Raw genomic sequence first — 57,671 nt, 5'->3', positions numbered from 1 at the left:
CGTACGAACTGCCCCTTCGATATTGCGAAAGCTCTGGATATCCATATCCGTTACAGCGATCTGGGTCCCACAACCAAAGGACTGTATTATCGCAAGCTACGCAGGAGATTCATCGTCATCCACAACGGGCTTACACCGGAGTGGGAACGATTCGTCTGTGCGCATGAATTGGGGCATGACCGACTTCATAAAGGCGTCAGCCGCTTTTTTATGGAAGAGCATTCCTATTTCTGCCCTGGCAAATTTGAGATGCAAGCCAATCGGTTTGCTGTGCTTTTGCTCAGTGAAGGACAACCGCCGCTTACTGAAGAAACGCAGGAGCACTATTTATCCCGGATCGGTCTGCCCAAGGAGGCTATCCTTTTTTTGACCCTAAAACAGAACGTTAGTTCTCACATATAATTGTTGTTTATTACTTCCTCTTCAATATAGGTAATTTCACGATGGCTTTAACAACCGATATATAAAAAAAATTTTCATTGCTCTTATATAAAATAGAAGTTATTTTTACAATCTTCTGATAAAATGTGGACGTAAGCGGTTTCTCTAATTCATTCATTTTATAGGAGGTTGAAAGAACAACATGAATTCATGGAAAAAAATTTCGTCCATCTTGACGACCGCCGCGCTCCTGCTCGGATGTCTTGGAACAGCAGCAGCAGACCCGGCAGCCAGTACGGGAACAGCGGGAAGTGCAACTCCTCCGGTCAGCGGGAAACACATCACCATCCTACATACGAACGACACCCATGCCCACGTGGTCGCGAACGACAAGGAAATGGGCTTCGCCAAGCTGGCAGGCATCATTGACCAGTACCGCGCTTCCAATCCCAATACGCTGCTGCTGGATGGCGGAGATACGGTTCATGGAACGACCTTCGCTACCTTGGTCAACGGCGAGAGCATCGTGAAAGTAATTAACAAGCTTCGCTATGATGCGATGGTACCAGGCAACCATGAGTTTAATTACGGCTGGAAGCATCTTGTGGAGCTGAGTAAGGAAATTCAATTCCCGGTACTCAGTGCCAACATTAAGCAAACAGACGGAACACGTTTGTTCCAGCCTTATGTCATTAAAGAAGTAGATGGCGTTAAAATTGGTATTATCGGCCTGACTACACCCGAAACAGCATACAAAACGAATCCTAAAAATGTCGAGGGCATTCAATTCACCGATCCTGCTGTTGAAGCCAAAGCGGCTGTAGATGAAATCCGCAGTAAAGTGGATGTTGTCGTGGTCCTCGGTCATCTGGGACAGGATGCATCCAGCAAAGACACGAGCCTTAAGGTCGTGAAGGAAGTGCCCGGCATTGATATTTTCATTGATGGACACAGTCATACCGTACTGGAAAAAGGCTTGGTCGCTGACAATGGTACACTGATTGCAAGCGCGGGCGAATATACGAAATATCTGGGCGTTGTGGATTTATGGGTTGACGGCGGTAAGGTTACCCAAAAACAAGCGAAGCTGATTGATTCGACGCAAGCAGTCGATGTTCAGCCCAATGCTGAAATGGCTACATTGATCGCCTCTGTTCAGAAGGAACAGGAACCTATCCTCAAAGAGGTTGTAGCACAAACGAGTGTGAATCTGGAAGGAGCGCGTGAAAAGGTACGTGCAGGTGAAACCAATCTTGGCGACCTGCTCACCGATGCCATGCGTGATATTTCAGGGGCAGATGTGGCCCTGACCAACGGCGGCGGCATTCGGGCGTCCATCAAAACGGGAACAGTAACCAAGGGAGACATCATCACTGTGCTGCCCTTCGGCAACCAGATTGTTACCCTGAAAGTGAAAGGCTCCGACATTCAGGCAGCACTTGAAAATGGCACTGCCTCCTATCCGGAGCCAAGCGGCGGTTTTCCACAGGTATCGGGGATCTCGTTTAAAATAGATACATCAGCAGCCAAGGGGAGCCGCGTCCATTCCATCCTGATTGGCGGAAAAACGCTTGATCCTGATGCCACGTACACACTGGCAACCAATGACTTTACGGCTGTAGGCGGAGATCAGTATACAATGTTCGCCAAATATCCGCAGGCAGGTATGTTCGGATCGCTTGACGAGGCGCTGATTCGCTACATGCAAAAGGTTGGCTCCGCCAGCCTGCAAGTACAAGCAGACGGCCGCATTCAAGAAGCCAAAGCAGACGGCAAGGCTTCCGTTCCTGCTGCCCAGCCTGCACCATCTGCTCCAACCGCAACACCGGCACCTGTGCAGGAAGAACCGCAAGTGGTCTCTACCCCGTCTGCGAAACCTGCACCAGCCAAAGCTCAAACAGCGAAGCCACAGCAGACAAAGGCTTCTGCGCAAGCTGCAAATAGCCATGTGTATATTGTAAAGTCCGGGGATACACTGTATGACATTTCCCGCCAATACGGGTTCACCTGGCAACAGCTTCAAAAGCTGAACAAGCTGAAAAATCCTCACCGCATTTATCCGAGGCAAAAGCTTGACCTCCCGGCCTAATTCAATAAGCTTGTAAAGGCAGCGTCCGGAATCCCAGTGGTTTCGGACGCTGCTGTATGTCAGGAGGTTATTTTTATGCGTTAGTCCAAACTCATTTGGACATCGCATATTTTTTTCAAAAGCCAGCCTTTTAGACGCTGACAAGTTGTGAACCGAGAGGTATGATGGAGAAGACCCATTCGGGCAGAAAACATCCATCTCATTCTCTAACGGGATCAGTTATATGTGTGGAAGGAGCACAAAAATGCAATATATTATTTATGATCTTGAGTTTACCGTTAGCCGTAACGCCAGATATTCCTCCGAAATCATTGATATTGGTGCCGTCAAAGTCATGCAGGGAGACGATGGTCTGTACGTTGCAGACACGTTTCACAGCTTTGTCAGACCTTCGAATCGGCCTGTGCTGTCTACGGATACCGTGCAGTTTACCGGTATTACTCAACGGGACATTGATGCGGCCCCGCTCTTCCCTGAAGCAGTGAAGCAATTTATCGCATGGCTAGGAACAGACTCAACCTATTACTTGTGTGCATGGGGGCCAGATGACCGTCAGAAGCTCGTATCCCATTGCCGCACCCATCATGTGGACCTCCATTGGATTCATAATACGAACGATATACAAAAACAAATCTCCCGTCTGTCCGGCTCCAATGGAAAATACCGTCAACTAAGCCTGTCTCAGGCGCTGGAGCTGTGCAACATTGACTTTGATGGTCAACAGCACCGTGCGCTGGACGATGCACTGAATACCGCTCAGGTTTTCATGCATCATTTTGATCGTATTACATTAACCCATAACGCTTCCGACGATGAGGAAAGCCGGGGTTCGAAGCTTGTATACTCCTCACCGGAAGAAGAACAGGAGCAATACAGTCCATTTGGCAATCTCGCCAACCTGTTTAAGGACCGTTAGGCGGATAGCACCCCGGCCCGTTCCGGGGGATCTATCACCCCTTGTCATTCGTGATTCCCTGCCTTTTTATCGGAATAAAACGCCCCCCAGGTTCGGAGCATTTCCTGCATTCGCTTGCGGTATCGCAAAGGCTCCAAAATTTCCGCCTCCGCTCCATATTGAGTGAGCCAGTCCAGAAATTCACCATCATGATTAACCGTTACCTCAAACAATAGACTTCCATCCGGCAAATCCTTGAGAAAAGGCTTGATGAACAGCTCCTCTTCTTTGACCCGATATACAGATTCGGCAGAAAACCTCACCACAAACCGAATATTTTGGTTCCCCTTGGTAACCGACCAGGTTCCCTTAAAAAACATTTCCATTTCAGAAATATTCTTCTGAAACGTATACGGCAAAATCCTCAGATTTCGAAAACGGCTGATCCGAAAGGTTCTCATGGCGGCTTGCTTGTGACAAAAACCAAGCATATAAAAACGCCGATCCTGCGGAACCAGACAATAAGGATCAATCTGAACCAATGATACATCTTCATTTTGAGGCGAACTGTACTCCGCTTCAATAGTCTGCTGTGTAAGACTTGCCAAAACAATCAGCCTGAGCAGATAAGGCTGGTTTTCCCGCTCAAGTGTCGAGCCGAGCCGGACGATATTTTTCATTTCCTGCGCGAAGCTTGTCTGGTCCATCTTTTTTTTCTGACTGGAGGCCATCACTTTCTCATAAGCACTTTCAAAAGCTGGTGGTAAAAGAGGCTTTACGGTTTCCATGACATCCCCCAGCTTGGCAAAAGCCTGTGCCTCTTCTTCCGTCCAATTGAGAGGATACAAGGCGAAGTTACTAATAAATATGTATCCTTTGCCATGCCCCATATTGGCTATTGGAATATGCATAGCGCTTAGAGCCTCCATATCTCGGTAAATGGTGCGTTCTGATGTTTCACAACGTTCGGCAAGCTCTCTTGCCAATATCCCCGGATTTGCCTGAACAATAGTAATAATCCGCATTAACCGTATCAACCGATCAGTCAAGGAAGTCTCTCCTTTACAAAAAGATAGCAAATTAGACTCACTATATTACATAAATAAACTAGTATAATTGCCTACTTTAAATTTTAATTTCGGTAAAGCGAACATCCTATACAGATATTCCTTTATTAACAAAGACTTTAGAACTATACGTATTAAATGATTCAAAAGACCTACTCCATTTATTGCGTACGGCAAAGAGTAATTCAGCTTCTTCCAAATATTCCATGTCTTCTGTTCTCGCCGCCCGTATAAGCAGTTCATCTGCTTGTCTGGTAAGGACCAACGCCCCTCGCTCATGCTCCCCCTTCTCGTACATACGCAATGCTTTCTTCACAATCGGAGCCGTCTCATTCAGCTTTATGTATTTCTCCACCTTTGGGTTGGATGGAATGCTCAGCAGACCAAGATGATGCGTGTAATGGATATAGAGCTGATCTGTTCGAATCTGCGTCCGTTTCTCCTGAGTTGGCTTACGCCAGCTCCACTCCATTAATCCAATGGTATGTCTTCCGGAAGAGTGGGCCGGTATAAAAAATGACAAAATAGCCTGCTTATACTTCCCCCTCCGCAGATCACCACAGTGAACAAGCATGCACTCTCCGTCTTCGGAGCGATTGAAGCTGAGCCTGGCCCCATCCACTTTTAATAGATTTACCCCACTCTCTGGAATGAACCGGAGTTGCAGGTCACATCCAACTGTTTTCGGCATTAAAGTCCCTTTTCTTTTACGTATAGCCCCATGGCCCCATTCTATCAGCAGATTTACTTGTTCGGACCCATTCGCAGATATAGACTCTTTGTCCCATGTGTACGTTACGTTAACCATTGACTTCATCACTGGTAAATTCCCCCTAAAAAGAACATGTAACTCTAAATTAACAGTGTTATCTGACACTATATTGTCAGGGAACGTAAGTTCGTTGCCGAAAATTATACATGGTAATCTATAGGAAGGGGGAGTATATCAATAAATAACATTTTAGCCCAATGAAATTGCATAATTACGCAAAAAAACAGCCTGGCATAAGCCGGGCTGCATTATAGTCTCTTTTCATATATAAAACTAAGAATTTGTAGTTTTTGCCAAAGAAATATTCGCTTTTGTGCAAATATCGGAAACAGGCGCAAAAGTTATGCTGTCCACCACCAGTTCCTTCGACAAAGGCTTTCCGTTTACGGTTATTTTTAACGTTTTATAGGTTTGTTCTTTTTCGTTCATCGTTCATTTCCCCTTCTATATTCTTGCTTAATATATTTATACTCATTTCTGTTCTTCATCCATATAGAGTTGGCTCTTGTATGTGCTCGCCAGAAAATTACCGGAATGTTTCTGCTTCCTTGATATACCCGTTTTGAGGTACACTTAAACTAAAATATCGACTTTTTTTGTAAATATTTCTCCCGGATTTGTCATCCTGTTATTCTAAACTTTGAACCCTAATCATTACACTGTACGTAACCATAAGATATGGGTAATTATGCTTATCATTTAACATCTTGGTGCATCAGAAGGAGGAATATCTCTTGGTACGACAAATTTCTCGCTTTGCTTTCTGCCGCCGTGTCGTCTGCGCTGCTGTAGCGCTTATGTTTATTTTTGGAGGAACCGGAGTTCCGGGAGCGCATGCCGCCTACTGGGATGATGTATACCAGGGCTTTGAGCAATTTTCCAGGCTGCCTGGCGATGTATATCAGCTCAAGGAAAGCTATAAGCAAACGCAGGAAGAGCTGCAAAAGGCCCGTAGCAGCATTGAGGCTTATCAGGAGCAAAACGCACAACTATTACAGCAAAATCGCAAGCTGACCGACACCGTTACCGAGCTGAAAAATCTTCAGGTTCAGCGCGATCAGGCTTCACACCGTAACAGGATGCTGATCCTCACAGCCGTCATTCTGCTGGCTGGTTATTTTATCGGTATCCGCTTGCTGCGTTACGGGATGCGTCGACGTTCAAGAAGATACTAACCGCCTGAAAGGATGAAAGGTCAGAATGGACATACAAGCAGGACAACACCATGATGAGAGCGTCGGTTCGGTCGTAACGCTTGATCTGGCGGAGGGAGAAAAGCTGCATGTTCTTCACCCGCAGCAAATCATCGCGTACCGCGGGCCCAGCTCAGGTCGTAGCGACAAGCTGATGAATATTAAAGGCATGTACCGCAAGCACAAGCTGATTCAGGCCGATTTTACAGGAGCTTGCCGTCTGATTGCCGCACTTCCCCCCGGCTTCAGTCTGAAAATGATTGAGCTGGAAGGAGGCGATGATCTGCTATACGATTTTCGCAACCTGTTCTGGTACAGCTCCGGTATCCATATGCGCACCAAGCTGCTGAGCGTGAAAAACATGTTGTTCAGCCGCGATGTCATTAAAATGAAATTCGACGGCATCGGGCAGATCGGTCTATTGACTCAGGGACTGGTATGCCAGGAACAGCTTCATCCAACAGATCCAATATATGTCGATGCAAGCAGCGTCATTGCCTATCCCGAAAACGCTAAGCTGGATCTGACAGTGTACGGCAACCATCTGGCCAGTCAGCATATGAATTATCATTTTAAAATGACCGGACACGGTACTGTGCTTTTTCATGCGGGTGAGCATCATCGACGGCTCCAGCAGGATATGAACGACGATGGCGTGATCAAACGCTTTTTAAGGGAAGTCATTCCATTTGGCGGAGTGTTTATCAAATAGCCCTGCCATGCTATAATAAAGGCGTCTGTCCTCTGGCAGACACCAAATGAAGAAAGTCCATGCGTCATGCATGGGAGAGGTTCGCGAACTCCCTCTATAAAAAACTAACGATGCTTTGTCCTCCGCAAGAAAAATGAATTCGCGGGGCAAGGCCTGTTTTTTGTTGAAGCTGGTTCAAGAACTCTCCTTCTTCCATGTGACAAGACTCCATGTCTTGCACCATCCCAAGAAGATCGAGAGGTTTTTTTATGTTTACCAACGAAAAAGCAGTCGTCGTATTCAGCGGCGGCCAAGACAGCACGACCTGTTTATTTTGGGCAAAAAAACATTTTGCCGAAGTAGAAACCGTGACGTTTGATTACGGTCAACGCCACAAGCAGGAAATCGAAGTAGCCGCCGAAATCGCCCGCGAGCTGGGTGTTCCGCAAACGGTACTGGATATGAGCCTGCTTAATCAACTAGCCCCTAATGCCCTTACACGCACCGACATTGACATTACTCAGCAGGAAGGCGAGCTGCCCAGTACCTTTGTAGACGGCCGCAACCTGCTGTTCCTCAGCTTCGCAGCGGTGCTCGCCAAGCAAAAAGGAGCACGTCATATCATCACAGGCGTTTGTGAGACGGATTTTAGCGGCTATCCCGATTGCCGTGATTCGTTTATTAAATCACTGAACGTTACTTTAAATCTTTCCATGGACTATCCCTTCGTCATTCATACCCCGCTCATGTGGTTGAATAAAGCCGAAACCTGGCAAATGGCCGATGAGCTGGACGCCTTTGAATTTGTGAGAACCCGTACACTAACCTGCTATAACGGCATAATTGGAGATGGCTGTGGCGAATGCCCTGCCTGCAAACTACGCCGCGCCGGGCTGGAACAGTATCTGGCTGTACGTGAAGCTTCGTCGCAAGGAGTTGAAGGCCATGCGTGAGCCGGGCACCTTCCGTATCGTCGACAAGCTCCAGCAGTTCGGGACGGACATTGAACGCTCCCAGCTACGTTACCATCGCAAACGCGTACTGGTCAGCAAGCAATTTACATTCGATGCAGCACACCATTTGCACTGCTACGAAGGCAAATGCAAAAATCTGCACGGACATACTTATATCGTCGTTTTCGGCATTAGCGGCATACCAGGCGAAACCGGTCTGACCCTTGATTTTGGTGATATCAAAACAATCTGGAAAGAGCGGATCGAGCCTTATCTGGATCACCGCTACCTGAATGAAACGCTGCCCCCGATGAATACAACGGCGGAAAATATGGTCGTCTGGATCTTCGAACAAATGGAGTCCGCCCTGACCTCGGAAGCCTACCGCAATCGTGTGGAAGGCGGACGCACTGAATTTGTGCGGTTGTTCGAAACACCTACCAGCTATGCCGAATTTCGACGGGAGTGGATGCTGGATGAGTAATATCACGGCGACTCACCAAGCAGCCACACCTTCCCGGGGAACGAAAACAGCCCCTATCCCTGTACTAGAGGTGTTTGGTCCTACCGTTCAGGGCGAAGGCATGGTCATTGGGCGCAAAACGATGTTTGTACGTACCGCAGGCTGCGATTACCACTGCTCATGGTGCGATTCCGCCTTTACCTGGGACGGCAGCGCCAAGGATCAGATCCGTCGTCTCAGCGCCGCAGACATTTGGCAGGAGCTTCAGGCCATCGGTGGCACACGGTTTTCACATGTAACCCTTTCCGGGGGCAACCCGGCCCTGCTGCCGCAGCTTGGAGAGCTGATTACCCTGCTGCGAAGCCAAGGCATTGCTACCGCCGTCGAAACTCAAGCCTCCCGCTGGCAGGAATGGCTGTATGATATCGACGAGGTAACCCTGTCACCCAAGCCGCCCAGCTCTGGTATGTCGACCAGCTGGGACGTGCTGGATGACATCGTAGCCCGCCTGTCAAATCGGAAGATTGCCGGAGAGTCTCCAAAGCCTTACGCTGGAGCTTGCAGCTTAAAGGTCGTCATATTCGATGACACCGATCTTGAATATGCCCGTACGGTTCACGAGCGCTACCCGCACATTCCGCTGTTCCTTCAGACTGGCAACCCAGATGTGAACACGGAGAACACCGGACAGATCGCGGAGTCCCTATTGCATCGTTATGAATGGCTTATTGACCATGTCATGGACGATTCACGTCTGAACGACGTACGGGTACTGCCGCAGCTCCACACCCTCGTATGGGGCAACAAACGCGGCGTATAGCACTGATAAGTAATATATTCCGTAGGGACTGGATGTGCTCCACAAGCACACCAAATTTATACGAAGTACACTTTCGACATCCAAAGTTATTAACAAGAGAAAGTTTCGTCTGTAAGAACGGGGTTTCTCAATAATGCTAATGCTCCTTTAATAAAGGAGCAAACGGATTAACCACTACTCACCCACATTTTAAACGAGTAGGGACTTTATGGTGTTGACAGCGGTCGGCAGCGGAGCGGAGGATTTGAAGCTGGAGAAGCGCCAGCGTTCGCCTTTGAAATGGGATTCTAACCTATACATCTTTTACCTAATCCAAAAGAATCCCATTTCAACAGCGATCGGAAGATCAAATCCTTCGCGGAGTGTCACTAACCTCCCCACCACCATAACTCCCATCTCGTTTACCAAACTAAACTTAAGGAGCCTCACCACTATGACCGGAAGAACACCCGAAGAAATGACCGACGTTACCCTGCTTGGCAATCAAGGCACACAATACACCTTTGCCTATGATCCCGCCATTCTCGAAAGCTTTGATAATAAACATCCGTACCGTGACTATTTTGTAAAGTTCAATTGCCCGGAGTTCACCAGCCTCTGCCCGATTACAGGACAGCCGGATTTTGCCACCATCTACATCAGCTACATTCCCGATATCAAAATGGTCGAAAGCAAGTCCCTCAAGCTGTACCTGTTCAGCTTCCGCAACCACGGCGATTTCCACGAGGACTGCGTGAACATCATCATGAATGACTTGATTAAGCTGATGGACCCGCGTTATATCGAAGTATGGGGCAAATTCACGCCGCGCGGTGGCATCTCTATCGACCCGTACACCAACTACGGCAAGCCGGGAACGAAGTACGAGCAGATAGCGGAGCACCGTATGATGAACCATGATATGTACCCGGAGACGGTAGATAATCGTTAATATTTTACGCAATTTCACTTATCAATGATTTGCTATTGTAAAGATACTTAAAACCTAATACCCACATCATTAAACAGTGAAGTGCACCCTTAGAATTGACATGGGAATAACCCTTCCGTTATCCAATGAATTCTAAAGGTGCACTTCAATTGTTGTATACCGAGTTTATTACTTTGTGACCTTTAACTGAATGCTGTCGGCATTGTAGACAACCTTCACTTTGTACTTGCTTGGCAATCCAGTGGTTTCAATGGAAGTAAATGTTCCATTTCGTTTACCATAAGTCATGATCGTGGCACCGTTAGCTGGTACATATTTGTTTGAAAAATTCAGACGCAATTTCCCATTAGGTATTGCAGTGCCTTTAATTTTGAGCAAATCATTTTTACTCAGAAGGTTGAGCTCAAGTGTACCCTTGGCAGATTGTTTGTAATTTCCGCCGATGACCAGCTTTCCAGAAACATTTTCAGTGAGGGTACCCCCGTTGTTCGTAACATCCCCACTTCCGAAAGCCGTTTCCGAATTCCCCTCAAGTGTGCCTTGGTCGATCTGTGTACCGCCAGAATACGTATTGTTGCCCATCAGCTTCAACGTACCTGTACCCTTTTTGGCCAGCTTTCCAACGCCGGAAATATTGTTGCGCCAGCGATCCAAAGCATTGAAACCACCTTTGGAAGCGTCCATGGTCACGGTAACGTTATTGGCGAATGCACCATAACCATCTGCGGCGGCAAAGAGATTAAGCCGTCCCCATCCCTCAGCATCATCCAGTACAGGATAGCCGGAAGGAAGACCTGTAGTAGCCAAAACCCAGCGACGTTGCGTGCTGTCCAGGTAAGGCAGACGCGTTTCCAGTAGCACCTCAGCTCCCTTAGGCACCGTCATTGCAGTCGTGGTTGGGTTAATTGGACTGAATCCGTATGTCAATCGTTGGGTATAGCTTTTTTTATTGGCAGAGTAATTGCTGAACCGATCCGGGGCAGTCCCCTTTTGCGTCAACAATTTACTGTGAGCATCCTGATAAGCCGCTTTTTTCAAACTGCTATTGGCTGGATCAGACAGAATGGCAGCCGCCGTCGCCGTCGCCATGACGCGCCCTCCCATAACATCAAGCGGCGAATGCATACCGGCAACAATACGGTTGTTGCCTAGTTCAGACGCTCGCGTAAGCAGTTCCTGGTAACGCTCTGGTACGGCATAGGCCATAGCAATAGCGCTAAGATACGCGGCATTGGTATGACCACTAGGAAAGCCGCCATCCTTGCTCGGATCAGAATTTTGAGCAGGAAGCAGAGTCGGAACTACGACTGAATTATTGCTCCAACGAAACGGACGAGGATAGCTAAAGTAAGCCTTGGCCGAGCTCGTCGAAGAGTAATCACCACGCAAGGTATTGACCAAATTCACGATATTGCCAAGAGCGGAACTCGTACTACCTGCATTGGTTCCGGCATCTTCATATTTTTTAGTCAGGGCATCCGCCGGAATGTCGTTGATCGTTGTATTTGCACCTGCATTCTTTCGATATACATCGGTAAGCGAACCCAGGCCGTCGATCACGCTGTAGCTCTGGTTTCTGCGATCATCCAAATAAGCCGCATCTGCCTCACTTGAAGTACGGCGAGCAGCCATATCAATAACTTTTTGAATATTGGCGTCCAGTACGCTACTGTTCAGCTTGGTACCTGTATCCCAGGTAGCGCCGGGAGTCCAAAGTTTATTAAATCCGGAAAGCAGCCCGATGGTCGGATTAGAGCTTTCCGTCTTATTATCAGAGCTATTATTTTTATAATTGTCTACGAAATATCCCCACGACGGTTCTGTTGGAGTTACCGTTGTTGGCATGGTTGCCGCACTCGCATAACTTCCACCTAGGGAACTTATAAGTAAGGGTACAGATAATAAAGCAACTGACAATGGTTTCCTTAGCAATTTCATTCTCAAATCAGATCCTCTCTTCTCTTGTGCTCTTCATATCTCTACGAAGCTATTACCTATACAACAAGTTGTATGACATAAAGAATCATATCTTTAGTTTGTTAAATGAAGAGCATGGTTTTGTTAATTTATTTTTGCTTATGTACATGATCATCCACTCCAGAAAACTTCCTCCCTTTGAAAAGAAGCGGCTATACTGATATCTTTATCAGTATGAAACTTTTATGAGGAGTGTTTTGAATTGACACAATTAGGAAGGAATGATCTCTGTCATTGCGGCAGTGGTAAAAAGTATAAGAAATGCTGTTTAGACCAGGATCAACAAGCGCAGCGGGAACAGCACAGCTCCTTTCCAAATCAGGAACCAGGAAACAGCACTCAGTGGCAGGAAAGAATTGAACACACAGAATCACGACAAAAATTCAGAAAGCTTATAGGCAAACTGAACTGGCCAACAGAAGCACAATATCAACTGGCTGACGAGCTTTTTATGGCCCTTTATGCGGAAAATAACTTAAAATCCCTAATCGTACGTGGATGCCTCATGGAGACATTACTGCTCTGGAATAACTTCTGTAACTTAAACAGCCCATCTTTCCGTAAACCTGGGGGTTATAAAGCTGCTCTTGAGTATTTTTTTCTAACTGAATTTGGCATGCTGGTTACTCAAGCTGATCTCGCAACCAAGCATGGAGTCTCCGTATCCAGTCTGTCTAATAATTTGCGAAGATTGGAGGATTTTTTTGAAGAATATGGGACGGAAAATGATAATCTGGCAGCTCTGACCTCGTCTAACAAAGTTGAAGAGATGACCGCTTATTCCGAACTCGAACATGAAAAAATGCTAAGAAAAATTCAGAAATTAATGGAATCCCAGGATCATGAAGGCCTTGATAATGCTCAGAATTTTCTGGCTTTGCAATTAAACAACTCTGAATTATTGAGGAACGATTCTCCGATAAGCTTGGAGGAAAAGGCCTACGAGCTGATGATCAGGGCTGAATCAGAAACTTCCCTTGCAAAGAAAAAGAAACTCATCAGCCAAGCGCGAGAGCTTGATCCTAACAATGTAGATGCTTTGCTTATGCTTTCGAAACTAGCAACAGATATTTCAGAAGCCATTAAGCTGGCCAATTCTGCTATGACATATGCCCGAGATGAACTGGGTGAGGACTTTTTTGTGCAAAACAAAGAATATTTCTGGGGGATGGTCGAGACTCGCCCCTACATGCGCTCGAAGGAGTTGTATGCCAAACTGGTGTATACATCAGGCAGAATTAGTGCCGCTTGTGAACAATATGAGCAATTACTAGCATTAAATCCCAATGATAATCAGGGGATTCGGTATAGCCTGCTTCTTTGTTATTTGGAATTAGAACGCTTCGAACAAGCAGAACAGCTACTGCAATCCTATGCAAATGAAGGATCAACGGAATTTCAATACGGTAAACTGGCTCTGGAGTACCTTCAAAATGGAGAAACTGCGAATCTGACTTTTTTGTATAAGCTGGCTCGTAAACAAAATCGCCATGTCCCGGCCTATCTGCTTGGGAAAAAAACCTTGCCTTCAACACAACCCCAGTACATGACACCCGGCGATATAAATGATGCCGTTCAGTATGTGGATTCTCATGAAAATCTTTGGGCTCGGTTATATGGATTGGTCGAATGGATGAGAAAGCAAGCCTAGGCAACATATGAAAAGGATCTGCTCTCCGGGTTAAATGGAGGGCAGGTTCTTTTCCATTTTGAAGCTATCGGTTTCAAGCTGCCTATATGCAGACCACCTTTAGCTAAATCAAGCAATTGCGAGTAAGCAGCAGGATGGGAAAGAACCAGCGAGTAAAGGTGGCCTTTATCCCCCTTTCAGCCATTTGCTGCAAACGGATCGCTTCCTATATCTTAAAATATACATACATAATCGGAGGTTGCCATGACTACTAAAACTGCCGTAAAAAAAGAAACGGGCCAATCGCTCCCTCTGCCGGGACCTCAAGCGAAGGGTACCGTTTTTGCGATTCTGATTGCCATCAGTTTCGTTCATCTGTTCAATGACTCGATTCAATCGGTCATTCCTGCGATCTTTCCGATCTTAAAAGAATCCATGAACCTCAGCTACACGCAGATCGGCTGGATTTCATTCGCCATCAATTTTACAGCTTCGATCATGCAGCCAGTCATTGGCTTATTTTCGGACAAACGGCCTACGCCCGCGATCCTTCCGATCGGCATGGGCTTTACGCTGACCGGCATGCTGCTGCTGGCCTATGCTGCCGATTATAAAGCAGTGCTGATCGCAGTCATCTTCGTGGGTCTGGGCTCAGCGGCCTTTCACCCGGAAGGCTCGCGAGTGTCTCATATGGCAGCCGGACCACGCCGGGGGCTGGCTCAGTCCATTTTCCAGGTTGGCGGTAATGCAGGCCAATCGCTGGCACCGATGCTTACGAGCTGGATTTTTATCCCGTTGGGGCAATTTGGCGCCATCTGGTTCACAGGTATTGCCGCAGCGGGTATCGTCGTCCAATCGTTCATCGCCCGCTGGTATGGTAACGTCCTGCGCACGGAAGGCTATGCACGTAAAAAAGCGGCGGCACGCCGCATGAAGCCCGAAGCACGCAACCGTATTATGTTTGCCATGATTGTTCTCATACTGCTGGTATTCGTTCGTTCGTGGTATTCGACCTCGGTCGGAAGCTACTATTCGTTTTACCTAATGGAAGTATTTAAAATGCCATTGGCTGATGCGCAGTTGTACATTTTCCTGTTCCTCGGGGCTGGAGCGCTTGGCACCTTCTTTGGCGGCCCGCTGGCGGACCGTTTTGGTAAACGTAATATGATTTTCCTGTCTATGGTATTGGCCGCACCTCTTGCGCTGTTACTACCTTACGCCAACCAATTCTGGACCGCTATCCTGCTGCCGATCATCGGATTTATTATGCTGTCGAGCTTTTCGATTACGGTCGTATATGCGCAAATGCTCATTCCCGGCAAAATCGGAACCGTCTCCGGTCTGATCACAGGCCTCGCTTTCGGCCTTGGCGGTGTAGGTGCGCTTGTGCTCGGCAACTGGATTGATAAGGTAGGCATCACCAACATCATGTTCCTGTGCGGCTTTTTGCCTCTGCTCGGCATTTTGACATTCCTGCTTCCTACAGATAAAACCTTAAACCGCTGGGCGGAAGAAAACGGAGCCGAAGTGTAACAGGTAACCGTGTGGCGGCCATCCCGGCCGCTTCACACCTTCGTAGTTGCCTATCCTGATTTCTCCACCAAGCAAGCCAAAAAACATACCCTCTTCTATCCCGAATAATCCAGTCAGCTCTCTTCTTCCGCCAAACGTATCAAAATACGGCGCTTCCTGTATAGCATTTTACCCGCTTCAGCTACATCACTAATAGCACCTCGGTTGGCAATGGAGCCGAACAAAATGCCCGCAATCGGGATCATCTGAAGCAGCTTTTTCCATCCAAACTGATCGCGATAGGTGTTAATAACTTCTCTCCACCCTTGCATTTGGGAAAAGACCTGTGCCTGGCGTGAAGGATCATCAAACAAGGCCAGTTCCTCCAGCACAGCCTTTTTACCGACAATATCAGATGAAGCAAATTGCATACATTTAATTATAAAAATGCGTTCCTGCTTCTCATCAGGATTGAAGCCGTAGCATAAGGCCATTTCCTGAAGCACTTTGAGTGACAATCCGAGTAAAATAGGAATATCCGCCGCAATGGTAAACACACCGCCGATCCCCGTTGTTGCTCCCTGAGCGGTGGCAAAGGTGATGCGACCTGACGTAATATCGTCAGCGGTCTGATCCATGATCGTTAGCGGCAGCTCAGCCGCCTGCTTCAATCCCCACGTCGGTTCAGGGCTAACGTCCGAATCCGCGTTTTCCCTATCATGAAGCCGATCCTGCGTATCAGAAGTGGAAGCCACGCCATTTTGCCGAATCACATGTTCACGGGCCGTCTTTTTCAGCTTATTCAGAACCGTTTCTTCTTTCACCAGATATTTACCGCCGTTTTGAATAAAGCTTCCCAGCTCGTTAAGCAGTTGTTCCAGCTTGTCCTTAATCATTTTGGGCGTCAGTCGATCCAGTAGCATAAAAGGCCATCTGCCGAGCTTTTCCCAGAAAAAAATATCCTTTTGCGCCTTCTCCCACGCCTCAATGGTCTTCAATTCATGGCGCAATCGTTCCTGACTTTCCCGATATGCTGTAACCTGCTTCATAGAAGTACACGTCTCCTTTAAACCATGCTGTTTAATGTAATGGGTAATACGTAAGTAAGGTAAGCTCAGGTTTCCTTTTTTAGCAAATTAGATGTTATACATTGTTCTAGCCAATTGCAGGCTTGACCGAAGCCTCGTTTTGGGTAACAATGATTCCTAATATGTACAAAAATACGTACAGATCGGAGTGTACCCATGAACAAACCTGCATTCACCTCACAGCCTTCCTCTACTACTGACGTAGAGCTTGTACCTTACCATTGTGAGCATGACGCAGTTTTACATACCTTTTATTTACCTGAGGATCAGCAGCAGTTTACCGGAATGCCGGATGAAATGCTGGCACTGGCCAAGGAAGATCCGCACCGTCATCCTGTCGTGATTACAGCTGCCGGGAGACCTGTTGGATTTTTCATTTTATACGATGGAGATGAGCTGGCCGATTATACGACTACTTCCGAGGCTCTGCTGCTACGCGCTTTCTCTATTCATTACACAGATCAGGGACAAGGCTACGCTAAAAAAGGGCTGCTTCTACTGCCACATTTTATCTCCAGGCACTTCCTAAATATTCGTGAAGTCGTGCTGGGTGTCAACGCCCGTAATCTGCCTGCTAAAAATCTGTATCTCAAATGTGGCTTTAAAGACGAGGGTGACACCAGGATGGGATCGCACGGCTTGCAGCATATTTTAAAAATGAGCCTGTCCAGCTGACTTCTATGCGCCCGCCCTCGCCAAATAAAAAAACTCCCGGCATAAGCGCCAGAAGCCTTTATCATTCATATTTCTCCTATCGAAAAGCTTAGTTTGTAATTTCCGAATTTAGTTAATTCATCCAGCATAGCAGTTAACTCTGACTGCGAGGACATGCGCAAGCGCATCCAGTAACAGCCCTCCCCACTAACCCGATGAATCTCGACGATATAAGGATGCTCTCGTGCAAAAGCCTGAAAAGCACTATGAACGGTTCCCGAATTCAAAAACACCGTAATAAAGGCATGAATGGTCTGCCCCATTTTTTCAGGGTTCCAGCGTAGCGTGTAGCCCTCGATGATGCCTGCATCCTCCATTTTTCGAACACGCGCTCCTACCGCTTGACCCGTAAGATGTACAAGCAGACCAATCTCCTTGTGCGATAAAGAGCTGTCCTCAATCAGATGATGAAGAATGCGCAGGTCGATCTCATCAGGTACGAATAGTTCCATAGCCATTTTTCCTTTCATGATGAAACGAGAATTCTTATTTTCCTTTCAGCAGGCCGTAGCCTGTAGCTTCTTGCATCACATATGATTGTAACAGAAACAAACAACTGTCGAATATATTCAGCTTAAAAAATTATTAACCAATATAAAAGGAGATTCCAAATATGAAAATCACACTGATCCGCAATGCAACCCTATGGCTGGAGTACGCCGGAGTAAAATTCCTGATCGACCCGATGCTGAGCGAGCCTAGCGTAAATCCGCCTATTCCCAATACGGAAAATGACCGCCGTAATCCGCTGGTTCCATTGCCACCGCAATGGGAAACGCTTGGACAGCCTGACGCTGTTATCGTTACGCATTTGCACCCGGATCACTGGGACCCGGCAGCAGCGCAATGGCTGGACAAACAGCTTCCTGTCCTCTGCCAGCCCGGAAATGAAGAGCAGATCGCCGCTGACGGTTTTACGCAGGTGACTCCGGTTTGGGTGGTAGGTTCTGTGGGAGAAATTGAGATTATCCGCACAACCGGGCATCATGGTACTGGAGAAATCGGGGAACAGATGGGCCCCGTATCAGGCTTTGTATTTCAGGCTCCAGGCGAGCCTGTTGTCTATTTGGCCGGGGACACAATCTGGTGCAGTGAAGTATCAGAAGCACTCGACAAGTACCATCCGGAGTGGACGATTGTGAATGCCGGAGGAGCGCGGTTCACGGTTGGTGATCCAATTACGATGACTGCACAGGATGTGACGACGGTTGCGCAACATGCCCCCTATACACAAGTAGTGGCTGTCCATATGGAGGCGATCAATCATTGTCTGCTCACCCGAACTGAGCTATCCGAACATATATGCAACGAAGGACTGAGTGAGCGCGTGCATATTCCAGTAGATGGAGAAAGCTTATCTGATAAATAAGCTCCGCTAGCCTCAAAAACGAACCAACAAGGAACCTCCAGCATCCACATTTTAAGTGGGACTGGAGGTTCCTTTTATACGATAATGGAATATAAAGTTTAAGCCGATCTTTTGTTTTTGTTGTAAATATCGAAGGCTACCGCCAGCAGCAGCACCAAGCCCTTGATGCCTTGCTGCCAGTCAATGCCCAGACCGATCAGGGACATGCCGTTATTCAGTACGCCCATAACCAGACCACCGATAATCGCTCCGAAAACCGTTCCGATACCACCGGATGCCGAAGCCCCACCGATAAAGCAAGCTGCGATAGCATCCAGCTCAAAGTTCGTACCTGCTCTTGGTGTAGCCGCGTTCAGACGTGCAGCGAAGATCAGGCCGGAAATGGCGGCCAGCACGCCCATGTTGACGAATACCCAGAACGTAACTTTTTTCGTTTTGACACCGGACAGACCCGCTGCCTTTTCATTTCCACCCAGCGCATACACATGACGGCCCATAACCGTGCGGTTCATCACGAAGGAGTATACGACGATCAGAATAAACAGCAGAACGAGAATGTTCGGGATTCCCGCGTAGCTCGCGAGCATGAAGGTGAACAGATTGATGACAGCAGCCACCACAATCAGCTTGAGTACAAATAAAGTCTGTGACGGAACCTCGAATCCATATTTAAGCTGGGAACGGCGTTCCCGAAGCTCATTGATGATAAACCATACCGTGAGCGCGATGCCGACAATGATGGATACCAGATTATAACCCGAGGAAGCAAAATCAGGCAGGAAGCCTGAACTGATTTTCTGAAAGCCACCCGGAAAAGGAGAGATGGATTGACCTTCCAGTACGATCATGGTCAAGCCACGAAAGAGCAGCATCCCCGCCAACGTCACGATAAACGCCGGAATCCGTACATAAGCGACCCAGAAGCCTTGCCACGCTCCGATCAGCGCTCCGACTACCAAGGATACAATCACGGCGATCCACGCCGGAAGCTGCCAATCGACCATCATAATGGCGGCAACTGCTCCGACAAAAGCGGCGATCGAGCCGACAGACAAATCAATATGTCCCGTGATGATGACCAGCACCATCCCGATGGCAAGCACGAGAATGTAACTGTTTTGCAGAATCAGATTCGTAATATTAATCGGCTTCAACAGCAGGCCGCCCGTCAGCACCTCGAACAGGATCATAATGACGACCAGCGCAATCATCATGCCATATTGGCGGATGTTATTTTTAAATAGTTTAGTTATGGTTTCCATGCTTCACGCCTCCCGACTTGGTCATATATCTCATCAACGTTTCCTGCGACGCTTCCTCACGGCTAACCTCTCCGGTAATCCGCCCGGCGTTCATGACGTAAATCCGGTCACACAAGCCTAGTACCTCTGGCAGCTCGGACGAAATGACCAGCACTCCCTTGCCTTCAGCGGCAAGTCGATGAATAATCGTATAAATTTCATATTTGGCGCCCACATCAATACCGCGTGTCGGCTCATCCAGAATCAGAATATCCGGCCCGGCAAAAATCCATTTGCTCAGCACCACCTTCTGCTGATTGCCGCCACTCAGATTACCCGTTTTCTGTAAAATGCTCGGCGCTTTAATGTTCATGCTCTTTTTCATATCCTCGGCAACGATCACTTCCTCCTGCTCATTGACGACAACGCCCTTCGTCAGCTTGTTCAGGCCGGTCAGCGAAATATTGCGCTTGATATCGTCCATCAGAATAAGGCCAAACTCCTTGCGATCCTCGGTCACATAGGCAAAGCCGTTGTTAATCGCGTCTGTTACCGTGTTGTTCTGGATCGGCTTGCCTTCCTTGATCAATTGGCCGGAGATATTGCGTCCATACGATTTGCCGAAAATGCTCATCGCCAGCTCGGTCCGTCCCGCTCCCATCAGTCCGGCAATACCGACAATCTCACCGCGCCGGATATTCAAATTCACCTGATCAAGCACCTTGCGCTCCGCATGATGCTCGTGATACACCGTCCAATCCTTCACTTCCAAAATGACCTTGCCAATCTCCGCATGGCGCTCCGGGTAACGGCTGGTCAGATCACGTCCAACCATCCCGCTAATAATCCGATCCTCCGTGACCTCATCCTTTTTCATATCCAGTGTCTCAATCGTCTTCCCGTCCCGCAAAATCGTAATCGAATCCGATACCTTGGCGACCTCATTCAGCTTGTGGGAGATGAGAATGCAGGAAATGCCCTGTCTTTTAAATTCAAGCATCAGATTAAGCAGGTTTTCGCTGTCATCCTCATTCAACGCCGCTGTCGGTTCATCGAGAATGAGCAGCTTTACCTTTTTAGAGAGCGCTTTCGCAATTTCAACCAGTTGTTGCTTCCCGACCCCGATGTTCGTAACTAATGTATTGGGATTTTCGCTTAAGCCGACCTTGGACAGCAGCTCGCGTGTGCCAACAAAAGTCTCTTTCCAATCAATCACGCCGCCGCTGGCGCGTTCGTTGCCCAGATAAATATTTTCCGCAATCGAGAGATACGGGATCAGCGCCAACTCCTGATGGATAATGACGATACCCAGTTCCTCGCTTTGCTTGATATCCTTGAACTCGCACGTTTTTCCCTGGAAAACAATATCCCCTTCGTAGGTTCCATGCGGATATACACCGCTCAGTACCTTCATCAGCGTCGATTTGCCCGCACCATTCTCACCGCACAGGGAATGGATCTCGCCTTCCTTGACCTTGAGATTTACATTTTCCAACGCCTTCACGCCGGGAAAGGTCTTGGTAATTCCCTTCATTTCCAAAATGATTCCAGTCATGGGATACGCTCCTTTCGGTTTGAATAGCCTACTCTTATTTCAGTCCGATTTGCTCCTTGGTGTAATAATGACTGCCGACAATATCCTTTTCGACATTCGTCCGATCCACCGAGATCGGATCAAGCAAATAAGCAGGAACTACCTTTATTCCGTTGTTATACGATTTGTCATCATTCACTTCCGCTTCCTTGCCCTGTAAAATGCTGTTGGCCATCACTACCGTTTGCTCCGCCAGCTTGCGGGTATCCTTGAACACGGTTTGCGTCTGCTCCCCGGCCACAATCGACTTGATCGAAGCCAGCTCCGCATCCTGCCCCGTAATGATCGGCAGCGGCTTGTTCGCTGTTCCGTAGCCAACCCCTTTGAGGGATGAAATAATGCCGATGCTGATTCCGTCATATGGAGATAACACCGCGTCCAGATTCTCCCCCGAATAGTAGGCGCTCAGCAGATTATCCATTCGCGACTGGGCCAAAGCTCCATCCCACCGCAGCGTAGCGATCTGCGCCATCGTCATTTGCTTGCTGCGTACGACGAGTTTTCCGGAATCGATGTATGGCTTGAGGACAGACATCGCGCCGTTAAAGAAGAAATACGCGTTGTTGTCATCCGGTGAACCGCCGAACAGCTCTACATTGAAGGGGCCTTTGCCTTCTTTGAGTCCCAGCTTTTTCTCAATATATGACGCCTGTAGCACGCCCACCTGAAAATTGTCGAAGGTCGCATAATACGTCAAATACGGCGTGTTTCGAATCAGACGGTCATAGGAAATGACCTGAATCCCCCGGTCGTGCGCCTTCTGGATTACATCCGTCAGTGTGTTCCCATCCACGGATGCAACCACCATGACATTCACGCCCTTGGTAATCATATTTTCAATTTGGGCAATCTGGTTTTCCACCACGTCCTCGGCGTACTGTAAATCTGTTTTATAGCCTTGCTCTTGAAACAGCCGGACCATATTCTCTCCGTCCCCTACCCAACGCTCGGACGATTTGGTCGGCATGGAAATGCCCACATAACCTTTTTCCTTGCTGCCCGTTCCACTCTCCGCCAAATTACAGGCCGAAAGCATCAAGGCCAAAACCAGAAGCCAAACGACAACAGCTCCTTTTTTCATATGAAGTTCCCCTTTCCTCATGTGATGCGGGTCATTTTAAAGGTAAGTGCTGATTAGAAAAGAAAATAGATAGCGCTTACAATAGAGTGGCGATGAACGCTAACGCCTCTCCTTTTTTTATGTGCAACCACATGGTATCATTCCAAGCCGGGAAAGGTCTTTGCTGGTTTTGAACTTTTTTTATAAAATTTTAACCTTTGTGTGGGGGGAGTGATTTGAAGAGGAATAAAGATTGTCGGGAGATCGCTCATATATTTTGAAAACACAAAAAGACTTTAGCCTTCTTACGATTGGCAAAGTCTCGATTTGTTGAATCAGTAAATCGGATATTTAAATAGTTCACACTTTATTGGCAATTCACCAATGACAGGTACGTGTGGGTCAAATAAACGCCAGCTAATCCTATTAGATAAAAAGACTATATAGCAGACCCAGGCTCCAACGGACCCACAGCTTGAATATTTATGTTATACGACGGAATCACTTCTTCGATCAACCAAAATTCTTCCTTGATCTTGATCTGTCATTGCTCTGCTATGTGTTCCAATAAATCTCCTGGTTGACAACCTAAAGCCGTACATAATTTATCAATTACTTCTAATGACACATATTCATTCGTATTGAGCTTCGCCATTGTAGCAGACGAAATCCCCGTCATTTTAAGTAAGTCCTGCTTCTTAATTTCCCTGTCGATCAATAATTTTTGAAAAGGTTTGTAACTAATCATCTGTTATTCCTTTCACACATGAAGTGAATTTTCTTTAATTATATGAAAGTATATTTTCTTTATCAAAAACATCTTCAACATGTATTGACTTATATGTTCATTATGATAAAATTATATTCAATAAGTTAAACTTTTATTTACAAAATTAAATCCATTGGATGGTGTTCAATTATGCATACTTCTTTAGAAGTCTTACTCGATTCACTGATTCGTAATCGAATTGAATCTTTATATGGCGAGCTTATCAAAAACAACTACAGCTACAACCAGTTCTCATCCGAACGGAATCTTTACTTCAAGCAGTTACATGAACTACTATCAGAAGATATACAAAAGACTCTATTCCTTTTTGATGACGCAGACCTTTCTGTTCAAGCTATTTTAGAGCGTGAAATCTATTTGCAAGGTTTTAAAGATGCTCTTCATCTACATAACGAATTAGATTTATCTTTAGATTGAGAGCCTATTGGCTCTTTTTTCTTTTGATTCTGTCGTATAACGTTTCTGTATTCATGAACCCCGCCAGGGGTTGTCTGCTGAAATACCTGCCCGAAATCCACCAGCAGACCAAAGCTCAACGGAGTCGCTGCTTGAATATTATGTTATATGATGTCGAGATCATCTCGAACTACAATCAAATCTTCTCTAAATCACTAAATAAATCGTTAATATTTGATAGTGCAAAAACTTTAGTATCATACTTCTTATCCAGACCTAATCGCTTGATTCTATTCATTTGATCGCGATCTGTAAGTACGTAATCACAATAAGGAAGTAGCGTTGACAAGTTCGAAATATCTGTGGGATCTCCAATTTCAAGAGATTTTCTTTTCGAAGTAAATAAATCCGTCACCATACGTGCATTGATATCTACATAGGGCAATTGTTTATAATCATTTGATTTTAAAAAATCCAAGTAGCCTGATAAACCACTTTTTTGTTCTTCGTTCCAAAAGGATAACGGTCTATTTAGCATGTGTAAGATTTGAAGATTTTCAACTTCACTCAAAGGAATATCATTTTCTTTTTTGTATTTATACATACCTATTAAGTGTGAAATAGCAATAAAATGTCCGTTTAACTCATCATTTATTTTTGAGGCAAATTCTTTGTCTTTGTAGAACTCATCTTTAACGGATTGAAGTTCTTCGATATTTTTTTGCTTTATAATCTTTCTTGTATCTATTTCTAATTGAGTTGGCTCTATTACAATTGAAAAAATAAAACCATTTTTATTTTTGAGATGAGTTACTGGATCTCTATGAAATGCGTCTAAATATGTTAGTTCTACATCTTTTGTTTTACTATACGATTTTATTGCTTTGATCAGTTGGCTTTCTTTGATTTCATCATTCGAAAGAAAGCTAATTCCAAGTGATAAATCTACGAATTGCTTAATCACTTCGCCAACTTTTTCCTCTATCTCTTCTTCTTGTTCTCCTAATGGACAAATGAGTTTTCCTTGGCTTACTTTTTCTCTAACAATATTAAATAACTTTTTTATTCTTGGATTCTCTTTCTCCTCTTTGATAGTTTTATAAATTTCTATAACGGCAAGGGTATCTAGCCAGATAATTGGAGTCGTTGATTTAGTAATAAATATCCCCAAATAATCCACCTTCATTTCTATGCTTTTACTCGATTTCATATAACGTTTTTGTGTTCACGACGTCCCTCCGACTTAAGGCGACAAAGTCGCCGGGCGCGATGCGCTTAGTCAGTGCGGATGTGTCCGGCTGTCACCACTTCCCCGAAATCCATCTGACGGACCGAGGGGGCTTGTCCCATAATGCGTGAAAACGTTGTTAGGTGATGTACTTACCTTCTTCGAAATACCTTCAAACCGTTGAATTCTATCCATCCCCTCTCTCACTCGGTGGCAAATCTAACTTTATTATACCGGTTTCCCTCCCGAATATCGGACACCGCACCTCTTATTCGATTAGGCGCTTAGAATTGCTCGATATTGCTTCGATTTTCGTTTTCTGACCATCAGACCTTGATTAACATAACGATTTACTTACCTGACACACTACCTTCATAATAAATCGTCGGTGGTCCATTTTTTTTATGTTTGTTGCAACTTTCATCCGGTTCCATTGTTTTTGATTTTAATGAACAAAATTTTGTCCATTTAAATAATAGCAACTTCTACAAAAATGAAAATTGTTCTGGTAAGAACCTGTACCCTTGCTATTCTAACACACCGTTTATATAATATCATAAACGACACATATTCAAGCCGTCACCATACCCCTGATGACGTTTCCTTCAACTCCCGACTACATCGCGAGTATTATGTAACCATCCCCATAACACGCGAAACGCCCGCACAAACTACATATTGTATAAAGCTACATTTAATTATGAAAGGAAATGAAACATGGAGGATAGAACTAAAATAAACAACTTGGCGTTAATTCCCATCAACGAAAACTTTGTAGATGTTTTTGAAACATTTATGGATGATAACCAGAAAACTAAAATTCGCGCGAACAGCGTGCGGCAGTATGTTGAAGGTATTATTGATTTATTGTTGAAAGACAAAATTGTAGCAGTTCTTAAACCCAATGAAGATTATACGGGTATCAACTGGGGTAGAAAAATAACAATCATAAAAGAAAACTATGATAGAAACATTGGGGAAAATATACAAGAAATTTTTAGAATTGGAGGGGACGGCTCACATTTTAATGGTAAAGTTAACGATGATGATTTACATATAATCATAAATAAAGCTATTCATATTGTAGAAGATATCTTCGTGAATTATTTCCTTGCTCCTGAGCATAGATTCGGTTGTGAAGATATTTACACTATATTTAGTATGCTTCCTTTGTATCATAGAATATATATATTAGAAAATGTAGCTACACATTACACTAACCCAGATATCGTTGATCGACTTTCGCTTGCTTACACAAAGTCGGGGGATAAGAATAAAGCAATCACACTTCTTGAAAAGTCATTGCAAGAAAATGCGATTGATAAGTTCTTCTATAATTGTCAATTAATCAAAATAAATACTTTATATTCAAACTTGACAGAGTTATACGAGAGAAATGCTCAATATGAGAATAATCCAGAACGTTCAGTAGCTCTCATTGATGGCAATCAATTAGTAGTAGGGTTGCCAACCTCAAAGGATGTTTTTGATACTGCAAGGGCTGTAGAAATATTTAGTGAATGGTTCGAAAGAGACAAGGAAAAATATCCTGAATTTATAAATCTTTTTCTATATTTGATGAAAACAGATAATCGACAATATAATTAGTTATTATACAATTTGGTGCTTTTTATTATGGGCGTAATGGGGAAACCGACAAATTCCAATTTGTGGGGTGATTAAAATAGAAGAAGTAAAACCAAATGAAAAAGAAAGAGAAGTATTATCGTTATTTTATAATAGATTCTATGATTTATATGAAGAAGTTGTAAATGATGATTTTATAAACAATGATGCTAAAATAAGATTTTATAAACTAAGGGAATCATTTTCAATATATAAAGAATTATTGAGTTATGAGCCAATTAAAGAATATATTAACTGGATGAAAAAGGGCGGTAGACCATATTTTGAAAGTATAATTGCAGATGATTTGTTTAGTTTTATAAGAAATCTATTATTGCACTTTCCTATTTTTGATACATGGGATGAGGTATATATAAATAAGAACTTAGCCACGTGGAGCAAAATAGGTCAAATAGATAAATTTCTAACTAAAAGTATTAAACAAAAGATTGATGGTAGAGGCACTGTAAAATACAGAATATGGGAAGAAAAAAAGAAAAAAATGACCTACTTTTGCATTAATTTCCCTGAGCGATATAACGATACTAATATTTATTTAAAGGATATAATATCAGAAGAAGTTGGAATGAAATTTTGTATGGCATTAATGAGAGAAATATTAGATACTCAGGTAGAGGACTCAGAAGTGCCTGATATAAAAATAATGTCTCAAGTATATTTACCAATCAAAAATATATAGCATTTTAAGTTGTATACATTCTAATTTGTAGCCAGGTTCTTTCTCCCAAGCTGCTAAAGATTTCAGACTAACACTGCCCATACGAATGGTATAACAAATATAAAATAATACTTCCAATGTAGCATAAAAAGAGTTGTTTATAATCCAAAAAACTTCAGTTCTTTGGACCAACTGTCTACATTTCGAAGCCGTCAGCCTATTTGAGTTGACGGCTTTTTATTTTACCCCGTTCAGAAAAGAATCGTGAAAACTTGCAAACAGATGGATTCATGAAAGCATTAACCGATTCTGTGAGCGATTCTAACCCTCGCGTATTCAATCCCCATTCTGAACAGCAAATTATCTCGTATTGTTCTTCAAAAATATAGAATTAACGATTTTTAATCGTAACTCTAGCGGACCTAAATCTTATTCCATGCGTCGTCTGATCAACTCGTGTTGTCTTTCAACATTTTCATCTTTTGATTTGTGATCGTATCTCGCGGCTCTATTCCTGCTATATGCTTCGCTTGATCTCGTGCAATCACATCTTTATCTTTGGTTAAATGACTTTTTACATCCGAATATATATTGGATGGTTTATATTTTTAGACTTTGCGGGTATGTCACCTAACGTCCTTGTATTCACGAACCTCGCCAGAGGTTGTCTGCTGAAATGCCTCTCCGAAATCCATCCAGCAGACCAAGGCTCCGTAAGAGCCGCTGCTTGAATATTATGTTATGTGCTGTTGCACTTCCTGAGTTACTTAAGCAATTTTCTGTATTTTTCTACAGTACCATCAGAAGATTCTTGATGTATAAATTCAAAGTAATCTTCATTTATTAACTTTAAAATTATTCTAATGACTCCGACATCTCTAAACTTTCTACCAGGCTCAGAGTGTGGAGGTCTTTCCTGCTCATATAATAGAAACGCATCCCAAGCGCTCATAATCATGGATTCGATTTGGCTTATCTTTGTTACATTAAATTTGTACAACTGATTAACAAGAATCGATATAGCCTTTGCATCTGATTTTTCTCTATCTGGGAATTTAACGTCAAAATAAGCTTTTAAACTATCAATATTAATATTTTCGTCATCTGCTTGTTCTTGCTCGAATTGTTCTATTAAATGTTCTCTTGTATTCTCTCTTGACATAAAAAATAATTCAAAATGTTTATCTGCAACATAAAATAGTCCACTTAATGCAAAAAAGTCTTTCTTTAAATCATCGGGAATATCATTTTCAGTTTTGTAATCAAGGTAATGAGAAATGTTTGCCCATGCGTCCATAGTCATTGTTCTTACTTGAATTTCAAAGGACATTCCCTTAATATTATCGTACCTAGGACCTCTATAGTCCTCTTTTAACTTGACAATAAAATGTATCGACATATATCCAAATGAATTTATATCAGAACTGTCTATCTTATTATCTTCTTCTTCAATCTCAAAAACATCATTAATTGAGTTGCGTATTTTCTCAATATCCGTTAAGAATAAACAAACTATACGGATTCCAAGAATATCTTTAACTTCTTCAAATGGATTCAATAATTCTTTTCTTTCAATCTTTGAAATAAATGAATCTACACTTTTAATTCTAGACTCAATTTTATTAATTTTGATATCTAAACTCTCAAGTTTTGAATTAATAATATGCTTTGCTTCTTTCTCTAACAAACGAAAAAACGGAACTTTTTGACGATATTCTTGAATTAACTTATTCATTTCCATCATTAATCCTCCATAGTCTCAGGCAATTGCACATAACGTTTTTGTATTCATGAACCCCGAAGGGGTTGTCTGCTGAAATGCTTCCCTGAAATCCTTCTCGCAGACCAAGGCTCCAAAGGAGCCGCTGCTTGAATATTATGTTATGTGATGTCAACAACTTCCTCGAATTTACTAGATGCCTAATACTGAAATGTAATCTTGGGATTTCAATTGCTCTTTAATCCATGTTTGAAATTCTTTAATTAATTCTCTCAGTTTTTCAATATTATTTTCATAATCTTTTATAAAGTCATCTTCACTGTATCCAAAGTAAAAACCAATGTGCTCTTTAAGAGTATTCATTTGGGCTTGTCCTTCAAGAAGGTTTATTATTCTTTCTAATCTCCCCAGGATACTCCACCAAGTTTCCTTTTGAATCTCATTAAAAGCGTAGTGATCATATGTACTATGTTCACCTTCAACTGATTTCTCTATAAAACCAAATAGTTCTTCGGTCAAAAAAATTGAAGTATCACTCCAACATTGACCAAGGTACCTACCTGGCAAAATTTCAATATAACAAGTGCCTTCAAGTTCTTCTTTATTTTTTATTATCTTCATTATGTTTACCTCTTAAATAATTTCGTTGATTTCACATAACGTTTCTGTATTCATGAACCCCGGAGGGGTTGTCTGCTGAAATGCCTCCCCGAAATCCATCTGGCAGACCAAGACTCCGAAGGAGTTGAAGCTTGAATATTATGTTAAGTGTAGCTTCTGTCTTCCTGAATCACCTTCATAGGTTTGCTCTTCGCCAGGCGCGCCTCGTTCCGAATCGGCTTCGTTAATCTTATCAAATCTTTAGCAATTCTTAGCCTGTAAATCGCTTTTAAATATGTACTTCAGAAGTTGCCCCTAACGCACCTATATTCACAATCTAGTCCATGCTGGGTGTGCGCCGACTGCCAGACTGAGAACGTATGTCCGATGCATTAATTTTAATATTATGTTAGGTGATAAATTCTATTATTAAAAGGATTAACCAAAAACCGGCCATAAGGCCGGTTTAATTTATTAGTTTGTTTCTTTAAACTCCTCAATATATAAAGGTCTATCTTTAATTTTTATAATCCCCGATTTTTCAATAGCTTTTTCAGCATTTTCCGAGAGATCATAAGTTACAAAAGCAAAAGTTTTTTTGTCTCCCGTTTTATAATCTAAAGGAATAGAGATATCTTTTATATTACCAAATGTAGATAATATTTGGAATAAAACTTCTTCTTCTGTCCCATAAGGTAAATTATATACAAAAACCTTGTTATTTTTCTCTCTAGATGAAACCTGTGCAATTTGTTTTGATGGATTTATCACTCTATACTGTGGTACTTTTCTTCTTGTCCAACCACGCTTTTTCCTTGATTCTTTGAGAGCTTGATCCCGTGAAACTTCTCTCACAATAAGATTCTTTCTCTGCATCTCTTCAATTAATTGTCTGAATTTATCCGTATCTACAATATCAACAGCATGCATAATTTCTTCAGGGGAAATTAATTTATCTCCGTAGCCTATTCTAACTACCAGCTTTTCTTCAGAAGTAAGATTCAGATCATTAAAACTATCGAGCCACAATTTCACTTCTCTAGAATAGACATATTTATGATGCAGCACTGTAGTAAAGCTTTCATTCGACGAAATGAATTCTGGTGGAGTTAAATCGTTAAAATTCATTTGTTCATAAATTCTTTTAATTCCTTCGCCTAGCTCTCGCATATAACCAATTTCTCTTAAAACCCTCGCAATATAAGCATTCCTTGATTGGTGAGCATTATTTAACTCAAGCAAATCATCCACAGTTATTGTCGAAAGAAGTGAGCCTGGGCTTGTGATCTCAAGCCTATCAGAAAAGATTTTGATCTCAACCCCTCTGCCTTCTGTGCTGTAATCGCGATGAGCTATCGCGTTTATTAAGGCTTCGCGACACGCAAGTTCAGGATACATAACTTGTGACTGGAAAATGGCATCTTTTGAGAACTTTGTTTCAGTTAAGTGTGGTCTAAGTAGATCCCAACTTGACTCTACTAACTTTAAAACGTTATTAGACACTTGGTCTTCAAACGTAACGTTATATTCTGCCCCTGCTTTTAATTCAGTACCATCAATCTTAAGCAATCGAGCCTGCAAACGCGGGTGCCACTTTGATGCTTCTTTCGCAAATAATAGTACTGCTGCTCTTCTTAAACGAAACTTTTCTCCATCGTATTCTACTAAGTCTAAATGTTGTAAACATCTTTCAACGGTCATACCTTTTGAAATTTTGCTTGCAACTTGTTCTATTAGAGTAGTGTCTAAATCTGCAATAGATGCTCCATCTACGAAATCTCTGTCGTAGCGTCTTGCTAGCACCTCTTTTCGCGAAAAAATAATTTTTTCAGACGGCATAGGAATTGATTCTAAATCGCTTCTTTGAATGCATCTGCCGTCAACCGTCAAGTATACATACTCAGTTCCTTTTGCAACAGAAAAATACAAAATCATTTTTTCATTGTAAATAACTTTTCTTGCTTTTACAGATGGTAAAGGTGTCTCTGCATGTATATGTGTAGACGGTGCTTTTAATAAAATATCTATTCCATTTTCGTCGTACTGAACTCCGGTGCAGGTACCATCGTCTTCAACTCCTACAAGCAATTCGCCACCATCAGCATTCGCAAATGCAACAAGTGTCCTAGCGATATCTTGCGCAACATCTTTCAACGCACGTCCCTTTTTCTCACCTGGTTTGCCTTCAAGGGCACTTTTAAATTCTCTAAATTGACTTTCTCCTAATTCGATTGCAAGTTCTATTCTTTCTTGCATTCTTAAAATATCACTTGTCATCATGATTTCATCCTTCTATTCAAATTATTGTATTAATAATACCACAATCAACTTTATAAGTTACCCTTCTATTTAGTTTCAAGAAGTTGTTACCTAACGTTCCCGTATTCACAACCCAGTGTATGCTGAGTGTTCGGCGACTGCCGAATTCAGCAGCATGAATATTATGTTAAGCATCGCTTCCGTCTTCCTGAGTTACCTTCGTAGATTTGCTCCTAGCCAGACATGCTTCGTTACCGAATCTGCTTCGTCAATCTTATGAAATCTTTATCAATTCTTAGCCCGTAAATCACTTTTAAATATGCTCCTCAGAAGTTGCGCTTAACGTAATATTCACGAAGTTCGTAAATATAAGAAATACAATTGATTAAACGAAACATCGTATTTGAAATAGCCCTTTTGAATCATGTTTATATTGTATCATCAAATGGAAGAATATGACGATCACTAATCCTGTACTTTCAAACAAAAAACTCCCGCCAAAACTTCAGCAGAAGCTTTTTTGAATAATTGATTCACACAGGGCATCCCATCAATGACCATGTACATAAGAATCATCAAACGTTAACTATACCTAATAGATAAGAAAATAGGCTTATTCCATGTGTACTATTTGGCTAGACTTTAAGCCTACTGGAGCAGATAAGTCAATTTCTCAGCGATTCACCCCGGACAGCATAATAAATGAAGTCATTATATAAATCCCGGAGGCATGTTGTATCCCGGCAATCGGCTCATCCGCCAAATTGTCCGTAATGAGCTTGACATTAAGCTTCGTCGACATCAATTAAAAACACCCGCTCCTGAAAGCCACCCCGTGCCTCGGCTTTGTCTGCCCGCAGCCTGTCCAGCTCTGCCGTATTTGCCCCATGTACTTCTGCCAGCGCCCGGATGACTTCCAGCATATCCGCCAGCTCTTCCAGCGCGTCCTTATCTTTCGCCGCTTCAAAATATTCCTCTGCTTCTTCACGAAGCTTCGTTCTCAGCTCCTGCTTATATTCCTCCGGGTCCAAAATACGCGTTCGGCATTCCTTACCCTGAGACGTAATGATATGCGGAATCCGATCCCGCACCAGCTTGTTGTATGTAGGCATCTGATAACACCCTTTCTGTTTTGGAGCCTTTAGGCCGCAGCCAACATCTCCCTTTTTGCCATTATATCATTCGTGAGAAAAGGTTGGGTGTTATTAACATATGATTTAACTACTTAATGGACTGCTTCTTTATAAAAATAGATTGATACCGCTCTGCTGGATTAGCTACAATTCGCCGTGATAAACGGTTTAAAATATGATCTGTTCTAAAAAGTAGTCTATCTACCTCCTCCAGCTTCATTGGCTTGTTATATGCATGATCCTCTGCGGAAATAAGGTAATGCACTGTACCCATAAATAGTACCATATCCAAATTCGGTTCAGCATCCGTGTGGATTAACCTAAGTACATCCGTTATAGATAGGCTAATGGAGGATAGAATAATTTGATTTCGGTGAACATAAATAGCCTTAGCCATAGAAAACATCGCCCGGTCACAAAGAACGAGGCAGTTGTGAAATTGATGATAATCACGCATGATCTGTGCAAGCTTTATCTGATATTGCGCCAGCTTTTGAAAATCCATCATGCAATTCAATATGTTGGGGTCGCTATGATTCGGCTGTATGGAATCTGGATCACTATGTAGGTGGTTGCTTAAGGAGTCATTTTTCACGGGAGTCAACTCCTGAATTTGGATTTAAAGAGCAGTAAAGGCATCGTGGAAGCAATAAGGAACCAACAAAAAGTATAAAATTCTAGCTATCAGGTAAGCTTTATAATAAATATTACTATATAGTAGTTTTTAATTCAATTTACTTATTAACAGTTATTAATTAGAAGTAACTCTTTCTCTACACTTCTAACTATAGAGAGGTGTAAACATGTCTGAAATTTTAGATTTAGTCGGTACACGCATTCGGGATATTCGGAAGTCTAAAGGGCTTTCTCAAGAAGCTTTAGCCGAAAAAGCAGGATTCAATTCGAGTTATATTGGTTTTATTGAGCGCGCAGAGAGAAATATATCTTTGAAAAATCTGGAGAAAATAGCGAAGGCATTGAACGTGGGCGTTTATCAGTTGCTTACATATGTAAAGGAAAATGATGAGCTTACCGAAGAAGATTCGAGTGTAAAAAGTATTTTGACTCTGCTAAGAACGCGAGAATCCAAAGATACTGAGCTGGCTTTGAAGATTCTTACGGACATATTCGCAAGAATTGATGAACATTAATCCATAAGTAGCTACGTTCGCATTCACTGGGTGTCAGATTGGTGATTACTTACTCTAGGTACACGAAATCCCCCCAAGGAGGGGGGATTCTTTGAAAAAGTTTACATAAAATGATCGAGAATAATGCTCATTTAAAGATTTTGTTATACAGCTTTATAATTAGGTATGAAAGTACAAAGCAGAATACAAAAGAACCCAGAAAGTCACCAATACCAAAGAAGTAGTTTTCGGCCTCTATACCAATTCTAAATACATTTTGACTACCTGTTACAACCTGAGTTGTACGTAAAGTCAGAAAAGGAAACAGCAACCCATAACTATACTCGTTGAAAGGGCTTCCTGATTCGGGGCTACTCGATCCTTGAGGTTCATATGTCGAAGGGTATATTAATGAGGCCATCATAATTAGAAATGCTAAAATCCAGTACTTTTTGGTTTTGAGAAAATTCATGAATCACCTGCCGTAAAAGTTTATTAATAATTGTGTATGCTATCCTCAAATAGTACTGTAATGTCCTGAGAATAGCTGAGTGGTGTACCTTTAATCCCCCATGTTAATAAGCCTCTGGCTGTGATATCAGCGCTATTCCCGAGAGCCCTAACATCTCCATCAAGATGTTTCCAATTGTTTGCGACAGCTATGCCCGTTTGCCAACTGGTAAGCACTTTCCCTCTCATAAATAAGCCATCGTACATTCTTCCGTCACTTGAGTCCCCAATTAAAATGTTGTACTGAATATGCACATAACACCAACCTAACGATGGGACACCGGTCCATACTTCAGCTTCCCTCTTATTGTATGTCTTGTAAGTTGGTTTTATGATGTTGTCATCCTCGGGTATCGTTTTGATATTGACCAACTTGGTTTCAATTGCAGATTTATCTACAAAAAATTGAGAAAGGTATTGTTTCAATTCTTCATCACTATAATTCTTGATTTTAGCTGCATACTCATCAGTCAATAATTCTTTATCAAAACTAAGAGCTCCTTCATTTGACTTCTTTGCTTCATTCAGCTCTATAATCGCGTTGTTGAGCCTTTTAGCAATCTCATCTTTGTTATAAACACTGTCCATTAATCCACTTGATAAGTTGTTAGAAGAACTATCATTTATATTTGTAACCTCATCTGCAAAAGCCATTGTGGGTACCAACATACTACTTGCCAGCATACCTGCAATAATTCTCTTTTTCATTTTTTCAATCTCCTTTAATTTTTCTGTGTGAACACATTGTATTCAACACATACTCATTTAACCATTATTATCCACATAATGAAATAGTGCATGAGTACCAATATGTTCCATAAAATTAATGTAATAAATTGTTGAACATTCTATAATCATGTCATTTCATGACTTACCACAAAGATAAGCAAATAAAAGAAGCCGTGCAATAACACGACTTCTAATGGAGTTGTAACCTTCTGTCGCCCCTACGACAACGCCAGCATCGCTTTCATATCTTCCTCCGCTGTAGTAATCAGCTTCAAGCCAAACAGCTCCACCAGTACATCCAGTACGCCAGAAGAAATGAACTCGGGCGGTTTCGGCCCGATGCGGATATCCTGAATGCCGAGGCTGAACAAGCCTAGCAGGATCGCCACCGCTTTTTGCTCAAACCAGGACAACACGATGCTGACTGGCAACTCGTTCACCGTACAACCAAAAGCATCTGCTAACGCCAGAGCGATTTTCACCGTAGAACCGGAATTGTTGCATTGCCCCAGATCAATATAACGCGGAATCCCCGTGTCCCCCACGGTGCCATAGTCCACGTCATTAAAGCGGAATTTCCCACAGGACGTGGTTAAAATAACTGTATCGTTCGGCAAGGAAGTTGCCAACTCTCGGTAATAGTTGCCACCTTTACCTGGTGCGTCACAGCCTGCAATAACGAAAAAGCGGCGAATATGTCCGTCTTTAATCGCCTGAATAATCTCAGGAGCCAGCCCGATAACCGTCTCGTGATGATATCCCGTCGTAAGCACCTGCTCCGAATCTACATCTGCGGCTGGCAGGGCTAACGCACGCTCGATCAATGGTGAAAAGTCGTCGTCCATGATCTTGGCTACTCCCTCCAGCCCGGCTACTTCATAAGAGAAGAAGCGGTCTGCATACGTGCCTTTAATCGGCATAACACAGTTCGTCGTGGCGAGAATTGCACCCGGGAACTCCTCGAACAGTCTGCGCTGATCGTACCAGGCTTTGCCGATATTCCCTTTGAGATGTGCATATTTCTTCAGCGCTGGATAACCGTGGGCTGGCAGCATTTCCGAGTGGGTATAGATATTGATGCCTTTACCCTCCGTCTGCCGCAGCAATTCCTCCAGCGCATACAGATTATGTCCCGTCACAACAATACATTGACCTTCAATTTTATTCTGACTGACGGTAATCGGCTGCGGAATGCCAAAACGATCCGTATGCGCATGATCCAGCACATCCATGATCCGTATCGCAGCATTTCCGACCTTCATCGCCATGTCCAAATGCTCTTGTAAATTAAAGTTAGAATTGGTTAAGGTCATATATAACGCTTCATGCGTAATACGATCCACCTCAGGATCGCTATAGCCCAACTGTCGAGCGTGTGTCGCATAGGCCGCAATGCCTTTTAATGCAAAAATCATCGTATCCTGCAAGCTCGCTATCGTTTCATTCTTGCCGCACACCCCAACTACGGTACACCCGCCACTCGGCGTCTGTTCACACTGATAACAAAACATATTGTTTTCCTCCAAATATTGATAGATATTTGTTCGTTATCAATAGCGTAACAGACCCCCAAACGCGCAGGTGTGATTACACACACATTTTTCAGGTCACTCCTGATCCGACACGATTACGCCAATTCCACCACCTTTGCGGTACTGAACAGGGGAAACACCCATAGTCTTTTTAAAAGCCGTACTAAAATAGTGCTGGCTGTCGTATCCTGTGCGCTCCGCTATATCGTGGATAGACAGCGTGGTGGAGTCCAGCAGTTGCACCGCTTTACGGATACGGGCGCGCGTGACGAGGGTCACGAAGCTATCGTTGAGCTCTTTTTTGAGCACACGACTGAGATACACGGCGGATACCTGTAAACGCGAGGCGAGGGATTCAAGTGTCAGCTCCCGGTCGGCGAAGCCTTCCTGAATAAGCTGCCGCGCCCGGCGCACGAGTGGAGATAGCTGCGATTCGCTGTATACACGATCACGGCACACTTGGAACGCATCAACCGCGCCTTCCAAGCCCCCGGCGTTTCGCTCCACATGCGTATGAACCGCTATATTCAGGTAGCGCCCGATAGCCTGCTCCATCGTCGCGCCGATGGCTTCGGGTGCCTCCTGCCACAGGCATATGCCGATCAGCCCGTTTACATCGCGGAACAACACATGCGGCAGACCCTCCAACAGCTCGCCAATAATATTTTCAGCGGCAAAAAGAAACAGTTGGCGGTCATTCTCACGCATAATCGTCTGCCGCGCCTCTGCCGCAGGCCACCGTACAACGCCGATCTGAACGGGTGGCCGAGATGGAAGACGTAAAAACGCCAGTTGTTCCATCACGTCTTTTCCTGTGTTCTGTCCTTCCAGCCATTCCAGGCAAAAGCGCTGGCGCAGCAGCGGAATATTCCGCTCAATCTGTCCGGCGGCCTGTTCTACATAGGCAGCACGCTTGCGCTCTTCTTCCAGCCGCTGAACGAGTCGTGACAGCGCAGCGTAAAGCTGCCCTGCATCTACCGGCTTCAATATATAATCCTCCACGCCAAGTCGGACAGCCTCCTGCGCATAAGCAAATTCATCATGACCGGAAATGATCAGACAACGACATTCCGGGCGTTCTTCCCGCAGCCGTCGGATTAGCTCAATGCCGTCCATGAACGGCATATTCATATCGACCAGCAAAATGTCGATGCCATGCCGTACCGCCAGCTCCAGCGCTTCTTCGCCATCCTCCGCCTCACCCGCAACCTCCATGCCGAGGGCAGCCCAGTCTACGCAATCTCGTATGCCCTCTCGAATGATCGGCTCATCATCTGCGATCAGTACCTGATAACGTTTTTTGGTGTAACGTTTTGCCGTCATCGTTGTCACTTCTGTTATGGCCTTGTCCGTCAGACTCGTCGTTGTCGAGGTGCCTGTGGCGTTTGATTTCGTCATCCTGATCCGCTCCTTTTTCATGAGAATTCTTCAGTTGCGTCATATCCCGCAGCAACGGATGAACAATCGTAACACAGGTACCTGCCCCCTCTTCACTGTCCAATACAATTCCATATTCCTCACCAAAAGATAGCCGTATACGCGCCTGTACATTCAGCATGCCATAGCTTCTGCCGTTCGCACTGGTAACGCTTGGCTTCTGTTGCCCTTCCATCGCCTCCAGCGGTGCTTCCAGCAAACCCCTCAGCTCCCGCAACCGTTCCACCGTCATCCCTGCGCCATCATCACGTACCGTCAGCAGCAGCTTATTTCCCTCAATCCGCGCTTCTACCCCAATCGTGCCGGGGCCGCGTCTGGCCTTAATGCCGTGGTAAATCGCATTTTCTACCACAGGCTGAAGCATCAGCTTCAACACGAACAGCTCTCCTAGCTCCTCGGGTACGTTTAATTCCCAGCGGAGTCTGTCCCGATACCGGGTTTGCTGGATTTGCATATAGCTCGATATATGCTCAAGCTCGCTGCGTAGCGGAATAAAGTCATCCCCTTTGCTCAGCCCAAGACGAAACAATCTCGATAGCGCTCCCACCATGTCGGACACGTCTTCTGCCCCGTTTTTATGAGCCATCCAATGTATTGTATCCAATGTATTGTATAAAAAGTGAGGCTTAATATGCTCCTGTAGGCTACGCAGCTCGGCATCCCGCTTCTGCCGCTCCCTTAGCTCGCTAAGCGTCATCAAACGGCGAATTTGCTCCAGCATCCGGTTGAAGCTCCTGCCAAGCATCCCAATTTCATCCCCACGGTCACTCCATTGCCGAACCGTAAGATCCCCCGTCTCTGCTGTCCGCATATAGGACATCAGACGGAATATCGGCCGTGCAATTGAGCGCGACAATCGCAAGGATGCCGTCAGCCCGAACAGACATACAATGAAAACAAAGCAGACGACATAAAATTGAATTTGCCGTACCTCCAGTGTCGATTCCCCTGCCGGGAATACCCCTACCGTTCTCCAGCCCGTAAATTCGGAAGCACGGAACATGAACAGCAGTTCCCGACCTCCGGCTTCACGGGTAAACATCCCGCTATCACCTGCCCCGAACCATTCCGGGGGAATACGCTCAATCAGCGGCATATCCGGCATGTACACGCTGCGTCCCTCAGCATCTGTCACCATTAAATACCCGGTTTTGCCCAAGGTTACATCTCTGGCGGCCTGCGATACGGCCCGTAGCTTGAGATCAATCATAATCACGCCTAGCACACGTCCAGTCTCCGAATCCGTCACCGACCGGACAACAGACACGATTTCGCTATCCTTATACTGAACATGAGTGGTCACATTGCGGTGGCTCGGCTGTCCCAGCACGGTAAAAATACCTGCATGCTGCGCCGCCTGTTTGTACCAGTCTTCTTGAGTTAGACTGCTTGCGCTTCGAGCATACATTTCATTACTAATATAGTCGCCGTGTTCGTTCACGATTAGAATACCCGCAATCTCGGGATATAACGTGGTAAAGCCCTGCAAAAATTGCTTCATGCCATATAGCCTATCCTGTGCCTGTACAGAGCTTGCGGCCTGATTGGGGAGGTAAGCCTGATTCTTAGCCTGCTCCCCCTTATTTTCCTGCGTTACTATATTTGCAGAACCTGCATGACTCGCATGGCCCGCATGACCGTCGGCCAGCGTCCGACCTTGCCAAAACTCCCCGATATCCGGGTTAAAGCCAATCAGATACGTCATGTTCTGCAAATTTTCCATTTTGGTATCCAGTGCCTCGTTCACCTTGCCAATCAATTGCATCGTATGATCTTCCACCTGCCGCTCAATAATCCGTTCCACCGTCCAGTTGACCAGCAGACCTAATCCGAGCGAAGGCACGATACCAAACAACAGGAACAGCAGCATGAGCTGATACCGTAAGGGCATATTACGCAAGCGCAACCGCTGCATTCTTTTTCCAGCTCCTGTATGGATGCGCTTCCCTATTTCAGGAATCAAGCTTTGATTTTTCCGCTTCCGTTGATCGTCATTTCGCATAATAATCATCTACATTCTTTCGTGTGACCACTGAAATGCCTGTATCCACCCGCACGGGCAACGGAGCGTTATCACCAGAGGAGGAAGGTGCTGGAATCGTCAAATGATGGTGCAGATGGAACAGATATTGAAGCGACCAATAGCCCATATTCCACGTTCCCTGCGCAATCGTTGCTGAGATCGTACCTGCTCGAATCATATCCAATGTCGCTTTATTCGTATCAAAAGAAATGATTTTCAGCGGATGGCTGTTTTTTTGACTCAGTACCGCTTCACCGACACCTGTTCCTCCCGTCGCCTCGGTCACAAAAATCCCCGCCAGCTTCGGATAAGCCTTCATCAGTCGGAGTGACTCATCCCGGGATACCATTGCGTCTGCGCGACCATCTACCACTTCCACCACCTTCATGGCAGGATACTGCCGCTGAATGGTATCGCGAAAGCCGCGCAAGCGCTCTTCATGATTTTGCTGACCAGGTAGTGTCAGAACGGCGACTTCACCTTCCCGTCCCAGCAGCTCTGCCATTTTATCCGCAGCGGTCACACCCGCCTTATAATTGTCCGTTCCCAAAAAAGAATACGCCCGGCTCCCCGGTGCTCCTGCATCAAACAGCACCACAGGAATGCCCGCATCCAGCGCCTTATTAATCGCCGGGATCAGAGAGTGAGGATCAATCGCAGAAATCGCAATCCCTGCGGGCTTCCGGGCAATTGCCTGCTCAATCACGGTCGTCTGCTCCTGCGCATCATAACGGGTAGCCCCTCGATACTCCACATTCACCCCCAAGGCATCCCCAGCATCCTCAAAGCCCTTGAGACCGCTTTTCCAATACTCCAAACCAGACTGGAACGTAATCATCATATAGGTTTCTCCGATGTTGCCTCGCAGCCCTCTTTCCTCCCAAGTGCCATTCAACGGCCCGGATTGTTCATACCTGAACACATAGAGCGCAAAGGCCGCAATCAGCAGCATATATACCAGTAGCGTTTTTTTCATTTTCCCACCTCTTCCGTGCGTATCCTCAAGTTGTGAATTTATTGTGATTTTACTTAGATTGTAAACGCAATCATATCAAATTGGAACTACTTCCACTCTTCCAACTTTCAGGTAACGTTAATCCTGCACTAATGTTTCTGCGTTACAATACCTAAATTGTGTTATGGAGAAGGTATACGAATCTTGTGGAAAAGGAGTGATATGGATGAGCAAGCCGCGTATCGCGGAGTGGACAGAACTGCGGGGTCTTGCCTACCTCGCTGTCGTGCTTCAGCATTGCATTGGCGAATATATTTATCGCAGCGACATCCAGCAGCCGGATTCCGTTATGCTCGCAATGCTGTATCATTTGACACGCTTTGGCACACCGACGTTCGTTTTCCTGTCTGCGGCGCTGCTTTTTTATAATGGTAACAAACCGATTGGCTATCCCCGTTACATTGGTAGACGGTTTCGAGATATTTATGTTCCATTTCTCTGTTGGACGGTCGTTTATTGGGTATGTAACCAGAACTGGTCGACGGCGCAGTGGGGAAATATTTATTTTTACAAGGGCATGTTCGAGGAAATGATTATACCTGTCAGCGGATATCATCTATGGTTTGTGGTGATGATTTTTCAGTTTTATATTTTATTTCCCTTATTTGCAAAAGCAGCCGGGCATGTACAAACGTTTCTCCGTCGCTATAGCACCAAAAAACGAAAACAGCTCGTTCTGACTGTGATGCTTACAGCAGCGGCGGCTTATGCTCTGCTCTTGCAATGGTCCTACTATGACATGTCTACATGGAGCACCAAGTTACCGTCCCTTTGGCAGACTCTGCTGGATTACCGCACCTACAACTTTGTCATGTACTTTTTCTATTTTATGCTAGGCGCGGTATGTGCCTATATGACGGATACGTGGCGGGGACTGGCTAAGCAGACATTACCGTGGAATGTATTTGTCTTTATTGGTCTGTTCATGCTCATGGGTCACACGATGCTGATCCAGTCGGGCGATACGATCAATCTCAATATTTCCACCTACCTCAAGCCAAGTACCTTTGTGCTGATTGTCTCGCAGCTGCTTTTGTTATATGGACTGCTGCTCCATTTGCAAAAAGACCAGCGCTCCGAGCCGTTCCGCCGTATGCTGAACTGGATCGGACGTTATTCCTTCGGAGGGTATCTGGCTCATGCACTCGTGCTGGCCTTTATATCCTATTACACCCGCCCGCTTTCACTGGGCGATCATCATTTTACGGCGACGCTGATTACGTTTGTCGTCGTGGCAAGCGTTTCTCTGGGCATTAGCTGGCTTTTTGCCCATTTGCCGGGAGGCAACTGGATTGTTGGCTCAAAAGGTCGACAGCGGTTAGCCTGGCCGTTTCGGTTCCAGTCGCTTTCCTCCAAACGCGCTTCCAAAGGCACGCAGGAGGTTGGCTAATCTTCTACGTCTGTTTTCCAGTTCGGAGTTCTAATTCAAAAAAATCAACTCTTTTGCAGGGCTTTCTTATGGAGCTCTGCTTTTTTTGTTGCCTTGGTCTGCCACGCCATCTCCCCAACTGATTAACATATTATTCCATGACCATGTATTTTATTTTAAAATAAGTAATTATATAGAATAATGATAAACGTTATGTGGGAGAAGTCACAGTTTCGCATAAAAGGAATGGGGGATGGACTGAATATAGCATCGTCGTTGTCAATGATTTGGCTCTAAACATAGTGAGGCAGATTTCTGGTCTGAAACATACGGTTGTACTGATTAATCAGTTCATCCAAAAGCATAGACTGCTCAAGTACACAAGCGTGTCCGAAGCCATACTCTTCGTAAAGCTCATGCAAGTGTTGTCTGGCGTGTTCCATTTGTTGAATTAACGTTAACGTTTCATCCCTGTTCATCCTGCATACCTCCTAGTGAATCTCATTTTAGGAGGTAATGAACAAATACTTCATGTCTTTTTTTGAGCCAATAAATTACAAAATAATCCAAAAAAAAGACCAGCAATAAGCTGGTCCATTGTAATGAATATGAAGATGATTACTTGGATCAAGATCCACCAACGTGTCCTTGAGTTTGGATCGAGCTAGAGCTTGGAATTCCAGGTAGAACTGGTAGTGCAAATACCAGCAATAAGCTAGTTACCGTCAAGAAGAAAACCATCTTTTTGATCAATTTTTTCCCATAGACTTTGCAACTGATCTCGTGTTTCAGAAACGGCATACGCTTTGAATCGTTCAAATAACATTGCACAATTATGCGAAAGTAGTCCTTTATTAATAAATTCAGCCTTTTCCCATGCATTTAGCAGACATTTGAAACCATATGGATATCTACCTTTATTTAGACTGTACTTAGCCATCTTGTACCAGAACCGAACGTATTCTCCCGGTAAAACCTGCTGTGTATACATGTCAGAAGATGACGATTCTTGATAAGCTGCTATTTGGGGTTCAAAGCGCTGAAGGATATGGTCCACATCTACATTATATCGGTTAGCCACTTCTAGGACGTTCAGTAGCTCAGCAAAAATCTCTTTTTCGGCAGCCATATGCTCTACGTAATCCGGAAGAACACTTATATCCCCGGACATAAGTTTGTTTACGTAGGTATTAATTTTAGCCCATTGCTGATATTGCTTCTTCCAATAAAGCGTATCAGGATCCTTCTCCTTTACCCAACTTAAATCAGCATAACCACGAATATGTTCTAATGCCTGTTCATGATCTCCTTTTGCATCGCAAGCATTAGCACACAGTAGTTCAGAATACGTTATGTAAGTAAAAAGTGGTCTAACTGGCTTTTTTTGCGGCTCTGTTCCTTTTCGCTTGGAATTATGAACCAAATTATATTGAATCTTTCCCAATTGACCCATTTGATGTGCAAATTCTTGAACCTTGTCCCACAGGCTTAATGATCTGTACACGTTCGCTAAATCTTTTAAAGCATCTAATTGCTCTATCTCGTCCAAGCGATCAACAAAAGGGGCAAATTCGATGGCAGCTTGAAGATTGACAGTCCGATCCTGTCCGATGTTGATTTGGAACAGGCGATACTGGCAGATCGCCAATCGCTCTGAATGCTGGTGCTTCTCACTTTCAGCCACCTTCTTGTACAGGTATGCCGCTGCTTCATTGTAGCCGTCTTTGTACACATTTTCTGCAACTTCAAAGAGCGACGGCGGATAAGTAAGGTTATCCAACAACAGAATTACAACTCGCTGCAAGCAGTCCAGTCGCCCTAGCTCAATGCATCGGTATAGGAATGGGCTGATTTTTTTCCAGTTGAGTGGAGATTCTTCAATGCACTCTTCAATGTAACGTTCGTAAAAATAATCCGGTGGTAAATTCATTCCCGCCGTAATGCAATCCAATTGGTGAACAGAAATAGAACGGTTGCCCGTCACAATGCCACTAACTGTACCTACATTCAAATCAATAATGCGACCAAACCCGGTCATGGTTAAGCCTTTTCGTTTTAGATAGGTTTGAATTTCTGCCTGTATTGTAGGTATGATTTCCATGGATAAACCACCCTTTCAGCGTGAACTTTAAATTAGTGCAAATTTCAACAAAAAAATGAATTGGAAAACTTATAGTATAGTTAATATTTTTTCTATTCATGATAATACCATCTTCTGGAATAACAATAAATGCTTTTATTTTATTGCTTTTTATCTTTTTAATAGGAGAGTATTGGATGATGGGCGTAAAAATGACAAGGAATTTAGAAACTTTTGGTAGACTCGTAATTCCCAAAGCAATACTCATAACCTGTGATATTTATTCAAATGATTCTGTAGAATTTTTTGCAGATGAAAAATCGGGTACGATATCCCTAAAAAAATATATTGGTCAGTCTTGTAAGTTTTGTCAATCTACCGAGGGATTAAGTTACTTTAAGGGTTCTCTTATATGTACAAGCTGTAGATATATGCTCAAGAGTCATCCAAAGCCCGTGTAAGCCAGCTCATACCAAAAATGTACGATCAGGCAGGTGACAAGCTAGAAGATTAAGTTGGAATACTTCCATATTGTTTCTATCATTCTAATTTGCTAAGAAGGAGAAGATCACTTGAAAAATACAGGTATGACACGTCCCTTAGATACGTTAGGCCGAATTGTTGTTCCTAAAGAAATGCGGGCCTCTATGGATATTAAAGCTGGCGATCCTTTAGAATTTTATTTAGATATTGAAACAGGATTTTTGAGTATGCGGAAGTATATTGGAATCTCCTGCCACTTGTGCAGTTCGGTTAAGGATTTAACCTATTTCAGGGATTCATTTTTATGTAAAAAATGCATACTCGACCTGAAAGGAAACATAGGTGTGAGTCAAATTCCTGCTCCTGCTGTTAAGGAACCGTACAAAGAAAAAAGAGCAAATCGGTCGTCTTCAAAAAAATTGGCTGCACAACTAAGAAGACTCATGAGTGAGCATCCAACAGCCAAGCAAGGCGACTATGCTGAATGGCTTGGCGTATCCCAAGGCCGTATTTCCCAGCTTAAAAAGCTGTTATAGGTATCGCTCAACTCACATATAACGTTATAAAGTCTTAAAACTTATTGGTTTAAAAAAACTATATACGAAACAAAGGACGTCACTAGTTCCCTAGGACGTCCTCAAATGAAGTTGAATCATACTCTATTTAATTTGATCTTTCCTTACTTCGCCGGAAATAGGTACAATAATATCATGTATTCCTGTAACATTGGCTGGTAAACGTTGTGTTACCGACTTCTCTGTCCCCACTTTTCCATAGGTAACACTACTATCCACACGTTCCTGTAAAAAATAATATTCTGTTTTATCTATCGCTGGTCGTTTCCCTTTTTCTTTCGTATACTTCCCCGGAGCTTTTTCTACGCCTTCCCAAACTAGATGTTTTACATCATCCTTAATTTCGTAATAAGTAAGTAAGTTTCCAACAATATAATAATATCTCAATGCCTCCCCCTCTGGAAAAACAAACTGATAATAAACGCCCTCCTCGGTATTATCAAGCGTATTTTCATCATTAGAAGGAAGGTCTACAGCGATTTTACGTGCCGCCACCAAATCCGTACCTTGATACAGCTTCTTATATGTTTCTACTTGGTCAGCACTCCGGATAATGACCGTATTTTTGTCCGCTTTCCACTCCACCTCTGCTTTAAAGGCTTCGCTGATGAAGCGCAAAGGCACAACAACGCGATTCTTATTCAATTGAGCGGGCACATCCAAAGTAAGTGTTTTTTCTCCATAAGAAGCTTCTTTTTGACCGATCGTAAGTACAAGCTTGTCTTTTACCCCAGGAGCATTGACAGTCACCGTCTTCTGGTCAGCGTTCCAGACTAAATTGAGCTTCAGCGGCTTCAAAGAAGCTAAAGAAACCATAGTTCTCCCTGCAACAGAAACGGGTGGAGCATCTGAATGTACCACCTCGCTATTGATAACTAATTGAATTGACGGTGCAGCAGAAAGCGGAATAGCAAATGTTAAGAGCATACCTAAAGTAAGCATAGATGAAAGAAAGATTTTTTTCATACCTAACAACCTCCAATAATTTGTAATTACACTAAATTATAAACGTTTCAAACAAGAAAAAGTTTTGTTGTCAAGTTGCAGCCGTTGTAAACTTTCCGATACGACGATGTGCAAAGAACATTTTTGTATTTCCAAGTTCACTTATTTTCCGAACAATCACATCCAATAAAAAAATGCCTGGCATGATAGCAGGCATTATCGGTATACGCACTCAACAGTCCACTGTAAAGACTCTCCAGATTCACGAATACAGCTCCAATCACACACAAGAACCTTTGCCCATTTGGACAATGGGGTAAGACACTTAATTATTTCTTTTCCTCCTGCACATTAACAATTAAGTCTGCAAGCTGTTTAGCATCCTGTACTTTATGGGATACAACTACATTCCCCTTTGTGTCTATAATCCCATATTCACCGACCATCCCAACTGATCCAGTGTTATCATTAAAGAAAACAAGTCGTTTAGTTACAACTGGTTGTTCACCCCATATACTTTCTATGTTTCCCCCCAAGTATTTAGACAAAGAACTGTGTGTTCCATCCAGCTTAGAAAAAGTCTTTTTTCCCTCCCAAGCTAAGCTCATATAACCATTTTTCAATTCGTAATAATAAATACTGTCACTCCAAATAAAATACATCTTGGAAAAATCATTCTCTGGAAAAATAAAGCTGAAACTCTCTCCTTCAGGTCGATCCTTGGATACATAGAACTGAACTCTTTGCAGTCCAATAACTCCCAATCTAGCTTTTGCCAAATCACCACTTTGTATCAACTTTTGTACATTTTGATCAGGGTTTATAATAGCAATACCATTGTTTTTGGAGTCCCAATCTACAATAGCATTAAAATTCTCGCTAATAAATCTCAAAGGAACATAAGTCGTGCCGTCTTTCATAACTGGAGGAGTGCTAAGGCTTATTTTTTTATGATTCTTAAGAGCAACGTTATTACCAACAGTTAGCTGTAGACTATCGCCATCACAAGTCACAGTTATCGTCTTACTTTTACTATTCCAACCGACTTTGTAGTCTCCTAAAGACTCTACAACACGTACAGGTACAAAACTAGTATTGTTTAAAACAATGGGACTTTTCATATCAGTAAGAAGATTGCCATTTGCGTTTAATTGAATGGGCTTCGCCTTTGCACTAGCCATACTTCCTGAAAATATAAGGAGAACAATAATACTAAAAAAAAGCGTCATTTTCTTCAATATAATTCATCCTTTTCCGTTTTTTGTATCGTTCATCACTTATTCTAAAGATTTATTTTTCAGAAGTAAAGGCGAGAAACTAAGAAGTGGTTGGTAACAATTCTCTATATTTCTTATGTAATGACTACACATATCGCTTTTCCTCATACAAAGCAATCCACGAATAGTTATTTCAAAAACACAAGGGTTGGCGTGTAAACTCGCACGCCAACCCTTGTGTTTTTACCGATGATGCCTCCTACTTACCCAATATTAGCTGTAAACGATCCTCCACTTAAAGTACTTGCTCTCCAATCCGCAGGACCAGGATTACTTACACCTGCCGGTTTGTGGAATATAGACGGGCTTCCAGATGTAATTGGAACCCAAGTGTCAGATGCATTTCTATAGTAAATATTCGACACAGTAACATTACTTTGAGAAACCCTCCATGACGCTAATGGTAGAACCTCTCCAGAGGCCTGATAGGCTCCAAGAACTACACGACAATCGTTCATAGTACCGTGATATTCTTGAGTTCCAGTATAACTCGGTGTAGATGAACCATTGAGGTAAAGTTTAAGCTTATTGGTTGATGGATCGATAAAAATTTTCACTGTGACCGAATCACCGTCATTGTACTGAACAGGCTGATCTAGGTCTTTTCTATCACCATTACTTGTGTTTACAAACCAGTGCCATTTGTAAGAACCTCCGCGTAAAAACTCAGGTTTTCGTGCAGTCGAGACACCAATCTCGTAACCACCTATGCCTACATAATAGTTAATGTAATCGTAGTCACCAACCAAGTTTTTTGTAGATGGGAGTGTGAATCTTGCTTGCATTCCTCGCCCAGCATAATTATCGGAATATGTTTTAAATTTTTGTCCTTTAATAGCCATGAAAAATGCACCCCCTAGAAATTCATCGGTTAAACCCGGGGTTTTTCCAATGTCCATTCTAAGGGGTGCACTTCACCATCAGTGAGGTTCTTTTTTCCAACTAATCTAATACAGATATTCATCCCAGGTTCATCAGAGTGAACCCGGAGGATTCTCAATTGTCGCGGTACCGCCATCATCATGCCCAGGCTTCAACGCGTCACATCAGGCATCCGCTTTAAATTTAATGTTCGTCAGCCGAGGATGAGGATGTTCCTCACCCCTGCTCCTGCTTCAATTGCGCTTCATGCGGTGCTCCAGACTTTCGGTCGAACGTAATCGGGCCTTTGCGATTAACCAGCCGTTTCAGATCCACGGTCATTTCATTTTTCAGCTTATCAATCAGTTGTTCCTCTTTGATGCCCTTGCTTTTGGCGATATCGACCAACGATTTTCCTTGTCCCAGCTCATTCTCTAGCCGGGCAGGAGTGATACCCAGAAGCTTGGCGACCTTCTCATTCAAATGGTGGTTCCAGCCTCCTAGCCCATGTCCATGCCTATGAACATGTCCTTGTCCGTGATGATCCTGTGGTGCAACCTTCCACTGATGAGCTTCCCCTTGACTTGAAGCGTTGGGAATAGAAGCTCCGGCGACACCCGCAGTCCCATACATCATTACCCCTCCATATAGGATAGCAGCGGTCAATTTCCATTGGTTTTTCATGATGCAGACCCTTCTTTCGTCCTTTTTCATACTATATTTTCTCTTTCTGCTTTTTTTATTCATCCTACATATTTTTGCACAATCCTTAATGTAAAAATAACAAAATGTTGAAAATTGCAATCTGTTTTATAATGGCGGGTAACAACTAGATATCGCTATAAAATTTTCTATAAGAGATGCAGGTGATAGCCATGGAATGGTATTTTGCATACAAAGATGAATTGGAAAATGTTTTTCATCAAGCGGAAGAACGGACAGCCGCGTTTCCTGCTCCATTTCAGAGTCAGGGCTTGGACTATCTGGCCCGTTTTAATCCGTTACGGGAAGACAGCACGCGTAACTACATATGCTACTTGCTTCCGTTCTGGCTGCAAGAACTCACCGGGCTGGCTCCCGAAATTTGCCGTAAGCTATCACTAGGCAATGTGTTCGTCATGGCTCATTATTTGATTCAGGACGATGTGATGGACACAGCAGCAGACAACCGCAAAATGCAACTCGCCTTAAGCCAATTGTTCTATACCGAATGTTTGGACGTATACCGGGACCTTTTTCCCGCGTCCTCCCCTTTTTGGACGTATGCCCGAACGTATATCGGTGAATGGGCCGTTAGTGTGACATCTGAGGGAACAGAGGACTATTTTCAGGGGGAACGACATCAGGTGGCGCTGAAAGCCAGTCCGTTAAAAATGGCTGGCACGGGTGCATTGCTACTCGCAGGGCGGGCCGATCTGATCCAGACCATTACAGACATGACAGATACAGCGCTGGTTGTACTTCAAATGTCGGATGACTGGGCCGACTGGTCGGAGGACTTGGAGGAAAATAGCTACAACTGCCTTTTGTCCCATATCAGCGCCGAGCAGAAGACGGCTTATCGCGAAGGACTGGGACCGGAGCAGATTCGGGAGGCGATTTATGTACGCGGCGCGCTTGCCAGTTACGTAAGTATTGCTGATCAAGCGGTGCAGCAGTTGGAAAATCTGGAGTCGGACATCCCCGGCTTGCGTATGTTCACACGTTCTATCGCAGAAGAGCTGGGCGAGGAAGCGGCGGAGATTGAAGCCGGACGTTCGCATTTGCGAAGAGGCGGTCTGGATTTTTGGCTCTCCAAAAATATGAAATAATGCTAGATTCTATGATACTTTCGTGGTATACTGACTAGGTAAATATAACCAATTGAATGAGAGGGTGATTTTTGATGGCTACTGAAGTTCTTCAAACACAAGTCATTCAAAAAGCGTGGGAGGATGCCAGTTTTAGAGAAAAACTGATGACCGATCCCAAATCAGCAATTCGTGATGTATTAGGAGTCGTGATCCCCGATCATATCCAAATCAAAACGTTAGAGGAAACACCTGATCAGTTTTATCTGGTCATCCCTCCAGACCCTTCCGGCGTGCTCGCTTCATCTCGGAAACCACGCTCCATGTGGTAAATTGCTTTTTGTAGCAAATTTGTTTTATATTCCTTAAACACTATGCGGGTGGGTTCAGCAAACTTCCTTCCGTTTTCCCTAGCACAAAAAGCCGGATAATTATCCGGCTACGGGGAAGCGGATGGTCGCTTCTGTTCCCACCCCTTTTGCACTTGTAAAGGATATTTTGCCGTTCATTGTCTCAATAATCCTAAAGGTTACCATCATGCCCAAACCTGTGCCTTTGGTCTTATTGGAAAAGTAAGGCTCACCCAGTCTGGATAAAGTCTGAGCATCCATTCCTTCGCCATTATCCCGAATATGAATAACAGCTTCTCCGTTCTCTACATAAGCCCATATATGAATATGCCCTTGATCTCGCAGCGCTTCAATACTGTTTTTAATAATATTGATGAACGCCTGCTTGAACTTGGAGGAATTCCCGCGCACTTTGATTTCCTGGGGAATATCCAAAGAAATTTTGCCACCTTGCAAGTTGGCCATCGGACTAATGATTCCTTCAATATGTTTAAACTCATCCAGGATAGACAACGTTTTGGTATGCTCAAATTCAGGCTTGGCAAATGTCAGAAAATCGGTAATAATCGCGGAAGCCCGATCCAGCTCCTCCAGTGCGATATGCAGATATTCTTTGTTCTTGCCATCCTCCTGCTTGCTCATTAACTGGAGAAATCCACGGGTAACCTGAAGCGGATTGCGTACCTCATGAGCCACAGATGCAGCCAGATCGCTAATAATCTCCATTTTCTCAGAACGCTGAAGCTCATTATTGAACATCTCCAGCTCTCTGGAATAGCGAACGACCTGCTTATGCTTCTCTGCCAGCCTTCTGCCCAAAATCGCTATCAGGGCCAGCACAAAGCCGAACACGCCCCATTTCCACAGAAACATATTGTAGTGTCCGTCCCTGATGAAGAACCAGGTCAGTTCACCGATGGAAATGACTGCGAAAAAAGCAAAGCCTATCGATAAAATGATCGCTTCATGATCCCCTTTGATCGCCATACGAACCGAAGCAAACACCAGCAGTACGAGTAAAGCCACAAGCAATACGCTCAGCACGGATACACTGAAAAAATAATATACGTCGTTTAACCGTTCCTGTGCTCCCAAATTTACAACCATCATCGTAAAGCAGAACAAAGAGTAAAATGTCAGCACTTTTCTAAATTTGCGAATCAGGATAATTGAACTTATATTTTGCTCAAAAAAGTAGGCTAGTGAAGGAAGGAGAATAAACATTCCTACATCAAAAAACTGTAAATAGAGCTTGCCGTAGCTACGATAGAACGTATACAGGAAAGGTGAATACGTCACGATCATCAGACCAATAGACAGCACAATTGCGCTTAGGGACAGCCACATTGCCATGCTCGGACGGAACAGAAAAAATGAGCAGACCAGCAGCACCAGAGCTATAAATATAAAGGTACTGCCCAGTACGATATCCAGAACATCCATTCTGACCAAGGTCCCCAGCAACTCACGATAATCACCAGTCATCACATTTCCGATAATGCCCAGTCTGTTCTTGCTGCTTTCCGTCCATATGTATAATGTTTTACCGCCGTCTTCCGGTCTAAGCGGGATCAGAATACGATTGTTTTCATAATTGTACCCGCGATAGGACTCGTAAAAATTGATTCCGTCCTTATACAGCGTAATATGTCTGCCATAAATATTTTCAAAAAGCACCGCCGGCGTTTCATCATTCAGCGATGGCAGCCGAATACGAATCCAGGCAGAGCCGGTGTTCGCGGGTTGCTTGGGCAACTGTGATTCATCATTAATATGCATCCAAACTTTGCTTGGGTCCCGCACCTCATCAAGTGATCCATCCTCCCCTTCCACTCCCCATCTCATATCCCAAGAGGGTATTCGGTAGTTCATTTCCGGGGTCGTTTTAGCCGCATAGACGGGTAGGCCTACCGACAACAGTATTACAATGACCGCCAGCAGAGCGGCGACAGCTTTGGGCACAAGCCTCATGTTAAGCACCTCAAAGTTACATAGTAGGATTACAAGCTTGTATACGTTTTATCATTTTTCAACGTCCTGAAATAATATTATTCTATACGATGATGTTCATACCTTCTTCATAAGAAGGGTATCATGTTCTTTTTACTCATTTTTTGTCAAATCTTCATATTGATTTATGAACATGTCCTGTTCACGTGGCTCCATCTGTTCTCTGAGGCCAATCCATGGTTCGCACTCTTCATCCTCATATATCGTCCAAATATCCGAAAATAAATAATCGCGTATTTCTACCATTCCAATTCCTATCCCTCCATATCCTCTTTATCATATCACAGCAGTTACCGAAAAAAACGTTCATTGGGAATGGCAACATCCCGATTTCGTATGATTTCAACCTCATACAGACACACTAACCCCAGGTTTAGTCGTTCTGCCTTTTGGGTAAGGTCGGAATAAGCAATCAACGAACAAAGGAGCTGAAGCACGATGGCAAAAAGAGATCATAGAAACGATGAGCTTCATGACAACGATTTTGAGCCTTCCCTGCAAAATGCAGAAACGAACTGGGAAAACCTGACCGAAGAACCGGATACTCCACTGGAAAACGTTCCAGATGCCGATGATGTATCCCCGGACAGCCCTGTTGACCCTTCCGCTCCGGCGGAATTTATACATGGCACGGATTTACTGAATGGTACCGATGGGGATGACGAGGACGAGCGGTTATCGAGCCTTCCAAAAGGGTAATGAAGTATATAACCGAAAGGAGTTGACGTGTTCATATGTATAAAGATCCTATGTCTCAGGCGGATATGGCATATAAACGTTACAAAGCCTTGAATCCTGTGGAAGAGGATGACCGCAGGTCTGCGGACAAGTCAAATACAGATGATACCGAGCAACATCTTGTCGAAGACATTCCGCGAGGCATTGCATCGGCAAAGCCCGTACCCAAGGACCAGGCATGATCAGGAACAAATATGGGAATGCAAATCAGCCTGACGCTGCTTCCAAAGGAAACGGCCAATACCGAGTCCCGGCTGTCCAATGATCGTAAAGTCCGTCATGGCGACATTAAAATCCTCATAGTAGCGGTATTCGGTTGCACCGACCACCTTTTGGTCCTGTACGGCGACAAAGACACGGATACCCGGGTCTTCATATGAGTAATGCGAAGATATTCCATATAGCATACTCTTTTTTTATTTTGGGATGTAATGATTCAATGATCGGTATGAAACGGATTTCTCCATTCCATCAAGGTCGCATAATTACGCGATTGTTCATCATTCAGATAATCGGGCATGATACCAACAGGCACCCGCCCGCAACGAAGCAGGAACGTTAACACCGGGTCCTTGAGCTCGCCGGATACCACGGCATCTACATACGCTTCCGCGCTTAACTGGTCTGCATGATGCTGATAACCCGGCATACGTCCCGCGCCCAGCAAACGGTCCAGTCCACGCTCAATGACGAGATGGTATAAGGAAAAAATAAGCCATTTGCCCAGACCCAGTCGACGATATGCGGGACGGACAGCCAGATCAATGACATACAGTGCCTTACCGTCCTCACGGTGGGTACGGATGTAACCGTTGTCTGCGACTTCCTCCCACGTATGTTGGGGATGCTCGGGGTTGTAGTGCATCAGCAGGCTGGTCACCGAGCCGGCCAGTTCCCCCTCAATTTCAACACACAGCGCTCCTTCTGCAAAATGCTCAACCTGACTGGCAATCTGCTCCCGGCCCCACAACAGCTCCTGCGGATAGGGGGGCGGAAAGCTCTCCTGCTGAATACGCAGCAGCCCCTCATAATCGGCTATGGAATAATTACGGATGACCGCCCGCAGCGGACGATCTCCGTCAAAGACAAACCATTCTTTGCGATACATGACGCCCTTCCTTTCGTTAGCTCCAGTCTGTGTACAAATCTGTACGGCGGTCACGCCATGTGGTCACTGAGCCGCGCTCGCGTACATCATACAATAGCTGCAAATCAAGATCCGCGGTGACAATCATATCGTTGTTTAACTCACCTTCTACCATAATGCCGCGTGGCGGAAATGGAATATCATTCGGTGTAATGACTGCCGCCTGTCCATAGTTGGCCCGCATAAAATCAACCGTAGGCAAAGCGCCTACCGTGCCTGTCAAAACTACATACACCTGATTTTCAACCGCTCTGGCGTGGCTTGTATACCGTACCCGGTAAAAACCGTGGCGATCATCCGTACAGGATGGACAGAAAATGATATCTGCTCCCTTCGCCTTCGCCATGCGTACGATTTCGGGAAATTCAATATCATAGCAGGTCAACATTCCTATTTTCCCCTTGGACGTCTCAAACACATTTAGCCCCTCACCGGGAGCCATATTCCATTCATGCACCTCAGTCGGTGTGATGTGAATTTTGTCCTGTGTGACTACGCGTCCGTCCGGGTAAAACAAGTGCGCCGTATTATATAAACGTTCGTTTCGTTGCACCACATGGGTACCGCCGATGATATGCATCCCGGTCCGGCGGGCGAATGAAGTAAATAATTCAAGGTAACGATCTGTAAAATCCGGCAGATCGTTAATGGTCAGGGCCTTGCCTTGACTGTCACCAATGGACATGAGCTGGGTGGTAAAAAACTCGGGAAACAGAACAAATTCCGTACCAAATTCCTCGGCTGTTTTGATATAATGCTCCGATTGAAGGGCAAATTCTTCGAATGAATCAATCGTATGCAAATGATATTGAACCGCCGACACTCTGATTTTGCTCATAATTCCTCCTTGTACATAACGTCTTTTAGATGGCAAGGAATTCCTGTTGCTGTTCACATTATAACCGATTCAAAACCGGGCGAGAACCGAACCTGACAAACAAGTCTTGCCTTCTGCACCTACTTTGTTTAAAATAAGGTCAACTCTTTTGAATCACATGAACAAAGACATGGACGGAGACAAGTAAACGTCTACCCGGATTTCCACAGAAAGGTACGAATTGCTGAGAGCGTACCGAAATCCCGCGTTGAAATTCACTCCCGAGTCGAGCCTTGAACCAGCATAAGGATTCATTTCTTATCTGCACTAGAGGTTTCCGGAAGCCCCCGTTACGGGCATCAAGCTCAGAAGTAGCTACTGTCGGCTGGAATGACGTTGACGACTTGTATGTATACTTCTGTAATTAGGGTGGTACCACGGCATTCGTCCCTTGCGGCGAATGCCTTTTTGTGTTATTTTCTGAAAAAATATCTATCGATTGACAGAAAAAACAATTTTTATTTGGGAAAGGATGTTATTTATGTCGACAAATGAAAATTCTTTGGAGCTGCTGCGGGAACAGCTTGATGCTACCAACCTGCAATTGCTGGAGCTGCTGTCGCAGCGTGCTGAACTGGCCGGACAACTTGGTAAATTAAAAGAAGCTCAAGGGGTACCTGATTTTGATCCGGTACGCGAGCAACAAATGCTGGACAAGCTGATCGCCGCTAACCGTGGACCGTTCGACGACGCTACGATCCGCCAGTTGTTCAAAAATATTTTCAAGGCTTCGCTGAACTATCAAAAAGAAGAACACAAAAAGCATCTGATCGTTAGCCGCAAAAATCAGCCGGATAGCACAGTCATCAAGGTTAAGGACACGCTCGTTGGTGGCAAAGCCTCCGTTATGGTCGCAGGTCCCTGCTCGGTGGAAAGCTACCAGCAAACTCGTGAAGTCGGTGAAGCTCTGATAGAGGCGGGCGTTCCGATTCTTCGTGGTGGCGCGTTCAAGCCGCGTACATCTCCATATGATTTCCAGGGACTGGGTGTTGAGGGTCTACAAATTCTCAAACGCGTAGGCGATGAGCTGGGGCTGGCTACAATCAGTGAAATCGTCGACCCAAGACATTTGGAGGAAGCGATCCAATACATCGATATCATTCAAATTGGTGCGCGTAACATGCATAACTTCGAGTTGCTCAAAGCTGCCGGCGAAACCAGAACTCCGATCCTGCTCAAACGCGGACTTGCAGCCACAATGGAAGAGTTCCTTCACGCAGCGGAATACATCGTTTCCCGTGGCAATACGCAAGTAATGCTGATCGAACGCGGTATTCGCACGTATGAAAAATGGACACGTAACACGCTGGACATTTCCGCCGTGCCGATTTTGAAAAAGGAAAGCCATCTGCCTGTTCTGGTCGACGTGACCCACTCCACAGGACGTAAGGACATCCTCGCCCCTTGTGCCAAGGCCGCACTTGCTGCCGGAGCAGACGGGATCATGGTGGAAGTCCATCCGAACCCGGCAGTCGCTTTGTCCGATGCCCAGCAACAGCTGAATATTCCTGAATTCCACAACTTCATGTCCGAAGTAAAAGAATCCGGTTTGTTCAAAGTGAAATAAATCGCTTTCATTTTCTCGGATTATGATGTAACATCTAATCAGGATTGTGACTGATAATGCAGGCAAAACCTAGATACATGTATGCTCAATTTCTTTTTGATGCATAATGTATTTAGGTTTTTTTTATACCTAAAATTAGATATAAAACCATAATTGTGTTCACAGTCTTAATCCTAGAAAACATCATGTGAAAGTTCAGGAAGGGGAAAAGAAAATGAAAGGAAGAAAATGGTTAAACATTTTTCTATTAGGTATGATATGTATTTTGGTCATCAGTGGTTGCAGCGGCGGAAAAGCTCCTGCTGTTGCAAAGGATGAAAAAGCTACTCCAGCCAAAGAACAAGTGGACAATAAA

56 protein-coding genes, 1 pseudogene, 1 riboswitch and 1 other annotated feature (2 of these 59 running past the window's edge) are annotated in these 57,671 nt (G+C 44.2%); of the genes and pseudogenes, 25 read left to right on the top strand and 32 right to left on the bottom strand.

What is annotated here, in order from left to right; genetic code table 11:
- From AC0WRU_RS05565 to AC0WRU_RS05555, 3 genes are all read left to right on the top strand, one after another.
- A protein-coding gene (locus AC0WRU_RS05565) for an ImmA/IrrE family metallo-endopeptidase (protein ID WP_476127563.1) crosses the window boundary here: on the top strand, positions 1-402 show its 3' portion. The gene continues 36 nt to the left of window position 1, outside the view; only the last 402 of its 438 coding nucleotides appear in the window; the start codon falls outside the window, past its left edge; its stop codon occupies positions 400-402.
- 181 nt (positions 403-583) lie between these two features.
- Complete coding sequence (locus AC0WRU_RS05560) at positions 584-2,470, top strand: 5'-nucleotidase C-terminal domain-containing protein (protein ID WP_476127562.1); 1,887 nt, start codon at positions 584-586, stop codon at positions 2,468-2,470.
- A gap of 244 nt (positions 2,471-2,714) precedes the next feature.
- Positions 2,715-3,386, top strand: coding sequence for a 3'-5' exonuclease (locus tag AC0WRU_RS05555; protein ID WP_476127561.1), 672 nt, complete (start codon positions 2,715-2,717; stop codon positions 3,384-3,386).
- Between the two features lie 44 nt (positions 3,387-3,430).
- Here AC0WRU_RS05555 and AC0WRU_RS05550 read toward each other — a convergent pair whose 3' ends face one another.
- The 3 genes from AC0WRU_RS05550 to AC0WRU_RS05540 all read right to left on the bottom strand — a co-directional run bounded on the left by AC0WRU_RS05550 (position 3,431) and on the right by AC0WRU_RS05540 (position 5,633).
- Positions 3,431-4,414 (bottom strand): helix-turn-helix transcriptional regulator, encoded by a 984-nt coding sequence (locus AC0WRU_RS05550; RefSeq protein WP_476127560.1) that lies wholly within the window; start codon positions 4,412-4,414, stop codon positions 3,431-3,433.
- A 106-nt stretch (positions 4,415-4,520) separates the two neighbouring features.
- Positions 4,521-5,252, bottom strand: a complete 732-nt coding sequence (locus AC0WRU_RS05545) for a hypothetical protein (protein WP_476127559.1) — start codon at positions 5,250-5,252, stop codon at positions 4,521-4,523.
- 225 nt (positions 5,253-5,477) lie between these two features.
- A complete protein-coding gene (locus AC0WRU_RS05540; protein ID WP_162833919.1) occupies positions 5,478-5,633 on the bottom strand; it encodes a hypothetical protein in 156 nt (51 codons plus the stop codon).
- A 305-nt stretch (positions 5,634-5,938) separates the two neighbouring features.
- On the opposite strand from AC0WRU_RS05540, the gene AC0WRU_RS05535 reads away from it, so the two are divergent.
- The 6 genes from AC0WRU_RS05535 (at position 5,939) to queF (ending at position 10,255) form a co-directional block, all read left to right on the top strand.
- A complete protein-coding gene (locus tag AC0WRU_RS05535; RefSeq protein ID WP_025685160.1) occupies positions 5,939-6,379 on the top strand; it encodes an SH3 domain-containing protein in 441 nt (146 codons plus the stop codon).
- Between the two features lie 25 nt (positions 6,380-6,404).
- Positions 6,405-7,109 (top strand): AIM24 family protein, encoded by a 705-nt coding sequence (locus AC0WRU_RS05530; RefSeq protein ID WP_476127558.1) that lies wholly within the window; start codon positions 6,405-6,407, stop codon positions 7,107-7,109.
- Between the two features lie 70 nt (positions 7,110-7,179).
- Positions 7,180-7,223, top strand: a riboswitch (PreQ1 riboswitch).
- Between the two features lie 134 nt (positions 7,224-7,357).
- Positions 7,358-8,041, top strand: coding sequence for a 7-cyano-7-deazaguanine synthase QueC (gene queC / locus AC0WRU_RS05525; RefSeq protein WP_476127557.1), 684 nt, complete (start codon positions 7,358-7,360; stop codon positions 8,039-8,041).
- Positions 8,034-8,525: a 6-carboxytetrahydropterin synthase QueD gene (gene queD / locus AC0WRU_RS05520; RefSeq protein WP_476127556.1), complete on the top strand. Its 492-nt coding sequence runs from the start codon at positions 8,034-8,036 to the stop codon at positions 8,523-8,525. Before queC ends, queD begins: the two co-directional genes overlap by 8 nt.
- A complete protein-coding gene (gene queE / locus AC0WRU_RS05515; RefSeq protein WP_476127555.1) occupies positions 8,518-9,324 on the top strand; it encodes a 7-carboxy-7-deazaguanine synthase QueE in 807 nt (268 codons plus the stop codon). The genes queD and queE overlap by 8 nt, the downstream gene beginning before the upstream one ends.
- Positions 9,325-9,757: 433 nt before the next feature.
- Positions 9,758-10,255, top strand: coding sequence for a preQ(1) synthase (gene queF / locus AC0WRU_RS05510; RefSeq protein WP_025685165.1), 498 nt, complete (start codon positions 9,758-9,760; stop codon positions 10,253-10,255).
- 168 nt (positions 10,256-10,423) lie between these two features.
- On the opposite strand, the gene AC0WRU_RS05505 is transcribed toward queF, so the two are convergent.
- Complete coding sequence (locus AC0WRU_RS05505) at positions 10,424-12,193, bottom strand: acid phosphatase (RefSeq protein WP_476127554.1); 1,770 nt, start codon at positions 12,191-12,193, stop codon at positions 10,424-10,426.
- A gap of 241 nt (positions 12,194-12,434) precedes the next feature.
- Here AC0WRU_RS05505 and AC0WRU_RS05500 point away from each other — a divergent pair, with 241 nt between their 5' ends.
- Together AC0WRU_RS05500 and AC0WRU_RS05495 are read left to right on the top strand one after the other, a co-directional pair.
- On the top strand, positions 12,435-13,883 hold the full coding sequence (locus tag AC0WRU_RS05500; RefSeq protein WP_476127553.1) for a tetratricopeptide repeat protein: 1,449 nt from the start codon (positions 12,435-12,437) through the stop codon (positions 13,881-13,883).
- Positions 13,884-14,126: 243 nt separating this feature from the next.
- Positions 14,127-15,395 carry an MFS transporter gene (locus AC0WRU_RS05495; RefSeq protein WP_476127552.1) on the top strand — a complete coding sequence of 423 codons (1,269 nt, stop codon included), beginning with the start codon at positions 14,127-14,129 and terminating at the stop codon, positions 15,393-15,395.
- A 113-nt stretch (positions 15,396-15,508) separates the two neighbouring features.
- On the opposite strand, the gene AC0WRU_RS05490 is transcribed toward AC0WRU_RS05495, so the two are convergent.
- Positions 15,509-16,423, bottom strand: coding sequence for an EcsC family protein (locus tag AC0WRU_RS05490; RefSeq protein ID WP_476127551.1), 915 nt, complete (start codon positions 16,421-16,423; stop codon positions 15,509-15,511).
- Positions 16,424-16,618: 195 nt separating this feature from the next.
- Here AC0WRU_RS05490 and AC0WRU_RS05485 point away from each other — a divergent pair, with 195 nt between their 5' ends.
- Entirely contained in the window at positions 16,619-17,137 is a 519-nt protein-coding gene (locus AC0WRU_RS05485; RefSeq protein ID WP_476127550.1) for a GNAT family N-acetyltransferase, read from the top strand.
- A 65-nt stretch (positions 17,138-17,202) separates the two neighbouring features.
- Here AC0WRU_RS05485 and AC0WRU_RS05480 read toward each other — a convergent pair whose 3' ends face one another.
- Positions 17,203-17,628 (bottom strand): Lrp/AsnC family transcriptional regulator, encoded by a 426-nt coding sequence (locus AC0WRU_RS05480; protein ID WP_025685170.1) that lies wholly within the window; start codon positions 17,626-17,628, stop codon positions 17,203-17,205.
- Between the two features lie 161 nt (positions 17,629-17,789).
- Here AC0WRU_RS05480 and AC0WRU_RS05475 point away from each other — a divergent pair, with 161 nt between their 5' ends.
- Positions 17,790-18,545, top strand: a complete 756-nt coding sequence (locus tag AC0WRU_RS05475) for an MBL fold metallo-hydrolase (RefSeq protein WP_476127549.1) — start codon at positions 17,790-17,792, stop codon at positions 18,543-18,545.
- A 98-nt stretch (positions 18,546-18,643) separates the two neighbouring features.
- Here the strand turns inward: AC0WRU_RS05475 and mmsB are convergent, their stop codons facing one another.
- The 4 genes from mmsB to AC0WRU_RS05455 all read right to left on the bottom strand — a co-directional run bounded on the left by mmsB (position 18,644) and on the right by AC0WRU_RS05455 (position 23,188).
- Positions 18,644-19,807, bottom strand: coding sequence for a multiple monosaccharide ABC transporter permease (gene mmsB, locus AC0WRU_RS05470; RefSeq protein ID WP_476127548.1), 1,164 nt, complete (start codon positions 19,805-19,807; stop codon positions 18,644-18,646).
- Complete coding sequence (gene mmsA, locus AC0WRU_RS05465) at positions 19,791-21,341, bottom strand: multiple monosaccharide ABC transporter ATP-binding protein (protein ID WP_476127547.1); 1,551 nt, start codon at positions 21,339-21,341, stop codon at positions 19,791-19,793. The genes mmsB and mmsA overlap by 17 nt, the downstream gene beginning before the upstream one ends.
- A gap of 34 nt (positions 21,342-21,375) precedes the next feature.
- Complete coding sequence (gene chvE / locus AC0WRU_RS05460; RefSeq protein WP_476127546.1) at positions 21,376-22,461, bottom strand: multiple monosaccharide ABC transporter substrate-binding protein; 1,086 nt, start codon at positions 22,459-22,461, stop codon at positions 21,376-21,378.
- A 523-nt stretch (positions 22,462-22,984) separates the two neighbouring features.
- Positions 22,985-23,188: a helix-turn-helix domain-containing protein gene (locus tag AC0WRU_RS05455; protein WP_019686344.1), complete on the bottom strand. Its 204-nt coding sequence runs from the start codon at positions 23,186-23,188 to the stop codon at positions 22,985-22,987.
- Between the two features lie 171 nt (positions 23,189-23,359).
- On the opposite strand from AC0WRU_RS05455, the gene AC0WRU_RS05450 reads away from it, so the two are divergent.
- The gene (locus AC0WRU_RS05450) at positions 23,360-23,647 is read left to right on the top strand and encodes a hypothetical protein (RefSeq protein WP_476127545.1); all 288 of its coding nucleotides are present in this window, start codon (positions 23,360-23,362) and stop codon (positions 23,645-23,647) included.
- Between the two features lie 175 nt (positions 23,648-23,822).
- Here the strand turns inward: AC0WRU_RS05450 and AC0WRU_RS05445 are convergent, their stop codons facing one another.
- Positions 23,823-24,797 carry a hypothetical protein gene (locus AC0WRU_RS05445; protein WP_476127544.1) on the bottom strand — a complete coding sequence of 325 codons (975 nt, stop codon included), beginning with the start codon at positions 24,795-24,797 and terminating at the stop codon, positions 23,823-23,825.
- A 774-nt stretch (positions 24,798-25,571) separates the two neighbouring features.
- On the opposite strand from AC0WRU_RS05445, the gene AC0WRU_RS05440 reads away from it, so the two are divergent.
- Entirely contained in the window at positions 25,572-26,462 is an 891-nt protein-coding gene (locus AC0WRU_RS05440; protein ID WP_476127543.1) for a hypothetical protein, read from the top strand.
- Positions 26,463-26,529: 67 nt separating this feature from the next.
- The gene (locus AC0WRU_RS05435; RefSeq protein ID WP_476127542.1) at positions 26,530-27,180 is read left to right on the top strand and encodes a hypothetical protein; all 651 of its coding nucleotides are present in this window, start codon (positions 26,530-26,532) and stop codon (positions 27,178-27,180) included.
- Between the two features lie 742 nt (positions 27,181-27,922).
- Here AC0WRU_RS05435 and AC0WRU_RS05430 read toward each other — a convergent pair.
- The 6 genes from AC0WRU_RS05430 to AC0WRU_RS05405 form a co-directional block, all read right to left on the bottom strand.
- Complete coding sequence (locus tag AC0WRU_RS05430) at positions 27,923-28,894, bottom strand: GTP pyrophosphokinase (protein WP_476127541.1); 972 nt, start codon at positions 28,892-28,894, stop codon at positions 27,923-27,925.
- A gap of 177 nt (positions 28,895-29,071) precedes the next feature.
- On the bottom strand, positions 29,072-29,500 hold the full coding sequence (locus tag AC0WRU_RS05425; protein WP_476127540.1) for a hypothetical protein: 429 nt from the start codon (positions 29,498-29,500) through the stop codon (positions 29,072-29,074).
- Between the two features lie 453 nt (positions 29,501-29,953).
- Positions 29,954-31,759: an ATP-binding protein gene (locus tag AC0WRU_RS05420; RefSeq protein WP_476127539.1), complete on the bottom strand. Its 1,806-nt coding sequence runs from the start codon at positions 31,757-31,759 to the stop codon at positions 29,954-29,956.
- A gap of 652 nt (positions 31,760-32,411) precedes the next feature.
- Entirely contained in the window at positions 32,412-32,540 is a 129-nt protein-coding gene (locus tag AC0WRU_RS05415) for a hypothetical protein (RefSeq protein ID WP_476127538.1), read from the bottom strand.
- Entirely contained in the window at positions 32,524-32,850 is a 327-nt protein-coding gene (locus AC0WRU_RS05410; protein ID WP_476127537.1) for a nucleoside triphosphate pyrophosphohydrolase, read from the bottom strand. Before AC0WRU_RS05410 ends, AC0WRU_RS05415 begins: the two co-directional genes overlap by 17 nt.
- Positions 32,851-32,959: 109 nt before the next feature.
- Positions 32,960-33,466 (bottom strand): hypothetical protein, encoded by a 507-nt coding sequence (locus AC0WRU_RS05405; RefSeq protein ID WP_476127536.1) that lies wholly within the window; start codon positions 33,464-33,466, stop codon positions 32,960-32,962.
- Between the two features lie 208 nt (positions 33,467-33,674).
- Between AC0WRU_RS05405 and AC0WRU_RS05400 the strand changes: the two genes are divergently transcribed.
- A complete protein-coding gene (locus AC0WRU_RS05400) occupies positions 33,675-34,022 on the top strand; it encodes a helix-turn-helix domain-containing protein (RefSeq protein ID WP_476127535.1) in 348 nt (115 codons plus the stop codon).
- A gap of 474 nt (positions 34,023-34,496) precedes the next feature.
- Here AC0WRU_RS05400 and AC0WRU_RS05395 read toward each other — a convergent pair whose 3' ends face one another.
- From AC0WRU_RS05395 to AC0WRU_RS05375, 5 genes are all read right to left on the bottom strand, one after another.
- Positions 34,497-35,219, bottom strand: coding sequence for a hypothetical protein (locus tag AC0WRU_RS05395; RefSeq protein WP_476127534.1), 723 nt, complete (start codon positions 35,217-35,219; stop codon positions 34,497-34,499).
- A gap of 239 nt (positions 35,220-35,458) precedes the next feature.
- Complete coding sequence (gene hcp / locus AC0WRU_RS05390) at positions 35,459-36,751, bottom strand: hydroxylamine reductase (protein WP_476127533.1); 1,293 nt, start codon at positions 36,749-36,751, stop codon at positions 35,459-35,461.
- 96 nt (positions 36,752-36,847) lie between these two features.
- A complete protein-coding gene (locus AC0WRU_RS05385; RefSeq protein WP_476128580.1) occupies positions 36,848-38,095 on the bottom strand; it encodes a response regulator in 1,248 nt (415 codons plus the stop codon).
- Positions 38,043-40,124, bottom strand: coding sequence for a cache domain-containing sensor histidine kinase (locus AC0WRU_RS05380; protein WP_476127532.1), 2,082 nt, complete (start codon positions 40,122-40,124; stop codon positions 38,043-38,045). Before AC0WRU_RS05380 ends, AC0WRU_RS05385 begins: the two co-directional genes overlap by 53 nt.
- Before the next feature lie 76 nt (positions 40,125-40,200).
- Positions 40,201-41,208 carry a substrate-binding domain-containing protein gene (locus AC0WRU_RS05375; RefSeq protein ID WP_476127531.1) on the bottom strand — a complete coding sequence of 336 codons (1,008 nt, stop codon included), beginning with the start codon at positions 41,206-41,208 and terminating at the stop codon, positions 40,201-40,203.
- A gap of 205 nt (positions 41,209-41,413) precedes the next feature.
- On the opposite strand from AC0WRU_RS05375, the gene AC0WRU_RS05370 reads away from it, so the two are divergent.
- Positions 41,414-42,637, top strand: a complete 1,224-nt coding sequence (locus tag AC0WRU_RS05370; RefSeq protein WP_476127530.1) for an acyltransferase — start codon at positions 41,414-41,416, stop codon at positions 42,635-42,637.
- Between the two features lie 272 nt (positions 42,638-42,909).
- Here the strand turns inward: AC0WRU_RS05370 and AC0WRU_RS05365 are convergent, their stop codons facing one another.
- Together AC0WRU_RS05365 and AC0WRU_RS05360 are read right to left on the bottom strand one after the other, a co-directional pair.
- Entirely contained in the window at positions 42,910-43,095 is a 186-nt protein-coding gene (locus tag AC0WRU_RS05365) for a Spo0E family sporulation regulatory protein-aspartic acid phosphatase (protein ID WP_476127529.1), read from the bottom strand.
- A gap of 236 nt (positions 43,096-43,331) precedes the next feature.
- Positions 43,332-44,717 carry a helix-turn-helix domain-containing protein gene (locus AC0WRU_RS05360; RefSeq protein WP_476127528.1) on the bottom strand — a complete coding sequence of 462 codons (1,386 nt, stop codon included), beginning with the start codon at positions 44,715-44,717 and terminating at the stop codon, positions 43,332-43,334.
- Positions 44,718-45,268: 551 nt separating this feature from the next.
- Here AC0WRU_RS05360 and AC0WRU_RS05355 point away from each other — a divergent pair.
- Positions 45,269-45,715, top strand: coding sequence for an AbrB/MazE/SpoVT family DNA-binding domain-containing protein (locus AC0WRU_RS05355; RefSeq protein ID WP_476127527.1), 447 nt, complete (start codon positions 45,269-45,271; stop codon positions 45,713-45,715).
- A gap of 123 nt (positions 45,716-45,838) precedes the next feature.
- Here AC0WRU_RS05355 and AC0WRU_RS05350 read toward each other — a convergent pair whose 3' ends face one another.
- The 4 genes from AC0WRU_RS05350 to AC0WRU_RS05335 form a co-directional block, all read right to left on the bottom strand.
- Positions 45,839-46,720, bottom strand: a complete 882-nt coding sequence (locus AC0WRU_RS05350) for a copper amine oxidase N-terminal domain-containing protein (RefSeq protein WP_476127526.1) — start codon at positions 46,718-46,720, stop codon at positions 45,839-45,841.
- A 308-nt stretch (positions 46,721-47,028) separates the two neighbouring features.
- On the bottom strand, positions 47,029-47,928 hold the full coding sequence (locus AC0WRU_RS05345; RefSeq protein ID WP_476128579.1) for a copper amine oxidase N-terminal domain-containing protein: 900 nt from the start codon (positions 47,926-47,928) through the stop codon (positions 47,029-47,031).
- 251 nt (positions 47,929-48,179) lie between these two features.
- Entirely contained in the window at positions 48,180-48,818 is a 639-nt protein-coding gene (locus AC0WRU_RS05340; protein WP_476127525.1) for a hypothetical protein, read from the bottom strand.
- Positions 48,819-49,074: 256 nt separating this feature from the next.
- On the bottom strand, positions 49,075-49,521 hold the full coding sequence (locus tag AC0WRU_RS05335; RefSeq protein WP_476127524.1) for a hypothetical protein: 447 nt from the start codon (positions 49,519-49,521) through the stop codon (positions 49,075-49,077).
- A gap of 191 nt (positions 49,522-49,712) precedes the next feature.
- On the opposite strand from AC0WRU_RS05335, the gene AC0WRU_RS05330 reads away from it, so the two are divergent.
- Together AC0WRU_RS05330 and AC0WRU_RS05325 are read left to right on the top strand one after the other, a co-directional pair.
- On the top strand, positions 49,713-50,648 hold the full coding sequence (locus AC0WRU_RS05330; RefSeq protein WP_476127523.1) for a hypothetical protein: 936 nt from the start codon (positions 49,713-49,715) through the stop codon (positions 50,646-50,648).
- A gap of 74 nt (positions 50,649-50,722) precedes the next feature.
- Positions 50,723-50,959, top strand: coding sequence for an NHLP leader peptide family RiPP precursor (locus tag AC0WRU_RS05325; RefSeq protein WP_025685186.1), 237 nt, complete (start codon positions 50,723-50,725; stop codon positions 50,957-50,959).
- A gap of 99 nt (positions 50,960-51,058) precedes the next feature.
- Here the strand turns inward: AC0WRU_RS05325 and AC0WRU_RS05320 are convergent, their stop codons facing one another.
- Positions 51,059-52,948 carry an ATP-binding protein gene (locus tag AC0WRU_RS05320; protein ID WP_476127522.1) on the bottom strand — a complete coding sequence of 630 codons (1,890 nt, stop codon included), beginning with the start codon at positions 52,946-52,948 and terminating at the stop codon, positions 51,059-51,061.
- A 477-nt stretch (positions 52,949-53,425) separates the two neighbouring features.
- Here AC0WRU_RS05320 and AC0WRU_RS05315 point away from each other — a divergent pair, with 477 nt between their 5' ends.
- Together AC0WRU_RS05315 and AC0WRU_RS05310 are read left to right on the top strand one after the other, a co-directional pair.
- On the top strand, positions 53,426-53,686 hold the full coding sequence (locus AC0WRU_RS05315) for a hypothetical protein (RefSeq protein WP_476127521.1): 261 nt from the start codon (positions 53,426-53,428) through the stop codon (positions 53,684-53,686).
- A gap of 35 nt (positions 53,687-53,721) precedes the next feature.
- Positions 53,722-53,907 (top strand): hypothetical protein, encoded by a 186-nt coding sequence (locus AC0WRU_RS05310; RefSeq protein WP_025685189.1) that lies wholly within the window; start codon positions 53,722-53,724, stop codon positions 53,905-53,907.
- Positions 53,908-53,928: 21 nt separating this feature from the next.
- Here AC0WRU_RS05310 and AC0WRU_RS05305 read toward each other — a convergent pair.
- The 3 genes and pseudogenes from AC0WRU_RS05305 to AC0WRU_RS05295 form a co-directional block, all read right to left on the bottom strand.
- Positions 53,929-54,099, bottom strand: a pseudogene (locus AC0WRU_RS05305) (GNAT family N-acetyltransferase); the annotation flags it as partial.
- Positions 54,100-54,161: 62 nt separating this feature from the next.
- Positions 54,162-54,833 (bottom strand): GNAT family N-acetyltransferase, encoded by a 672-nt coding sequence (locus AC0WRU_RS05300; RefSeq protein ID WP_476127520.1) that lies wholly within the window; start codon positions 54,831-54,833, stop codon positions 54,162-54,164.
- 16 nt (positions 54,834-54,849) lie between these two features.
- Positions 54,850-55,710 carry a carbon-nitrogen hydrolase family protein gene (locus tag AC0WRU_RS05295; RefSeq protein WP_476127519.1) on the bottom strand — a complete coding sequence of 287 codons (861 nt, stop codon included), beginning with the start codon at positions 55,708-55,710 and terminating at the stop codon, positions 54,850-54,852.
- A 161-nt stretch (positions 55,711-55,871) separates the two neighbouring features.
- Positions 55,872-56,144: a binding site (T-box leader), on the top strand.
- 86 nt (positions 56,145-56,230) lie between these two features.
- Between AC0WRU_RS05295 and AC0WRU_RS05290 the strand changes: the two genes are divergently transcribed.
- Together AC0WRU_RS05290 and AC0WRU_RS05285 are read left to right on the top strand one after the other, a co-directional pair.
- Positions 56,231-57,316: a bifunctional 3-deoxy-7-phosphoheptulonate synthase/chorismate mutase gene (locus AC0WRU_RS05290; protein ID WP_476127518.1), complete on the top strand. Its 1,086-nt coding sequence runs from the start codon at positions 56,231-56,233 to the stop codon at positions 57,314-57,316.
- 214 nt (positions 57,317-57,530) lie between these two features.
- Positions 57,531-57,671, top strand: the start of a protein-coding gene (locus tag AC0WRU_RS05285; protein WP_476127517.1) for a DUF1593 domain-containing protein. The gene runs 1,485 nt beyond the window's last position; the window shows 141 of its 1,626 coding nt (coding positions 1-141); it begins with the start codon at positions 57,531-57,533; its stop codon lies beyond the right edge, outside the window.

The sequence above is a fragment of the Paenibacillus sp. 1-8 genome (genome assembly GCF_056316205.1).
This window is presented reverse-complemented; position numbering and strand designations above follow the sequence as displayed.

Excerpts from the sequence above, each read along its gene's own strand:
- AC0WRU_RS05440 (WP_476127543.1), top strand. The coding sequence starts at position 25,572 with ATGGAGGATAGAACTAAAATAAACAACTTGGCGTTAATTCCCATCAAC.
- AC0WRU_RS05325 (WP_025685186.1), top strand. The coding sequence starts at position 50,723 with ATGGCTACTGAAGTTCTTCAAACACAAGTCATTCAAAAAGCGTGGGAG.
- AC0WRU_RS05395 (WP_476127534.1), bottom strand. The coding sequence starts at position 35,219 with ATGAAAAAGAGAATTATTGCAGGTATGCTGGCAAGTAGTATGTTGGTA.
- AC0WRU_RS05290 (WP_476127518.1), top strand. The coding sequence starts at position 56,231 with ATGTCGACAAATGAAAATTCTTTGGAGCTGCTGCGGGAACAGCTTGAT.
- queF (WP_025685165.1), top strand. The coding sequence starts at position 9,758 with ATGACCGGAAGAACACCCGAAGAAATGACCGACGTTACCCTGCTTGGC.
- queC (WP_476127557.1), top strand. The coding sequence starts at position 7,358 with ATGTTTACCAACGAAAAAGCAGTCGTCGTATTCAGCGGCGGCCAAGAC.
- AC0WRU_RS05455 (WP_019686344.1), bottom strand. The coding sequence starts at position 23,188 with ATGATTAGTTACAAACCTTTTCAAAAATTATTGATCGACAGGGAAATT.
- AC0WRU_RS05315 (WP_476127521.1), top strand. The coding sequence starts at position 53,426 with ATGGCAAAAAGAGATCATAGAAACGATGAGCTTCATGACAACGATTTT.
- AC0WRU_RS05385 (WP_476128580.1), bottom strand. The coding sequence starts at position 38,095 with ATGACGGCAAAACGTTACACCAAAAAACGTTATCAGGTACTGATCGCA.
- AC0WRU_RS05320 (WP_476127522.1), bottom strand. The coding sequence starts at position 52,948 with ATGAGGCTTGTGCCCAAAGCTGTCGCCGCTCTGCTGGCGGTCATTGTA.
- AC0WRU_RS05490 (WP_476127551.1), bottom strand. The coding sequence starts at position 16,423 with ATGAAGCAGGTTACAGCATATCGGGAAAGTCAGGAACGATTGCGCCAT.
- AC0WRU_RS05400 (WP_476127535.1), top strand. The coding sequence starts at position 33,675 with ATGTCTGAAATTTTAGATTTAGTCGGTACACGCATTCGGGATATTCGG.
- AC0WRU_RS05365 (WP_476127529.1), bottom strand. The coding sequence starts at position 43,095 with ATGAACAGGGATGAAACGTTAACGTTAATTCAACAAATGGAACACGCC.
- AC0WRU_RS05335 (WP_476127524.1), bottom strand. The coding sequence starts at position 49,521 with ATGAAAAACCAATGGAAATTGACCGCTGCTATCCTATATGGAGGGGTA.
- AC0WRU_RS05295 (WP_476127519.1), bottom strand. The coding sequence starts at position 55,710 with ATGAGCAAAATCAGAGTGTCGGCGGTTCAATATCATTTGCATACGATT.
- mmsB (WP_476127548.1), bottom strand. The coding sequence starts at position 19,807 with ATGGAAACCATAACTAAACTATTTAAAAATAACATCCGCCAATATGGC.
- hcp (WP_476127533.1), bottom strand. The coding sequence starts at position 36,751 with ATGTTTTGTTATCAGTGTGAACAGACGCCGAGTGGCGGGTGTACCGTA.
- AC0WRU_RS05350 (WP_476127526.1), bottom strand. The coding sequence starts at position 46,720 with ATGAAAAAAATCTTTCTTTCATCTATGCTTACTTTAGGTATGCTCTTA.
- mmsA (WP_476127547.1), bottom strand. The coding sequence starts at position 21,341 with ATGACTGGAATCATTTTGGAAATGAAGGGAATTACCAAGACCTTTCCC.
- AC0WRU_RS05530 (WP_476127558.1), top strand. The coding sequence starts at position 6,405 with ATGGACATACAAGCAGGACAACACCATGATGAGAGCGTCGGTTCGGTC.
- AC0WRU_RS05505 (WP_476127554.1), bottom strand. The coding sequence starts at position 12,193 with ATGAAATTGCTAAGGAAACCATTGTCAGTTGCTTTATTATCTGTACCC.
- AC0WRU_RS05430 (WP_476127541.1), bottom strand. The coding sequence starts at position 28,894 with ATGAATAAGTTAATTCAAGAATATCGTCAAAAAGTTCCGTTTTTTCGT.
- AC0WRU_RS05375 (WP_476127531.1), bottom strand. The coding sequence starts at position 41,208 with ATGAAAAAAACGCTACTGGTATATATGCTGCTGATTGCGGCCTTTGCG.
- AC0WRU_RS05540 (WP_162833919.1), bottom strand. The coding sequence starts at position 5,633 with ATGAACGAAAAAGAACAAACCTATAAAACGTTAAAAATAACCGTAAAC.
- AC0WRU_RS05310 (WP_025685189.1), top strand. The coding sequence starts at position 53,722 with ATGTATAAAGATCCTATGTCTCAGGCGGATATGGCATATAAACGTTAC.
- AC0WRU_RS05560 (WP_476127562.1), top strand. The coding sequence starts at position 584 with ATGAATTCATGGAAAAAAATTTCGTCCATCTTGACGACCGCCGCGCTC.
- AC0WRU_RS05420 (WP_476127539.1), bottom strand. The coding sequence starts at position 31,759 with ATGATGACAAGTGATATTTTAAGAATGCAAGAAAGAATAGAACTTGCA.
- AC0WRU_RS05480 (WP_025685170.1), bottom strand. The coding sequence starts at position 17,628 with ATGGAACTATTCGTACCTGATGAGATCGACCTGCGCATTCTTCATCAT.
- AC0WRU_RS05330 (WP_476127523.1), top strand. The coding sequence starts at position 49,713 with ATGGAATGGTATTTTGCATACAAAGATGAATTGGAAAATGTTTTTCAT.
- queE (WP_476127555.1), top strand. The coding sequence starts at position 8,518 with ATGAGTAATATCACGGCGACTCACCAAGCAGCCACACCTTCCCGGGGA.
- AC0WRU_RS05380 (WP_476127532.1), bottom strand. The coding sequence starts at position 40,124 with ATGCAGCGGTTGCGCTTGCGTAATATGCCCTTACGGTATCAGCTCATG.
- AC0WRU_RS05370 (WP_476127530.1), top strand. The coding sequence starts at position 41,414 with ATGAGCAAGCCGCGTATCGCGGAGTGGACAGAACTGCGGGGTCTTGCC.
- AC0WRU_RS05475 (WP_476127549.1), top strand. The coding sequence starts at position 17,790 with ATGAAAATCACACTGATCCGCAATGCAACCCTATGGCTGGAGTACGCC.
- AC0WRU_RS05555 (WP_476127561.1), top strand. The coding sequence starts at position 2,715 with ATGCAATATATTATTTATGATCTTGAGTTTACCGTTAGCCGTAACGCC.
- AC0WRU_RS05415 (WP_476127538.1), bottom strand. The coding sequence starts at position 32,540 with ATGTCGACGAAGCTTAATGTCAAGCTCATTACGGACAATTTGGCGGAT.
- AC0WRU_RS05340 (WP_476127525.1), bottom strand. The coding sequence starts at position 48,818 with ATGGCTATTAAAGGACAAAAATTTAAAACATATTCCGATAATTATGCT.
- AC0WRU_RS05360 (WP_476127528.1), bottom strand. The coding sequence starts at position 44,717 with ATGGAAATCATACCTACAATACAGGCAGAAATTCAAACCTATCTAAAA.
- AC0WRU_RS05425 (WP_476127540.1), bottom strand. The coding sequence starts at position 29,500 with ATGAAGATAATAAAAAATAAAGAAGAACTTGAAGGCACTTGTTATATT.
- AC0WRU_RS05450 (WP_476127545.1), top strand. The coding sequence starts at position 23,360 with ATGCATACTTCTTTAGAAGTCTTACTCGATTCACTGATTCGTAATCGA.
- AC0WRU_RS05300 (WP_476127520.1), bottom strand. The coding sequence starts at position 54,833 with ATGTATCGCAAAGAATGGTTTGTCTTTGACGGAGATCGTCCGCTGCGG.
- chvE (WP_476127546.1), bottom strand. The coding sequence starts at position 22,461 with ATGAAAAAAGGAGCTGTTGTCGTTTGGCTTCTGGTTTTGGCCTTGATG.
- queD (WP_476127556.1), top strand. The coding sequence starts at position 8,034 with ATGCGTGAGCCGGGCACCTTCCGTATCGTCGACAAGCTCCAGCAGTTC.
- AC0WRU_RS05495 (WP_476127552.1), top strand. The coding sequence starts at position 14,127 with ATGACTACTAAAACTGCCGTAAAAAAAGAAACGGGCCAATCGCTCCCT.
- AC0WRU_RS05345 (WP_476128579.1), bottom strand. The coding sequence starts at position 47,928 with ATGACGCTTTTTTTTAGTATTATTGTTCTCCTTATATTTTCAGGAAGT.
- AC0WRU_RS05410 (WP_476127537.1), bottom strand. The coding sequence starts at position 32,850 with ATGCCTACATACAACAAGCTGGTGCGGGATCGGATTCCGCATATCATT.
- AC0WRU_RS05485 (WP_476127550.1), top strand. The coding sequence starts at position 16,619 with ATGAACAAACCTGCATTCACCTCACAGCCTTCCTCTACTACTGACGTA.